41 protein-coding genes and 21 pseudogenes are annotated in these 57671 nt (G+C 53.6%); 32 read left to right on the forward strand and 30 right to left on the reverse strand.

Annotated elements, in window-relative coordinates:
- Positions 1–245: 245 nt before the first annotated feature.
- From CS369_RS06900 to CS369_RS06910, 3 genes and pseudogenes are all read left to right on the forward strand, one after another.
- A pseudogene (locus CS369_RS06900) lies at positions 246–825 on the forward strand (tyrosine-type recombinase/integrase); the annotation flags it as partial.
- Positions 826–917: 92 nt separating this feature from the next.
- Positions 918–1163 carry a hypothetical protein gene (locus tag CS369_RS06905; RefSeq protein WP_196906535.1) on the forward strand — a complete coding sequence of 82 codons (246 nt, stop codon included), beginning with the start codon at positions 918–920 and terminating at the stop codon, positions 1161–1163.
- 264 nt (positions 1164–1427) lie between these two features.
- Positions 1428–1706, forward strand: coding sequence for a type II toxin-antitoxin system Phd/YefM family antitoxin (locus CS369_RS06910; protein WP_244664838.1), 279 nt, complete (start codon positions 1428–1430; stop codon positions 1704–1706).
- A 190-nt stretch (positions 1707–1896) separates the two neighbouring features.
- Here CS369_RS06910 and CS369_RS06915 read toward each other — a convergent pair whose 3' ends face one another.
- From CS369_RS06915 to CS369_RS06945, 8 genes and pseudogenes are all read right to left on the reverse strand, one after another.
- On the reverse strand, positions 1897–2508 hold the full coding sequence (locus tag CS369_RS06915) for an ATP-binding cassette domain-containing protein (RefSeq protein WP_196906536.1): 612 nt from the start codon (positions 2506–2508) through the stop codon (positions 1897–1899).
- Positions 2492–2941, reverse strand: coding sequence for an ABC transporter permease subunit (locus tag CS369_RS23235; protein ID WP_244664839.1), 450 nt, complete (start codon positions 2939–2941; stop codon positions 2492–2494). The genes CS369_RS06915 and CS369_RS23235 overlap by 17 nt, the downstream gene beginning before the upstream one ends.
- Before the next feature lie 18 nt (positions 2942–2959).
- Positions 2960–3277 (reverse strand): hypothetical protein, encoded by a 318-nt coding sequence (locus CS369_RS23240; RefSeq protein WP_244664840.1) that lies wholly within the window; start codon positions 3275–3277, stop codon positions 2960–2962.
- Between the two features lie 27 nt (positions 3278–3304).
- A complete protein-coding gene (modA, locus tag CS369_RS06925; RefSeq protein WP_196906602.1) occupies positions 3305–4039 on the reverse strand; it encodes a molybdate ABC transporter substrate-binding protein in 735 nt (244 codons plus the stop codon).
- 325 nt (positions 4040–4364) lie between these two features.
- A pseudogene (locus tag CS369_RS06930) lies at positions 4365–5572 on the reverse strand (MFS transporter).
- A 305-nt stretch (positions 5573–5877) separates the two neighbouring features.
- On the reverse strand, positions 5878–7044 hold the full coding sequence (locus tag CS369_RS06935) for an iron-containing alcohol dehydrogenase (RefSeq protein WP_196906537.1): 1167 nt from the start codon (positions 7042–7044) through the stop codon (positions 5878–5880).
- Between the two features lie 327 nt (positions 7045–7371).
- Positions 7372–7581 (reverse strand): annotated as a pseudogene (locus CS369_RS06940) (helix-turn-helix domain-containing protein); the annotation flags it as partial.
- 85 nt (positions 7582–7666) lie between these two features.
- Positions 7667–8143: a helix-turn-helix transcriptional regulator gene (locus CS369_RS06945; protein ID WP_196906539.1), complete on the reverse strand. Its 477-nt coding sequence runs from the start codon at positions 8141–8143 to the stop codon at positions 7667–7669.
- A gap of 333 nt (positions 8144–8476) precedes the next feature.
- Between CS369_RS06945 and CS369_RS06950 the strand changes: the two genes are divergently transcribed.
- The 3 genes from CS369_RS06950 to CS369_RS06960 are packed head-to-tail and all read left to right on the forward strand — an operon-like array spanning position 8477 to position 9898.
- Entirely contained in the window at positions 8477–8818 is a 342-nt protein-coding gene (locus tag CS369_RS06950) for a hypothetical protein (RefSeq protein WP_196906540.1), read from the forward strand.
- Positions 8819–8839: 21 nt separating this feature from the next.
- Positions 8840–9415, forward strand: coding sequence for a surface-adhesin E family protein (locus CS369_RS06955; protein WP_196906541.1), 576 nt, complete (start codon positions 8840–8842; stop codon positions 9413–9415).
- A 15-nt stretch (positions 9416–9430) separates the two neighbouring features.
- Positions 9431–9898 carry a hypothetical protein gene (locus tag CS369_RS06960; RefSeq protein ID WP_196906542.1) on the forward strand — a complete coding sequence of 156 codons (468 nt, stop codon included), beginning with the start codon at positions 9431–9433 and terminating at the stop codon, positions 9896–9898.
- A gap of 51 nt (positions 9899–9949) precedes the next feature.
- On the opposite strand, the pseudogene CS369_RS06965 reads toward CS369_RS06960, so the two are convergent.
- Positions 9950–11287, reverse strand: a pseudogene (locus CS369_RS06965) (aspartate aminotransferase family protein).
- A gap of 382 nt (positions 11288–11669) precedes the next feature.
- Here CS369_RS06965 and CS369_RS24520 point away from each other — a divergent pair.
- The 6 genes from CS369_RS24520 to CS369_RS06985 all read left to right on the forward strand — a co-directional run bounded on the left by CS369_RS24520 (position 11670) and on the right by CS369_RS06985 (position 16235).
- On the forward strand, positions 11670–12227 hold the full coding sequence (locus CS369_RS24520; RefSeq protein ID WP_280514739.1) for an extracellular solute-binding protein: 558 nt from the start codon (positions 11670–11672) through the stop codon (positions 12225–12227).
- Positions 12228–12264: 37 nt separating this feature from the next.
- Positions 12265–12687, forward strand: a complete 423-nt coding sequence (locus CS369_RS24525; RefSeq protein ID WP_280514745.1) for a hypothetical protein — start codon at positions 12265–12267, stop codon at positions 12685–12687.
- Between the two features lie 107 nt (positions 12688–12794).
- On the forward strand, positions 12795–13793 hold the full coding sequence (locus CS369_RS06975) for an ABC transporter ATP-binding protein (RefSeq protein WP_196906543.1): 999 nt from the start codon (positions 12795–12797) through the stop codon (positions 13791–13793).
- 67 nt (positions 13794–13860) lie between these two features.
- A complete protein-coding gene (locus CS369_RS23245; RefSeq protein WP_244664842.1) occupies positions 13861–14319 on the forward strand; it encodes a hypothetical protein in 459 nt (152 codons plus the stop codon).
- A 10-nt stretch (positions 14320–14329) separates the two neighbouring features.
- Positions 14330–15427 (forward strand): hypothetical protein, encoded by a 1098-nt coding sequence (locus tag CS369_RS06980; protein WP_244664843.1) that lies wholly within the window; start codon positions 14330–14332, stop codon positions 15425–15427.
- 37 nt (positions 15428–15464) lie between these two features.
- Positions 15465–16235, forward strand: a complete 771-nt coding sequence (locus tag CS369_RS06985; RefSeq protein ID WP_196906544.1) for a DeoR/GlpR family DNA-binding transcription regulator — start codon at positions 15465–15467, stop codon at positions 16233–16235.
- Between the two features lie 11 nt (positions 16236–16246).
- Here CS369_RS06985 and CS369_RS06990 read toward each other — a convergent pair.
- The 7 genes and pseudogenes from CS369_RS06990 to CS369_RS24885 all read right to left on the reverse strand — a co-directional run bounded on the left by CS369_RS06990 (position 16247) and on the right by CS369_RS24885 (position 20528).
- Positions 16247–17008 (reverse strand): annotated as a pseudogene (locus tag CS369_RS06990) (ABC transporter ATP-binding protein).
- Between the two features lie 19 nt (positions 17009–17027).
- A pseudogene (locus tag CS369_RS06995) lies at positions 17028–18607 on the reverse strand (ABC transporter permease).
- A gap of 21 nt (positions 18608–18628) precedes the next feature.
- Positions 18629–18961 (reverse strand): annotated as a pseudogene (locus CS369_RS07000) (ExbD/TolR family protein).
- A 34-nt stretch (positions 18962–18995) separates the two neighbouring features.
- On the reverse strand, positions 18996–19391 hold the full coding sequence (locus CS369_RS23250; RefSeq protein ID WP_244664844.1) for a MotA/TolQ/ExbB proton channel family protein: 396 nt from the start codon (positions 19389–19391) through the stop codon (positions 18996–18998).
- A 9-nt stretch (positions 19392–19400) separates the two neighbouring features.
- The gene (locus CS369_RS23255) at positions 19401–19730 is read right to left on the reverse strand and encodes a hypothetical protein (protein ID WP_244664845.1); all 330 of its coding nucleotides are present in this window, start codon (positions 19728–19730) and stop codon (positions 19401–19403) included.
- Positions 19696–19965 carry an energy transducer TonB gene (locus CS369_RS24880; RefSeq protein WP_307833671.1) on the reverse strand — a complete coding sequence of 90 codons (270 nt, stop codon included), beginning with the start codon at positions 19963–19965 and terminating at the stop codon, positions 19696–19698. Before CS369_RS24880 ends, CS369_RS23255 begins: the two co-directional genes overlap by 35 nt.
- A gap of 65 nt (positions 19966–20030) precedes the next feature.
- On the reverse strand, positions 20031–20528 hold the full coding sequence (locus CS369_RS24885) for a hypothetical protein (RefSeq protein WP_307833672.1): 498 nt from the start codon (positions 20526–20528) through the stop codon (positions 20031–20033).
- A 463-nt stretch (positions 20529–20991) separates the two neighbouring features.
- Here CS369_RS24885 and CS369_RS24890 point away from each other — a divergent pair.
- From CS369_RS24890 to CS369_RS07030, 4 genes and pseudogenes are all read left to right on the forward strand, one after another.
- Positions 20992–21916 (forward strand): annotated as a pseudogene (locus CS369_RS24890) (ABC transporter substrate-binding protein).
- A gap of 87 nt (positions 21917–22003) precedes the next feature.
- A pseudogene (locus CS369_RS07020) lies at positions 22004–24258 on the forward strand (TonB-dependent receptor).
- A gap of 1 nt (position 24259) precedes the next feature.
- Positions 24260–26979: pseudogene (locus tag CS369_RS07025) on the forward strand (Tat pathway signal sequence domain protein).
- Positions 26980–27253: 274 nt separating this feature from the next.
- The gene (locus CS369_RS07030; RefSeq protein ID WP_307833673.1) at positions 27254–27706 is read left to right on the forward strand and encodes a DUF6250 domain-containing protein; all 453 of its coding nucleotides are present in this window, start codon (positions 27254–27256) and stop codon (positions 27704–27706) included.
- On the opposite strand, the pseudogene CS369_RS24895 reads toward CS369_RS07030, so the two are convergent.
- Positions 27665–28621: pseudogene (locus tag CS369_RS24895) on the reverse strand (LysR family transcriptional regulator). The gene CS369_RS07030 and the pseudogene CS369_RS24895 overlap by 42 nt on opposite strands.
- Positions 28622–28839: 218 nt before the next feature.
- Between CS369_RS24895 and CS369_RS07040 the strand changes: the two are divergent.
- Positions 28840–29268, forward strand: coding sequence for a molybdopterin-binding protein (locus CS369_RS07040; protein ID WP_196906545.1), 429 nt, complete (start codon positions 28840–28842; stop codon positions 29266–29268).
- A gap of 35 nt (positions 29269–29303) precedes the next feature.
- Here CS369_RS07040 and CS369_RS07045 read toward each other — a convergent pair whose 3' ends face one another.
- Both CS369_RS07045 and CS369_RS07050 read right to left on the reverse strand, forming a co-directional pair.
- On the reverse strand, positions 29304–31418 hold the full coding sequence (locus tag CS369_RS07045; RefSeq protein WP_196906546.1) for a peptidase domain-containing ABC transporter: 2115 nt from the start codon (positions 31416–31418) through the stop codon (positions 29304–29306).
- Positions 31415–32665, reverse strand: a pseudogene (locus CS369_RS07050) (HlyD family secretion protein). The gene CS369_RS07045 and the pseudogene CS369_RS07050 overlap by 4 nt, the downstream one beginning before the upstream one ends.
- 574 nt (positions 32666–33239) lie before the next feature.
- On the opposite strand from CS369_RS07050, the gene CS369_RS07055 reads away from it, so the two are divergent.
- Positions 33240–33566 (forward strand): microcin, encoded by a 327-nt coding sequence (locus tag CS369_RS07055; RefSeq protein ID WP_196906547.1) that lies wholly within the window; start codon positions 33240–33242, stop codon positions 33564–33566.
- A 38-nt stretch (positions 33567–33604) separates the two neighbouring features.
- On the opposite strand, the pseudogene CS369_RS07060 reads toward CS369_RS07055, so the two are convergent.
- Positions 33605–35233 (reverse strand): annotated as a pseudogene (locus CS369_RS07060) (Na/Pi cotransporter family protein).
- 907 nt (positions 35234–36140) lie between these two features.
- Here CS369_RS07060 and CS369_RS07070 point away from each other — a divergent pair.
- The 7 genes and pseudogenes from CS369_RS07070 to CS369_RS07100 all read left to right on the forward strand — a co-directional run bounded on the left by CS369_RS07070 (position 36141) and on the right by CS369_RS07100 (position 40452).
- On the forward strand, positions 36141–36812 hold the full coding sequence (locus CS369_RS07070; RefSeq protein WP_196906549.1) for a hypothetical protein: 672 nt from the start codon (positions 36141–36143) through the stop codon (positions 36810–36812).
- Entirely contained in the window at positions 36802–37278 is a 477-nt protein-coding gene (locus tag CS369_RS07075) for a YjiG family protein (RefSeq protein WP_196906550.1), read from the forward strand. Before CS369_RS07070 ends, CS369_RS07075 begins: the two co-directional genes overlap by 11 nt.
- 82 nt (positions 37279–37360) lie before the next feature.
- Positions 37361–38459: pseudogene (locus CS369_RS07080) on the forward strand (amidohydrolase).
- A 126-nt stretch (positions 38460–38585) separates the two neighbouring features.
- Positions 38586–39290, forward strand: coding sequence for an ABC transporter ATP-binding protein (locus CS369_RS07085; RefSeq protein WP_196906551.1), 705 nt, complete (start codon positions 38586–38588; stop codon positions 39288–39290).
- A 106-nt stretch (positions 39291–39396) separates the two neighbouring features.
- Positions 39397–39786: an ATP-binding cassette domain-containing protein gene (locus tag CS369_RS07090; RefSeq protein WP_196906552.1), complete on the forward strand. Its 390-nt coding sequence runs from the start codon at positions 39397–39399 to the stop codon at positions 39784–39786.
- Positions 39787–39795: 9 nt separating this feature from the next.
- Positions 39796–40110: an MATE family efflux transporter gene (locus CS369_RS07095; protein WP_196906553.1), complete on the forward strand. Its 315-nt coding sequence runs from the start codon at positions 39796–39798 to the stop codon at positions 40108–40110.
- Between the two features lie 51 nt (positions 40111–40161).
- The gene (locus tag CS369_RS07100) at positions 40162–40452 is read left to right on the forward strand and encodes a hypothetical protein (protein ID WP_196906554.1); all 291 of its coding nucleotides are present in this window, start codon (positions 40162–40164) and stop codon (positions 40450–40452) included.
- Positions 40453–40496: 44 nt separating this feature from the next.
- Here CS369_RS07100 and CS369_RS07105 read toward each other — a convergent pair.
- Positions 40497–42076: pseudogene (locus CS369_RS07105) on the reverse strand (methyl-accepting chemotaxis protein).
- 432 nt (positions 42077–42508) lie between these two features.
- Here CS369_RS07105 and CS369_RS07110 point away from each other — a divergent pair.
- Both CS369_RS07110 and CS369_RS25090 read left to right on the forward strand, forming a co-directional pair.
- Positions 42509–43228: pseudogene (locus CS369_RS07110) on the forward strand (helix-turn-helix transcriptional regulator).
- Positions 43229–43508: 280 nt separating this feature from the next.
- Positions 43509–43685 carry a VOC family protein gene (locus CS369_RS25090; protein WP_374191038.1) on the forward strand — a complete coding sequence of 59 codons (177 nt, stop codon included), beginning with the start codon at positions 43509–43511 and terminating at the stop codon, positions 43683–43685.
- Positions 43686–43752: 67 nt separating this feature from the next.
- Here the strand turns inward: CS369_RS25090 and rhaM are convergent, their stop codons facing one another.
- The 4 genes and pseudogenes from rhaM to rhaB form a co-directional block, all read right to left on the reverse strand.
- Positions 43753–44067: an L-rhamnose mutarotase gene (rhaM, locus tag CS369_RS07120; protein WP_196906555.1), complete on the reverse strand. Its 315-nt coding sequence runs from the start codon at positions 44065–44067 to the stop codon at positions 43753–43755.
- A 158-nt stretch (positions 44068–44225) separates the two neighbouring features.
- Positions 44226–45014: pseudogene (gene rhaD / locus CS369_RS07125) on the reverse strand (rhamnulose-1-phosphate aldolase).
- Between the two features lie 42 nt (positions 45015–45056).
- Positions 45057–46319, reverse strand: coding sequence for an L-rhamnose isomerase (locus CS369_RS07130; RefSeq protein WP_196906556.1), 1263 nt, complete (start codon positions 46317–46319; stop codon positions 45057–45059).
- Positions 46316–47788 (reverse strand): annotated as a pseudogene (gene rhaB, locus CS369_RS07140) (rhamnulokinase). The gene CS369_RS07130 and the pseudogene rhaB overlap by 4 nt, the downstream one beginning before the upstream one ends.
- A 334-nt stretch (positions 47789–48122) precedes the next feature.
- On the opposite strand from rhaB, the gene rhaS reads away from it, so the two are divergent.
- Both rhaS and CS369_RS07150 read left to right on the forward strand, forming a co-directional pair.
- The gene (gene rhaS / locus CS369_RS07145) at positions 48123–48950 is read left to right on the forward strand and encodes an HTH-type transcriptional activator RhaS (RefSeq protein WP_196906558.1); all 828 of its coding nucleotides are present in this window, start codon (positions 48123–48125) and stop codon (positions 48948–48950) included.
- A gap of 33 nt (positions 48951–48983) precedes the next feature.
- Positions 48984–49775: pseudogene (locus CS369_RS07150) on the forward strand (helix-turn-helix domain-containing protein).
- 61 nt (positions 49776–49836) lie between these two features.
- On the opposite strand, the gene CS369_RS07155 reads toward CS369_RS07150, so the two are convergent.
- The gene (locus tag CS369_RS07155) at positions 49837–50367 is read right to left on the reverse strand and encodes a DUF1440 domain-containing protein (RefSeq protein ID WP_196906559.1); all 531 of its coding nucleotides are present in this window, start codon (positions 50365–50367) and stop codon (positions 49837–49839) included.
- A gap of 347 nt (positions 50368–50714) precedes the next feature.
- A pseudogene (gene rhaT / locus CS369_RS07160) lies at positions 50715–51755 on the reverse strand (L-rhamnose/proton symporter RhaT).
- A gap of 303 nt (positions 51756–52058) precedes the next feature.
- Here rhaT and CS369_RS23275 point away from each other — a divergent pair.
- The 3 genes and pseudogenes from CS369_RS23275 (at position 52059) to CS369_RS07170 (ending at position 53809) form a co-directional block, all read left to right on the forward strand.
- A complete protein-coding gene (locus CS369_RS23275) occupies positions 52059–52448 on the forward strand; it encodes a hypothetical protein (RefSeq protein WP_244664850.1) in 390 nt (129 codons plus the stop codon).
- A 5-nt stretch (positions 52449–52453) separates the two neighbouring features.
- Positions 52454–53239: pseudogene (locus tag CS369_RS07165) on the forward strand (mandelate racemase/muconate lactonizing enzyme family protein).
- A 66-nt stretch (positions 53240–53305) separates the two neighbouring features.
- Positions 53306–53809 carry a TIGR00645 family protein gene (locus tag CS369_RS07170; RefSeq protein ID WP_196906560.1) on the forward strand — a complete coding sequence of 168 codons (504 nt, stop codon included), beginning with the start codon at positions 53306–53308 and terminating at the stop codon, positions 53807–53809.
- Between the two features lie 36 nt (positions 53810–53845).
- On the opposite strand, the gene ubiI is transcribed toward CS369_RS07170, so the two are convergent.
- The 3 genes from ubiI to pepP are packed head-to-tail and all read right to left on the reverse strand — an operon-like array spanning position 53846 to position 57648.
- Complete coding sequence (gene ubiI, locus CS369_RS07175) at positions 53846–55066, reverse strand: FAD-dependent 2-octaprenylphenol hydroxylase (RefSeq protein ID WP_196906561.1); 1221 nt, start codon at positions 55064–55066, stop codon at positions 53846–53848.
- A 24-nt stretch (positions 55067–55090) separates the two neighbouring features.
- Positions 55091–56269, reverse strand: coding sequence for a 2-octaprenyl-6-methoxyphenyl hydroxylase (gene ubiH / locus CS369_RS07180; protein ID WP_196906562.1), 1179 nt, complete (start codon positions 56267–56269; stop codon positions 55091–55093).
- A 5-nt stretch (positions 56270–56274) separates the two neighbouring features.
- The gene (pepP, locus tag CS369_RS07185) at positions 56275–57648 is read right to left on the reverse strand and encodes a Xaa-Pro aminopeptidase (protein WP_244664851.1); all 1374 of its coding nucleotides are present in this window, start codon (positions 57646–57648) and stop codon (positions 56275–56277) included.
- Positions 57649–57671 lie beyond the last annotated feature (23 nt).

Consider the following 57671-nt stretch of genomic DNA (forward strand, 5'->3'; position numbering starts at 1 on the left):
TTAAGCAAGCCCAACATCAATCGAAAATCAGTGTTGCAAAAACGGGGGTGACCATAGATTTTTTATGTCTGAAATCCGCGCCACATAAGTCTTCACTCGCATTTTCTGTCAACGGAGGTCAACCTGATTCCATCCACATCAATCTGCTTGTGAGGATAGAACCGAGTCTGCCTGTTGGTTCGATATTGCTTTTATACCCATATCGGGATGATGGAAGGGTATCTGTTAGTTATCATGTCCGACGGGTGACCTGGATCGCGGTAGAACTCACTCTACTAACGATTGTATGCTCCAGTGAGCCACGTTTTGTACATGGTATGAGTTTGACTTCGACAACGTTTTCTGGCGTATTCCGGCGCAGCGTGAGGAGCTGAAAGGGGGAAATACTCCTACCGGAGCATGAAGATGAGGGAAGAGCATATCGTTCCGCTGAGTCGCCAGTCGTTGGCGCTGCTCGAACGGCTAAAAACACTGAGTGGAAATAATAATTGCTTGTTCCCCGGCGATCACGATCCTGAAAAGGTGATGAGCGAAAACACCGTGAATAATGCGCTGCGGGCGATGGGTTACGATACTAAAACCGAGGTGTGCGGCCACGGTTTCAGGACGATGGCGCGTGGTGCGCTTGGCGAGTCTGGTCTATGGAGCGATGATGCAATAGGGCGTCAACTAAGCCACTCTGAGCGTAATACTGTTCGAACTGCTTACATCCACACCTCTGAGCATTTAGATGAAAGGCGGTTGATGGTTCAGTGGTGGGCTGACTATTTAGACTGCAACGTTCATGGTTATATAACTGCATATGAATTTGCAAAAAACAGCTAGTCTCCATTATGCCATTATCGCCTCAAGTGCAATCAGCGCCTGCTGCTTATTGGCACGTGACGCTATGTTGTCTTTTGCTGAGGGGATACGCCATGTTTGATGCCACGCCGCTGACCCTTGATGAAATCACCGACCAGTGCCACGCTCTGACCCATGCCGTGATTGAGCTGGATGATCCTGTCGCGAAAGAGGTGCTGACATTTGTACTGGCTGAACGGCTGGAGTTGCTCGCTATTACGCTGCAAAACCCGGAAGGACCAGAAACCGATAGCGGTGTGGTTGGTACAGGAGAAAGGCAGCGGCCTGAATTTGGGGAACGCCAACATGTTGCCACGTAACCCGCGTCAGCACTTGTATGCGTCTGGTTGTCGCGTTGCTATCAGAAACCGATCAGCTTGACGGATAATCCCGTAAACGAAACCGGCACAGGCCGGTTTTTTACGTAAAATAAAGAGCAACACAGCGTTTTATAATCACTTAACCCATCAAAAAAAGATAAAAATTGAATCGAGCCAAATCCAGTCATCAACTGTTGGTGTTGAAACATGTTCTCTGTTTAACATTAACGAGGGGAAAAGTGTACTTAATCAGGTACAAGTGATATGGCTGTCAGTCAACAGAAGGGAGTAGACTATATGCATGCAATTAATTATACAAATGCCCGTAAACATTTTGCCGAAATTATGAAACGTGTCACTGATAATGCTGAAACTGTCCGCATTATTCGTCGTGGTACCCCTGATATTGTTATAGTTGATACCGAAGAGTATGAAGCGCTGATGGAGACGCTCTACTTGTTCAGCAACCTTGCAAATATCGTCCATATCAATGACTCCATGAAACAAGCGGAGCGTGGTGAATTTGTCGAAGTGGAATATTAAGTTCATCCAGAACGGCGCTGATGACCTTAATTACTGGTGTGATACTGACAAAAAAGCTCGAACGTATTCGGCAACTGCTTCACAGTATTGAAATCGATCCGTTAATGGGTATAGGGAAACGGAGTGGCTTCTGCATCATAAGGATCCTGCCTTGTACTCTCGTCGTATCGCTGAGTGAAGAGTAGAAAGCCTATAAAAGACGCTCTTTAGCAAGGCTCAACTGCTGTTGAGCTAACGCCTCGACTTCTCGAGGTTCATGCGACACTAACAATAGCGTTACCGAAAAGAGATGCTGTATTTCCTTCATTGCCTGCCATAGCCGTAACCTCACTGGCCAATCGAGACTAGAGAATGGCTCGTCGAGTAACAGAACCTGAGGCTCACTGATCAATGCCCGCGCCAAAGCCGCTCTCTGCTGCTCCCCACCCGAAATTTGTGTAGGGTAACGTTTAGCCAAATGTTCTATTTCAAGTAATTTTAGCAAGTCGTGACGTTTTTCACTGGCCTGTGGTTTTTTAGCTGCGTACTGAGCAAGGCGCAGATTATTATCAACCGATAAATAAGGAAACAAATACAAGTGCTGATTCAAATAACGGCAAGGACGCTGCCAGATAGGTCGTTTATCGATACATTGATTGGCTATTGATATAGAGCCCCGATAATCAATGTTCCCTACGATGGCGTTTAACAACGTTGTTTTCCCACTGCCAGAAGGGCCACAAATAGCGGTGCAGCTACCGTGTTCCACTGAAAAACTGATATTTTCCAGAATGCCGCAGGAAAGATCATTCACCTTTAACATTCAGCCTTCCTCGTTGTTGCAACAAATGCAGTATCACTAAGAGAAAAATCGAAAAAATAATCAGCAACAGGGCACAACCAACAGCCAAAGAAAAATCACCGCTGGCAATATTCAGGAAAACAGCAATGGGTAAGGTTTCCGTTTTCATTCTGGTCGCGCCAGCTAACATCAGCGTGGCACCGAATTCACCCAGCGCCCGTGACATCGCCAAAACACAGCCACTCAGTAATGAGCGCCAGACGAGGGGGATTTCTACCAGGAAAAACGTTTTTAGCGGTGTTAAACCTAAATTATAAGCCGTGTGTATATAAGGCGGTGAAATAGAGATAAACGCACTGTAGGCATTGCGCGTTTGTATTGAACAGGCAACGTAGGTTTGCGCAATGATGATACCCAAGGGAGAGAATAACCATTTAGAGAGTGTTGGAACCATCTGCCCAACATACCCTTCCTATCCCAAAAGGAGTAATAATCCAATCCGCACGACCAATCGCGGCATTACCATGGGTAGGTCCAGTAGGATGTTTATTATATTCTTTCCTGGAAATGAGAGGCGAGACATTGCCCAGGCGGCAGGAAGGCTTATTGCGCTCGATAGCAATAAAGAGATTAATGCGGTAGTAATCGAGAGCAACAGCGCAAACTGAATTTCATCATCTGATAATAATTGAATAAATTGGCTAAGGCTAAGCTGGGAGAAAAGTGCAAGCAGCGATCCGCCAATCAAAAAAAGCAGAAGCACCAGCGGTATTAATGCCAGCTTAGCCATTCAGTTATCTATTCGCCTCAGATTAAATTAATTCTTCTTAATTGGCAGATAGCCTTGATCGGTAAACATCTTGATGCCCTGCGGTGACGCGAAGAATTCAGCAAGCTGTTTGGCTGCATCTGGATGGGTACTGGTTTTTAATACGGCGATAGTGGCCACCTCTTCCGGTGTTCCTGCCGGGGAAGGTAACACGGTTAGCGTATCCTGATTCTTCATCGCATCAGAAAGCCCAATAACCGCAGCATCCACATCACCGTTGAGTAAATAAATCAGTAATTGCTTAATCGTTGTTGCCTGTACAACCACCTTCTCTTTCAGTTCTTTCTCATAACCACTGGCGACCAGCAATTGTTCTCCACTTTTTCCCAGCGCAATCGCTTTAGAGTCACCCATGCCGATTTTTAAATGACTTTTGGCAAGATCGGTCAACGTTTTCACTTCTCCGCCAGTCGCCTTCCTTACCACCATCACGGGCGTGTGATACACAATAGGGTAAGAAGACGACACCTGCCCGTTTTGCTGTAATTTTTCAACGTAGTCTTCAGAACCCGGCAGGAAAACATCACCCGTCTTGGTTAGATTAAAACTCGTGAGAATTTGCCCTGAGCCGCCGTATTCAATAACCACCTTATGGGCAGTGTTTTTTTCAAACAATGCCACTACGGATTCTACTGGCTGTCTCAATCCAGCTCCGGCATCGGCATACAGATGTAATTCGACCGCACAGGCCGTGTAACTGGCCATGAGTAAAGGAAGCACCATAAGGGATTTTATTAAGCGTTTAGGCATGGGGAATTCTCTTATCGTTAACATTCTTGGAAAGGGATAGCCGAACGAACAGTTAGATCTCTATATATTACATTACATAACGACAAGCAAAATAATAGGAATTGCGATAAAGCAAAAGTGGCAAAAGGATGATCTTGGTCATGTTGAATCTGGCATGTCCACGTCGAAAGGACGTGAGCGTGCGGTACCGTCCGGCTGTATCGTCTACGGGCAAAGGAGCGGCAGCAAACATGACTTGAGTTTTATGCTGATGACGCGTGTCTGTATCCCCGCGGCGGCTCTCTTTAACCCGGTGAACTCAACCTGCCTCTGCCGTCGTTTCCCGCGCGATATCCGTTTGTTTGCGTCGCAACTGCGTCAGCACCAGCAGCAGGGCGAGTAGCGCCAGTACTGCACCGGAAATGGAGACTGCACCATAGCTTCCGCAGATGTTCAGCAGGGCACTGCCTAACGCGGCACCCAGCGCATTGCCGAGGTTAAACGCACCGATATTGACCGATGAGGCCAGCCCAGGAGCACCTGCCGCTTCACGCATTACCCAGGTTTGCAATGGCGGGACCACAGCAAAAGCTGCGGTGCCCCAGACGATTAAGCCGATGGCTGCATCTGCCTTGGTGGTTGCCAGCCAAGGGAATGCCACCTGCTGATGGCGATCAGGCTTAAGAAAACCATCAGCAAGCCTTTGACTGAACGGTCTGCCAGCTTGCCGCCTAACTTGGCCCCGAGGGTGAAGCCAATGCCAATCAGCACCAGCATGCCAGTCACATAGCTGGGAGAAACCTGCGTAATCGATTCGAGCGAAGGGGCAATGTAGGTATAGAGCGTAAACATGGCACCAGCACCCATAACGGTGGTTGCCAGAATCACTAACACCACGGGCTGCGTCAGTACGCGCAGTTCGGCTCGTACATTGGGCCTTTCTCCATGGCCGCCTTTGGGCAGGAAGGCACCCAGTGACAGCATTGCCGCCACGCCCAGCAACGCAATACCCAGAAAAGATTCACGCCACCCGACCACTTGTCCAAACCAGGTTGCCACCGGAACGCCGCCGATATTGGCGATGGTTAGCCCCATAAACATGGCGGCAACGGCACTGGCCTGTTTTTCACGTGGCACGAGGCTTGCCGCCACAATCGAATCAATACCAAAGAATGCCCCGTGGTTTAAGCTGGTGATGATACGGGCAATCACCAGGCTGGTGTAATTGGCGGCCATGGCGGAGGCCAGATTGCCAAGGGTAAAAATTGCCATCAGAGCAATCAGCGCTCTGCGTCGCGGCCAGCGGGCGAACAGCAGAGTCATCACCGGCGCGCCCACCATCACACCGATGGCATAAGCAGAAATCAGCATCCCTGCGGTGAGGATGGATACGTCCATGCCCTGTGCGATGGTCGGGAGCATGCCCATTGGGCCGAATTCGGTGGTGCCAATACCAAATGCGCCAACAGCGAGCGAGAGCAATGGCAAGGTGGAATGGGAGGGTGAAGAGGTACGGCTTGTCGGCATGATTTTCTTCCTAATCGTTGCGATTTGAACGCCACCAGCATTGAATCGCCCCGGAAATACAGGCATCCATCAGCGCTTGCGATTTGAACTAGGCATTCTGCCTCGATTAAGCGGAGAGATAAACGTAGAAAAATAAAAAACACTTTTGCGAAAAGTGGCAGACTGATGGCAATGCCTGTTAGTTATTATCGAGGAAAATACTGAGAGGGGAATCGGGTGAAAGGTGTGGAGAGAGCTACCTGCGCGTTATTTCGGACTCACTGTCCCTGCCGCGTAGGATAACTCTCTCTTGGCGATATTATTGATTACAAAATCGCTTCGCCTTCATAAGCCTGACGATACAGCTCAATAACCTGCTCTTTGGTGGCTTTGCGCGGGTTGGTCAGTTGGCACACATCTTTCTTCGCATTCTCAGCCATAATGGCGAAATCTTCCGGTTTGACGCCAAGGCTCTTGAGGTCGCGCGGAATGCCCACCTGTTGGCCTAAGCGTTGAATCGCGCTAATGGTTTTCAATGCAGCTTCATCTGTCGACAGGCCATCCACCTTTTCCCCCATGGCTTCGGCGATATCTCTGAACCGGTTGAGGTTGCCGATGAGGTTAAAGGATTCAACATACGGCAGCAAAATGGCATTACACACGCCGTGCGGCAGATTATAAAAACCGCCGAGCTGATGCGCCATGGCATGCACATAGCCCAGCGATGCGTTGTTGAAGGCAATCCCCGCCAGATATTGCGCGTAAGCCATATTGTCCCTGGCTTTCATATACTCACCATTGGCAACGGCCTTCGGCAAATATTGGGTGATCATTTTGATGGCTTTTAAGGCGGCAGCATCGGTAAGCGGGTTTGCCATGGTAGAAACATAAGCTTCAATGGCGTGGGTTAGTGCATCCATCCCGGTCGCCGCTGTTAATGATGGCGGCATCCCAACCATTAACTCCGGATCGTTAATGGAGATTTGTGGCGTAACGCGCCAGTCAACAATCGCCATTTTAACTTTGCGTTCTGTATCGGTAATAATACAAAAACGGGTAATTTCCGACGCGGTGCCCGCGGTGGTGTTAATGGTCATCAGCGGGATCATGTCATTGATCGATTTATCGACGCCTTCAAAGTCGCGAATATTTCCACCGTTAGCGGCGATAAGGCCAATCCCTTTCGCACAGTCATGCGACGAGCCGCCACCGAGAGAAACAATCGCGTTGCAGTCATTTTCCCGATAGGACTTGATGCCTTCGGCAACGTTTTTATCCGTCGGGTTGGGCTCTGCACCGCCAAATATATGAACGCCAATACCTGCCTTTTTATAAATTTCAGCAACCTTATCCGCCATTCCGCTTTTAGCGAGGAAGGCATCCGTGACAATAAGGATCTTTTTAGCATTTAACGTTTTTGCAAGACTGCCGGCTTCCTGAACGCTGCCCTCACCAAATACATTTCGTGTGGGTAGAAAATAATATGTCGACATACAATTTCCCCTATTTATAAATGATGGTTGTCAGTATGTTCATCAGAGTTTCTGGTCATTTTGTTAAAAAATAGCCACTTAGCGCCAACATTAAGCAACACTAGATATGAGTAACAAAAGCAGAGGATGAACATCTGTGGGCAGTGTAAAGGGAATAGCGGTGATGAACTTTGATTTACATCACATTACGTTCGATTTTTTTAACAATAAGTAACATTGTTTTCACAACTAATTTGCGAGATGTTTAAAACTGACCAAAGATAAGGGTTGTAGTGGGAAGCGTGGAGTTGAGGGGGAACAGGAAACGATGGGAGAGAATAAATAGTCGAATAGTGCAGCTAGAGAAGTACCGAGTCCTGCGGCGATGATACTGATGATTTCTAAGGTTGGATTTCTGACACCTCGTTCAATACCGCTTAAGTAAGTACGATCCAGATTACATCTACTGGCCAGTGCCATCTGCGTGAGCCCGGCCTGAACGCGCAACGTTTTGATGCGTTGTCCAAAGAGCCGGGTAGTATCTCCGGTGTTCTGCATGTCAGCACTGTCCTGTTGTTGCTATCTCTGTGATTCATCATTATAACCCACCCAAAGTAGAACGTTATCTGTGCAGTCTGCATTTTTATGCGTTGGATTTCTCAGACGCCAAAAGCGCGGCAAGTCGATGGCGCGAAGTGGGGACAAGCCCTACCTGAAGCCCAAAAGGTTTGAATAGCCTGTTGATGACGTCAGCGGTGTAGTTGCCTCGGTCATTTTCCACTTCTGACAGCGTTTTACGTGATATTGAAACCAGAGTGGCAAAGGCATCTTGCTTTAGCCCTAATACGTCAGCCCGAAGCATTTTTAGCGCCTTGCCCTGTGTGATTTCACCCAGTAGCAGATGCCTGATAATTGCATTCATGGCAGATTGCCTTTCTGGTGTGCTAATCGGCTTGGCCTTTTTAGAAACTCGTTGCCGCTTTATACTTTGCACGCCAGGGGACGGTGTGATCGGCTGAGCGGTATAACTTGCTATCGGTTCTTGCATCGTGCGGTTTTTTTCTTTTATTTTCCTTATCGTTTCGCTCGCTGGCATCACATCACTGTTTTGATTTTTCATAGCAATCCCCATCTATCCAACTTTTGTTCTATATAGTTGAAACCGATAGACGGCAGGGTAACGATCTGTTCGGGAACTATGAGTAAAATAGTACGTTTAATCTGCATAATTTTCAATCAGTGTAACTTTTTTACTCTTTAACTTCGTTTTTGCTATTTTGTGGGTGTTTTATTGCTCATTATTTTTTTTGCGACAACGCCAACGCTCTACTCACCCAAAGTGAATAAAAATCAGAGCATGTCCGTTGCCAGCCTTTGATAATCAATTGCATGATGTAGCGCGTTTTGCCCGATGGCGGGCTGGTAATGGAATGATGAAATAACAGGTTGCTCGATGAAGCCGCTAACACTATTGACTCTGGGATGGGTACTTTCTGCACCGGAGTTTGCACAGCCACAACTGCCTGCGGTGGTTATCAAGGATGTGACCTTGGTGTCCGGCAATACGGTGAGAGTGGGCAATGCCATTAACGCCCTTTTTCGTATTTCCACGCTGAGGAATGGGACGACGGATTTATACCTTAATGTCGATTGCGATACCGGCCAAAAAACACACCTGTTTGCCAGTATTACCCCTCCCGTACCAAACCGGCCAAGCGTTCGGGTCTATGGCGCGGGTTCGCTGGCTCGTTATGTCCCCGGCATGCCTTTCGAGCCAGAGGCAAACAGCCCCTAGAGTACCAATCCTGCACTGAATGTGTGCCAACAAAACGTTCCCATCCCCAAATGGGTGGCGCTTGCTGAAGCCGATGCGCAGGGTAACCGGCCATTTATTGATGTGACTAACAGTACGAGAGAGGGCGATCGGCTTCAGGTCCGTCTCGCAACGGACTACGTGCGTATCCATCAAGATGAAAAATACCTCGCGCCCTATTCAGTGAAAATAACGGATAAGGTTTTTGACTGCTCTCAGGATAAGGGCCAAACCCTTAATCAGTTGGCGTTGGATAATCAGGGACGAATAACGGATAGCCAGTCTGAAGAAAACCCTGCATTCATCACGCTTTCCGCTGAAGAAGCTGCGCTCGCAAAAAGGCTTTGCGCGGTTAACGATATCCGTCAGCTTGGCGGTAACAGAACGCTGGAATGGCGTGAAAAGCCGATGGCGGAGGATTTGCCGTTACGACCTGATTTTGCGCAAAACGATCCGGCTCCGATCCTGCGCCCGCCACTGCCACAGGCCGTGCCGGATACGGTGCAACGAGCGGTTGCGACGTCGCACCATCGCCCGACATTTAAGCGTCTGAGCTATGCCCAAATATCGCCGGGTTAGGATCTCGCTTCCTTTGTGGTGCAAATGGACCGCCTGCCGGGCGGGACCGTACTGACGTTGGATAAAATGACGTTGGGTGGCGTGGTGTTTTATTCACAGCATGTACGTCTGTTTAATATTGTGGACGTTAAAAAATGGGATTCGCTGGCAGAAAAACCGGTTATCAGCCATACGCTGGAAAACTCGTTTGTGCTGCCTCCGACGGCGGGCACCGAGTATCGCTGGAAGAATAGCCAGAGCGATAACAAATCGACCGGTCAGCAGTGCCGTGCAGATAGCGCATGGCGCAGCGCCGCTGCAATTAGCCCGCATTTTCCCGGTCGCTATCTGGAATTTACCTGTACTGACGATCGCAGTGATGGCCGCCCTATGAGCAGTGATTATGCTTATCTTGAGGATCTGCGCGTGTTTATTCGTATCGGTTATCACGAAGCCGGTGAGAAAAAACGCTTTGCCTTTGACGATGTGACGCTGGTGAGGTGATCTGTCTTGGCGCACGTTCCCCGCTTGAGCGACGGACGTGCGCCAACGTCATTAACGCACGGCACTCAGTACCTTGTCCAACGACCCGACCAGCCAGTCGATATTCTGCGCCAGAAACGCCAAGGGTGGGCGCAATTTCAATACGTTGCCATAAGGACCCGCCACCGATGTCAGTACCCGCTCTGCCCTCAGGCGTTCGATAACATCCAGCGCCAGCGCTTTGTCAGGAGTTTTGGCGGCGCGATCGCTCACCAACTCGAAACCGATAAACAGCCCGGCTCCGCGCACATCGCCCACGCATTCATGGCGATCGGCAAGGCGTGCCAGTTCTTGCCGCAGTTTTTCACCGACAATCAGGCTGTGCTCCTGCAACTTCTCTTCGCGGATCACACGCAACACCGCCTGTGCCGCCGCCATAGAAACTGGGTTGCCACCAAAGGTGTTGAAATAGGGGATTTCATCGCTAAAGGCGGCCAATACATCGGCTTTGGCCAGCAGACCAGACACCGGAATCCCGTTACCCATTGGTTTACCCAGCGTCACTACGTCCGGCACGATACCGTGGCGCGCGAATCCCCAGAAGCTGTCGCCAGTGCGCGCAAATCCCGGTTGTACCTCGTCGGCGATAAAAATGCCGCCATTGGCATGCACCACGTCGAGTGCCGGTTTCAGAAAGCCTGCCGGCCCTGGCAGCACGCCATCAGAAGAGAAGATCGAATCGACCAGCAGACCCGAGAATTTGATGCCATGCGCCGCCATATCGTCGATCTGTTTTTGGATCTCATTGGCAAACCAGATGCCTAAATCGGGTGCGTCAACGCGGTAACGATCGGGGGGCGGCACCAGACGCCTAGTGGGGGCGAGCGGTTGGCCGCAGCCCAGTGCCGGTGATGCGCCGGAGGTTAGTTCGCTGGTGCCGTGGTAGGCCTCCTGGCTGACGATGATGCCAGTGCCGCCGCTGTACGCCTTGGCGATACGGATCGCCAGGTCGTTGGCTTCAGAGCCGGTGCACATGTACATCGCTTTGTTGATGTCGTCAGGTACGGTCGTCAGCAGATCGGCGGTGTAATCCAGAATGCGTTCATGCAAATAGCGGGTGTGGGTATTGAGCTGGCTTATCTGCTCATTTACGGCGGCAATGACAGCGGGGTGGCAGTGTCCGATGCTGGCAACGTTGTTATAGACATCCAGATATTTATCGCCTGCGGCATCCCACAGGTATTGCCCTGCACCGCGAACCAGATGCACGGGGTTGCGATAAAACAAACGTTAGGATTCGCCGAGCAGTTGGCTGCGTTTATCGGTCAGTTTGCGCGTTTCGGCATCCAACGCATCCGCGTGTTCTGCGCGAAAGCTATTGGTATCCATGATAGTTGAACGTGTTGCCATGATGACTCCAAATTTCAGTTAAGCACCGTATTTCTGTCAGATACCGTGCATAAACAGGATGGGAATAGCTTACGCACTAACGCGATTTAAAAGCAACTAAATACACAAATACATTTAAATACACTTTCTTGATGCGTGTAAAACACCAAAAAAGTGCAATCCGTTACACATGCATCTTGCATTACTCCTTTCCTCTTACACCACGATAATTGAGCAATGCCTTGTTTTATTTGCCTGCTTGACTATAAAAGATGCCCTTCTTCACGGATTGGCATGATTAGTGCTTAAAATTACACAGATGCAAAGTAACGCACAAAAGTGCTCACTTTCTCAGGGCTATGCCACCGAGTTATGACTTCCGCAACCATTAAGGGAAACATTTATGAAACGTTTTTCATTACGCCGTACCAGTCTGATGGCGGCATGCGCCTTTGCGACCCTGGTGGGAGCGGCACATGCAGGCACCATCACGGTGTATACCTCGTTGGAAGAGGATGAAATAAAGGATTACGTTGCACAGGCGAAGAAGGACATGCCGGATGTCACCGTGAATGTGGTGCGTTTGTCCACTGGCGATCTCGGTCCGCGTATTTTGGCAGAAGCCAAGAATCCACAGCACGACGTAGTCTGGGGATGGGCGCTGACCAACGTGATGGACCCGCGCATTTCCGCGCTGCTTGAGCCATATGCTGCCAAAGGCAGTGAAAAGCTGGATGAAACCTATCGCGCGCCGGACAACAAATGGTTTGCGGACACCGGTTACATGGCGGCGTTCTGTCTGAACACTGAAGCGCTCAAAGCGAAAAACCTGCCGGTTCCTGCCACCTGGCAAGATCTGACCAACTCGATTTACAAAGGCGAAGTGGTGATGCCGAACCCGGTTTCATCGGGTACATGGTATCTGCAAATCGCCGCGCTGCTGCAATCTAAAGGGGGATGAAAAAGGGTGGGAATTTCTCAAGTCGCTGGATGGCAATATTGCCCAAGACACCAAATCTGGCTCTCGTCCGTGTAAAGCGGCGCGCACCGGTGAATATGCCATTGGCGTGTCGTTGGCATTTGCCGCGATGCAATCTATAGAAGAAGGGTATCCGGTCAAAATGGTCATTCCCAGCGATGGCGCAGGCTATGAGCTGGAAGCCTCCGGTCTGATGGCAGCATCAAAAAATAAAGCCGACGCTAAGCGTTTCTTGGATTGGACCTTATCCAACAGCGCAGCGACGCTGTACACCAAATACAAAGAAATCGTCACCATTCCCGGCGTCGAGCAATCAAAAGCCGCCAAGCTGGCGGGCCTGCCTGCCGATCTCTCCAGCGTGCTGTTCCCGGTTGATTTCGCTAAGAGTGCCAAAGAGCGCGATGCCATTTTGGAAACCTGGCAAAAGGCGATTGGTCGCTGATAACAGGCTGTTTTTTCTGTACCAACGCTGGCTGTCAGGCCAGCGTTGAGGCCGTTGTAATAAAGGCGTCTTTGTCCCAGACGTTGTTTAAAGAGGATAGTAAGTACATGGCGCTGGTGATTCAGAATCTCTATAAAAGTTTTGACGGCCACGTAGCGCTCGATCGCATTAACTTGTCGATTGAGAACGCGGAGTTTGTTTGTTTACTCGGGCCTAGTGGCTGTGGGAAAACCACGCTACTGCGGATTATCGCCGGATTGCTTAGCAGCGATGGCGGAAAAATCAGTCTGGATAGCCGCGATTTGATCAACGTGCCCGCCCGCTATCGCGGGTTTGGCATTGTGTTCCAATCTTACTCATTGTTTCCGCACATGACCATTGCGCAAAACATCGGTTATGGGCTGAAAATTCGTCACACGCCGGAGGCGGAGATTCGCGATCGCGTCAACAGCCTGTTGGAGACGGTACGCCTTAGCGGGTTTGGCGATCGTTATCCTAATCAGCTTTCCGCCGGTCAGCAGCAGCGTGTGGCGATAGCGCGAGCGTTAGCCGTCAATCCGTCGTTGTTGTTACTGGATGAGCCGCTTTCCGCACTGGATGCGCGCGTACGTGCGGGATTGCGCCAGGAACTGCGTGAAGTCCAACAACGGTTAGGCATTCTCACGCTGATGGTGATTCACGATCAGGAAGAAGCCATGAGCATGGCCGATAAAATCGTTTGTATGCAGGGCGGTCTGATCGTGCAGGAAGGGACGCCGCGCAAGCTTTATACCGCACCGCGCACCCGCTTTGTGGCTGAATTTATGGGGCACAGTAATCTGTTGCCCAAGGCAACGGTCCAGCAGTGGATGCCGGAACTGTTGCAGTCCTCTGCGCCAGAGAATGCCGAGCTGTTTATCCGCCCTGAGCGCATTGCCATGGTGAAAGCGCCCGATGCCGAGGGGCAGGTGGTGAGCACCAGTTTTTTGGGCAGCATTCAGCGGGTTGAAGTGCTGTGGAAATCACATCCGTTGCTGGTGGAAACCAGTAGTTCCCTCAACTGGTCGGCGGGCGATCGCGTTACGCTCTCCATTGCTGCGCAAGATTGCGCCTGGGTGCAAGCATGAGTTATTCACTCCTTCCCCCGCAAACGGCGGCTGACCGCTGGCTATCCCGTCTCTGCCGCTGGCTGCATTGCTGACGTTTTTTGGTGTACTGATGCTCAGCATTCTGTGGCACAGCCTGCTCGACGATCGCAGCGGCACGTTTGGTGTGTCGAACTATCTGGCGCTGATGAATGCGCCGGGCGTCTGGCGTGCGATGTGGAACAGTCTGGTGCTGGGTGTCGTTACCACGCTGGTGACGCTGGCACTGGGGTTTGTCGTCGCGTATGGGCTGAAATGCACCGCTATGCCTGCCAAACACTTTATCTCCTTTGCCACGTCGCTGCCGGTATTAGCGCCATCGTTGGTGCTTGGTCTCGGGCTGATTTTTCTGCTCGGTCGTAACGGCATTGTGGGGAACTTGCTCGGAGTGCGGCTCAATATTTACGGTTTTTGGGGACTGCTGATCGCCAACGTGCTGTATGCCTTGCCGCAGGCGATCTTGATCATTCGCGTCACGCTGCGCCAAAGCGATACCCGACAGATATGAGGCGGCGAACGTGCTGGGTGCTACGGACTGGCGGCAGTTTCTGGACATCACCCTGCCGGGTGTGCGCTACGGCATTTTGAGCTCGGCCTTTGTGGTGTTTACCATCACCATCACCGATTTTGGTAATGCGGTGGTGATTGGCGGTGATTTCTCGGTGTTGGCGACGGAGATTTACAGTCAGGTCAGCGGGCAGATGAAGTTTGGCATGGGGGCCGTGCTAGGGATTCTGTTATTGCTGCCTGCGGCGGCATCCATCTGGATCGAGCGTGCCGCTTCGCGTCGCCAGAAAACCATCGGCACGTCATCCGCCATCCCGCATGTTCCTCAGCTGTTGCAACGTCGTGATATTCCGTTTTATCTGGTGAATATGACCATCGCTCTGTTGATTGTAACAGTGATTGCCACGGTAGTGATTGCCAGCATGATTCGCCTGTGGCCTTATCGCTTGGATTTGACGCTTAAGCATTACAACATCGATCTTGCCGGGGGGTATGCACCGCTCTGGACATCCATCTGGATCTCGGCATTAGCGGCGGTTATCGGTACGCTGCTGCTGTTTTTGCTGACGTTTGGCATTCGTCGCCAGCCGGGGAAAAGCGCGGATTTTGCCGCGTTGCTCAGCGCGCTGCCCGTGGGTGTACCGGGGCTGGTGCTCGGGCTGTCGTATGTGTTCACGTTCAACACCGCCGATCTGCCGTGGGGGATGTTATATGGCTCGGCGATTCTGGTGGCGCTGTGTAACTACTACCATTATCACACGCAAAGGTATACCACGATGATGATGGGGATGCGCAATGTACCTAATGCCATGGAGGATGCCACCACCGTGCTGGGCAGCGGTGTGGTGCGTATCCTGCGCGATGTGTATTTGCCTGCCATGCGACTGAGCCTGATCTCTGTCGCCATGTTCCTGTTTATGCGTTCCATGGTCACGCTCTCGGCGGTGATTTTTCTGGTGACGCCGTCGCTACCGCTCGGTGCGGTAACCGTGATGCGCCTGGACGAAGCGGGTTTCACCTCGCAGGCAGCGGCTTTTTCTACGTGCATAATGGGGATTGTCGCTATAATGGCGCTGCTGCTTCATCTCTTGACAGGGAAACGCCTATGACCGCCGTTTACGCCTTTACGCCAGAGAATCACTATTCATGCTAGAAGAGACTCGCTTACACCGTATTCGCGCGCTGCTGTCCACATTGAATCGTGTCAGTACGGAAAAAATCATCCAGCATCTCGGTGTCTCGCGAGAGACGGTGCGGCGCGACATTCTGAAGCTGGAGTCTATGAGGGCGTTACGCCGCGTCCACGGCGGGATTGTCGCGACATCGCTGGAGCCTGAACCGCCGCTGTCGGTGCGCAACGCCGTGCGTGAAAAAGAGAAGCAGGATATTGCCCGCGCCGCGGTGCAGCAGCTTAGCGCTGGGCAAACGCTGTTTATTGATTCGGGTAGCACCACGGCGCTGTTGGCGGATGAGCTGTTGTCGATGCCCGGCATGACGGTGGTAACCAACAGCCTGAACGTCGCGCTGAAGCTGACCACGGCGGAATCGACGATGCACCATGAGGTGATTCTACTTGGCGGCCATATGGGGCCGTCCATGCAGGCCACCAGCGGTGATTTGACGGTGAGTGAGATCCAGCGCTATCGCGCTGACGTTGCGCTGTTGTCACCGGTGGGGATCACCAGTGCTTCGGGCGCCAGCAGCTTTGCGCACCATGAAGCTGCCATTGCCCGTGCCATGGTCAAGAATGCCAAAACGCGTATTATTCTGGCGGATAACAGCAAGATAGGTGTCACCAGCCGGGTAATTTACGCCACACCGCAGGAAATCGATATCATTATTACCGATGCAGGCTCGGCGGCTAAACCTGAATGGGAACTGCTTCAGGCGCAATGTGCCCACGCCATCGTGGCGTAATCGGCAACGTTTTACACCGTTGCCGGGACTTCCGCGTGTTGCAATGCTTCTCCCAATGCCTGTCTGTGAGCCAGTAACGTCTGGCTGGTGCGATCGCGCGGATAGGGCAGCGAAATCGGCAAAAGCGTGCTGATGCGACCCGGTCGGGGCGACATCACGACCACTCTGTCGGCCAGAAAGACCGCCTCTTCCACGTCGTGGGTTACCAGCAGAATGGTCAGCGTGGTATGACGGCGGATCTCTGCCAGCCGATGCTGTAGCTGCTGTTTTGTCATGGCATCAAGCGCACCAAACGGCTCGTGGAGCAACAGAATTTTGGGGCGTTAGGCTAACCCCCGCGCGATGGCCACGCGCTGCGCCATACCGCCTGACAACTGATGTGGCCAGGCATTGGCAAAGTCTTCTAATCCCATCATTTCAAGGTAGTGCGCAATCTGCTGTTCGGATTGTGCGGCGGAAAGGGGCAAGTTAATCATCCACAGACGAATATTTTCCTTCACACTCAACCACGGGAACAGCCGTGGTTCTTGAAACACCAGACTGACGTCAGGATGAATGCCTGTCAGCAGTTGCCCATCAATGGTAATTGAACCTTGCTGCGCCTGCTCCAGCCCGGCGGCCAGCCGCAATAATGTCGATTTGCCACACCCACTGCTGCCGATAATAGCGACCAGTTCGCCGGGTGCCAACGACAGAGAGATATCCTGCAACACGGTGATAGGCTGGTGTTGTACGGTAAATTGCTTGGTAATGTGATGAAATTGCAAAGGCATGACGTTTCCTCTATGTCGGTTACTGGAAGCGCCAGGCGGTCAGGCGACGTTCAGCGAAGGTGATCAGGCGGGAAAACAGTGCGGCGATCAGCGCGATCAGCACCACGCCAGCAATAATCCGATCGGATGCCAGCAATTGCTGAGCACGAATCATCATGCCCCCCAACCCCGCGCCAGACGGAATGAAATATTCAGCACCAATTGCGCCTGTCCAGGCGTGCATCAGCGCCAGCCGCAGGCCGGAGAACACCGGTGGCATCACCGAAGGCAGCACCAACTTGCTTAAGGTGTGGTGCGGAGAAAGACGTAGTACATAGGCGGCTTCACGCAGCGTTGGCGGTAATTGGGCAATCCCCTGACGCGTGGCAAGTAGCAGAGGAAAGAAGGCCGCGACAGACACGAACACCACATTGGCGATGTCATCCAGCCCGAACCAGGCGGTGATCAGCGGCAGCCAGGCGAAGAGCGCTACGCTGCGCACGGCGGAAAGCACCGGTTGAATAGCCGATCGGTGAGTGGCAAACCGCCGAGCAGGGTTCCAGCACCGATGCCAAGCAGGCTACCGAGCAGAAATCCTTGCAGCGCGCGTGTCAGGCTGGCAAGCAGATCGGTGCGTAAATCCCCCTGGGTTAATCCATTCACTAACGTCTCAACCACGTGCTGTGGTGCTGGCAGAAAGGCGGTGTTAAACCAGGCAAGCTGGCTGCCCACGCTCCACAACAGCAACAGCGTTAGCGGCGCATACCAGGGCGTTAACGAGGTGAAGGCAACGCTGGGGCTTAGGCTGTCTCGCCCTAACACCGGCGCGGGCCAGTGAATCCAGCGCTGCTCCAGCCTGAGCAGCAGCCGTTTCCCCCAATAACCGCACAGGCCGATAATCAGAATGCAGACAAACACAAAATCCAGCATAAACAGCTGGCGGCTTTGTACCAGCAGGTAACCCACCCCTTCACTCGAAGCGAGCAGTTCGACGGCAATCAGCGACACCCAGCCCTGTGAGAAGGCCAGCCGGACGCCGGTCATTACGTAAGGCAACATCGTCGGGATAATCAGACGACGTAAAAATAGCGTGGGAGGAAGACGCAGACTGCGTGCCATCTCATACAGCTTTTGCGGCGTTTGTTGAATGCCAGCACAGGTGTAGAGCGTTACCGGAACGGTGATGGATTTGATCAATACCGCCAGCTTTAGCACTTCTCCGATACCCAGCAGCTGCATCAACAGCGGGATCCAGGCCAGCGTAGGAATTTGCGCCACTACGGTGAACAGCGGCATAAACAGCGAGTGGCTGCGGCGGTGTAAACCGAACAGGCAGCCCAACAGCAGACCGCACAGAATGCCGCCACCGAGGCCAATAAACAAGCGCGCCAGGCTGATGGGCAACTGGTGTAGCAACTCTTCGGGGATAAAGGTTAATGCGCCACTGGCAACGGTCAGCGGAGAGGGCAGGATCTGTTCTGACATCCACTGATGACGACTGGCCAACCACCACACGGCGAGCAGCAGCAACGGGACCAGCCAGGCGCTGTAACTGGTATCGGAAAAGCGGTACGGCAGGGGGGAAACCGCCCCTGTCCGTGGAGCCTGTTGAGGGATCATCATGCTGGCGTTCCGCGTGGGTTATTTCTGTGTCAACAGGGAGAGGCGCGTAATTCCTGCCTGCTCCACATCGGCCAACAACGCGGCAACCTCGCCGTAGTTGGCCTCTTTGTCTGCCTGCACCTGTACCACCAGATTGGCATTATTTGCTTTGGTCTGTTGCAAGTGGGCGGCCAACCGATCGCGTGGGAAAGGATCTTTATTGATAAACAGCTACTGCTGGGCATCAATGCTGATCACCAAGGGATCGGTTCGCTCGGCAGGCGCGACGGCCGCGGTTTTTGGTAACTGCACCGGAATCGCGTTGGTCAACATCGGTGCGGTGACGATAAACACCACCAGGAGCACCAGCATCACGTCTACCAGAGGGGTATGTTCATTTCACTCATCATGTCGTCATCGTTACGAGAGGTGAAAGCCATATCACACCACCTCCCTGATGTTTTTTTACGCTATAAGGCGTGGCGGATGGTGGTGTTACCTGAAAGTCGTGCGCCTGCAACAGGCTGAAAATATCGTGGGCGAAATCATCCATGTCTGCCACCGCCAGTTTTAATCGCCGCAAAAAGTAGTTGTAAATCAATACCGCAGGAACGGCGACGGCAATACCAATACCGGTTGCAATCAGGGCATTACCGATGGGGCCCGCAACAGTATCCAGACTGGCTGAGCCAGACAGCCCAATTTGTTGTAGTGCTGCCATGATGCCCCACGCTGTGCCGAACAGGCCGATAAACGGCGATGTGGTACCGATACTGGCCAGCACGGCAAGTCCGGTTTCCAACGTGCGGCGCTAGCGTTGGATCTGCTGTTGCAATGCGCGTTCTACGCGATCGGGTAGATGAAGCCCGAATGTGAGTTTACCGTTTACGGGTTGTGGCGCTTGCAGCGCTGCCTGGGCGGGGTTAGCGAACGCGCCAGTCTCAGCAAGACTGTGGCTCAGCGAGTGACTCAGATCGTCCTGTTGCCAAAAAAGGGCACGAAATTGCCGAGCGCGCCGCTGTAAACGGCGGTATTGCAGTAGTTTTAATACACCGAGCGTCCAGGTCAGCACGGAGAACAGCAGTAACAGCAGAATAACGCCCCCTTCAGGGGAAAGAAGTTCTACGTGTCCGAAAGTCATAACCACTACCTAATGAATTAAGCGAAAAATCGATGGGAACCACCACCCAACCGCTGACAGCCTGGCTGCCACGTCGTGCCGGAACGAAGGACCAGCGCAGCACTGTGTCTCGGGCGGCGTTATCCAGCGCCGGATAGCCGCTGGATTTTTGAATAGTTAACGTTTGTACCTTGCCATCGGGGCGTACCTGAACATTCAGCAACACCGTGCCTTCCTGACCACGACTGATCGCCACTTCAGGGTAAGGCGGTGGAGGGTTGCGCAGGTAATCGGCGTTAGCCTGCGGTGGCGTCAGGGTGCTTACTGTGCCGCGCTGGCGACAGGTGCGGCTGTGGCGCTTGGGGCGTTATTGGCCGATGCGACAGGCTCCTGCCGCGCGGGCTGCGGTGTGGGCTTACGCTTGGCCGGTACCGCTTTTTTGACGGGCGGTGGCGTTTTCTTTTCTGGCGGTGCGGGCGCAACCGCTTCAGGTAACACGATTTCTTCAGGGAGAGCCGTTTCTGAGACGCTGGGCGGTGTATCTACATTGGGTGTCGCCACCACCAGTTCCACGCTCACGGGTTGTGGCTGTGCGGGCACCGTAACCAGCATATCAGCAGCACGTGCCAGTAGGGTCAGCACGATCGCATGTAGCGTCACAATGAGGACTGCGGCCAATACGCGCTCTGGCTTCGAGCTATGCAGTATCGCTAACTGTTGCAAACGGAACCCTGCCAGAGAGGACGATGTCAACGGCGCCTGAGCAACGTCATAAGAATACAGGCCGCTGTTATTTTCGGCATACACGAGTTGCGTCATGAATAATGACTCCTGACCGCGTTAATTTATCTATAGTCCGATTTTTCTCGCTCACTTATTAATGTCAAAGCATGTATTTGCATATGGATATGCATTAATGCGTTTATTTACGAGGTGCGTTATTTTTTCGGGGCTATTCATTATCCATGCAGCGTAAGGGAAATAATTACGTTATCGCTAATGCATTCTTGGCATAGTTTTATTTCACGCGTTGCATACCGGATGAAAGCCACCGTGTCGACTGATTTATCCGATTAGTTAGCATAGAAATGCATTTTTTGTATTAGTCAGTTTATTTGTCAGCGTTTACATCTGACAGGGAAATAATGTGATGCGATAGCACGTTGTTCTATTCACAGCGACGCTATCGCCGCGACAGATAGGGAAAATACCATAACGTTTGATGCAATTTTTCATGACGAGAAACGTTATGTGGGAAATTACAACCAGCGGATATATAAATATGACAAAACGAGGAAGAACGTGGGTATTGGCAGGGCTGCTGGCATTTGGGCTGGCAGCAGTAAGTGACGCATTGGCGCAGGTACCAAACCCAGCGGCGGCGGATTACTGGATGTGACTCATAGTCAACAATTGCTGGAGCACGAATTTGCCAAAGACGGTATTACGGTGCGCTGGACCTTTATCAAAGGCGCTGGCCCGATTATCAATGAAGCCTTTGGTAACCATCAGGTTAATGTGGCGTATCTGGGGGATCTGGCCAGTATCATAGGCCGCGCGCGCGGACTGGATACGCGTGTGATCGCGGTGGCATCACGCAACTTGCCGATCTTAAAGGGAAACGTGTCGGCCTGTTTCGCGGCACGGCCGCTGAGCTGTCGTTTGTGAACGCACTGGATTCACAGGGGGTAAAACCCGCTGACATCAAAATCATTAACCTGGATTTTGCCGCGGCCAGTGCGGAGTTGGCGGCCGGACAAATTGATGCCACCTGGGGCGGCAGCAACACGCTCTCTCTGCGCGACAAAGGGCTGGCGGATATTCCGCTCTCAACGCGAGACTTGCAAGGGGCTGGGCAACTGAGTGGTTTTGTGTTGGCGGATGGCGCTTTCGCCAATGCGAATCCGGATATCATCAAACGCTTTGTGAAGGTGCAGCGAGAAGCGGCGGCTTGGGCCAGCGATGATAAAAACAAAGAGGCTTTCATTCGCCTGCTGGCGACCCAATCTGGCTATCCGGAAAATATTCTGCGCGTGGAGTGGGATACCTTGCCCCCGTTATCAGAGCGGCTGTCTCCTGAGCTGGATGCCCCCTATGTGGCGAAATTGAAAAAAGCGGTGGAACTGGCCTATGAAACGCGCCTGATTCGCCAACCTTTTGATGTGGATAGCTGGCTGGATAAAAGTCACCTGCAAGCCACGCCCTGATTCTTTCGCTTTCTCATTCTTCTATTACGCCCTTATTGCCGTGGCATTCACGGCAATAGGCACCCTTTTGTCTGTGCGGAGTCACACATGATGTTTACCAAGAAGTCGCTATGGCCACACCCGGCATTAATCGGTTGCGCGCTGGCGGTTCCCGTTAACGCGCTCGCGGCTGATAGCGACACGCCAGAACCAGCCACCACCATTCCCGCCCCTGCCTCGGCGGTTCAGCTCAAGCGTGTAACGGTCAATGCGCGCCGGGCACAGTCGCAGCCCCCTGCTACGGTGGCCTCGGTGATCGACGGTCAAACGTTGGAGCAGGAGCGGCTGTATCGCTTTGAAGATTTGTCGCAACTGGTCACTGGTCTGGATATTGATGCGGTGGATGCCATGGACACCACCGTCACCATTCGCGGCATTGGCGATGGCGGCGAGAGCGCTACCAATATCGGGATGCCGGGCAGCGTGGGCGTATTTCTCGATGGCGTCTATCTGTCGCGTCCGGGAGCGGTCTCCAACGATTTGCTGGATATCGACAACATTCGGGTCCTGAAAGGGGCGCAGGGTTTGGCTTCAACACCACTGGCGGTGCCATCGATACTCACACCCGCAAACCCACCTTTAAACCGGAATATGCGCTGGAGCAATCAGTGGGACAGCGAGGCTATTTGCAGTCGAGGTTGATGGCATCTGGCCCGCTGAGCGAGCATTGGGCGGGCAGGATTAATCTGTCGCGCACCGAAAGTGACGGGTTTGTCACCAATGTGTTCAATGGCAATAAGCTCGGCGGCAGCACGCGAAACGGGGTACGTGGTCAACTGTTATACCAGCCAAGCGATGCGTTTAGCCTGCGAATCACCGGTGATTACAGTGATATCAAAGAAAATCCGGTGATGACGCTGATCGACAGCTACTCGGTAGGGGGAAGCGATCCTTTCCGTACCAAGGCGGAAAGTCTGGGAATTAATACCATCAAAGGGCGGCAGGTAGCACTTGATGATAAAAGCGAAAGCCGTGTAGCACAAGGTGGTGGCTCTGTTGAAGCCAACTGGACGCTCAAGAGTGGTTACACACTGAATTCACTCTGTTCGTTGCGCTATTTCCGCGTATTGCCGCAATCTGCCGATGCATTGAATATTCCGCTGTATCGCAACAGCGGTGCGCGATCGTACCTGGTCGCAGCGTTTGTGGCTTACCTCTCCCAAAGGCGGTCCGGTGGACTATACCGTGGGGGCTGATTATTGGGGTGAGAACCTGGACACCGATGCTCACACCTTCTACTACGACGATCCGCGCGTAACCCAGTGGCTGGGCAGCAATAGCTATCGCGGCAAGGACATCCAGCGCGTAGGGACATTGGACGATACATTCTATTCGCTGTTTGGCCGCGGTACCTGGCATGCCAATGATGCACTGGATGTCACGCTGGCACTGCGTCAAACCTGGGAGACAAAAGAGGGGACGTTTGTGCGTCGTAATCGCGCGAATTTCGACTCCGGTCCGCTGTCCCAGTCTAACCGCCTGCCTTCCGGCATGTTGAGTTTTAACTGGTTTGCTGCGCCGAATGTCACGCCTTATCTGACGTTGGCCTATGGTGAAAAATCGGGTGGGTTGAATCTCTCGTCTGGGGCGGCAAAAGCGTTGGGTATCGATTCTCTGTACGTTAAACCGGAAAAGACCCGCTCGGCAGAGCTTGGGGTGAAAACCAACTGGTTGCAGCGCAAAGTGGAATGGAATACAGCGCTGTTTTGGAGCGTGGTGGAAGATTTCCAGACCAACGCTTATGACGTGGAAACGGATACCAGCTACCTGATTAACGCCGGTAAATTTCGCTCACGCGGTGGGGAAACGCAGTTGACGCTGCGCCAGCTTGATGGATTAAGCATCAGCATGGCGGGGACGTTGCTCGATGCTCGCTATCTCACCTTTAACAACGCCCGTTGCCCGGCAGAGGTGACGCTGGTGTCTGGTGCGTCGGCATCGTGCGATTTGTCTGGTCAACGCGTGTTTAAATCACCGCGTTTCAGCTACAACTCCCGGATACGCTATGACTGGCAAACGGCCAATAATCTGGATGCTTTTGTCTCTGGTCAGTGGTCATGGCGCGACTGGTCTTACGGCACTGTGAACAACTCTGCTTTCTCGCGCATTCCGGCCTACGGCATTCTCAACCTCTCCACTGGGATCAGCGGGAAGCAGGGGGATAACCGCTGGCGTGTCTCGCTGTGGCTGAAAAATGCGTTGGATGAAACCTATGAAACGGCGATTACAGCTCGGCCTATGGAGTGTTGGGTGAGCCGCGTACCTTTGTTGTCACCTTTGGCTATGACTTCAAGGGCTGGTGATATGCGTCATTTCTCTTTCTCCCGTCGCCGCTTTCTGCGCGATGGCACGCTGTTGGAGCTGTCTGCGCCGCTCTGGTCACAGGTGCTGGCTCAGCCATCGCGCGGCGACAGCGCGACACACGATGTTACCCCCGTCAGCCTGCGCTGGCTTGATGGGGAGACACCCACGGCGTTTGCGGGAGTGACCTGGGGAGTTCCCTGGCCGCAAGGCCAGGTAGCAGGCGACAGTGGCTTCCAATTGCGCGATGCGTAGCAGCGCGACTATCCACTGCAAAGCTGGGCGCTGGCACGCTGGCCGGACGGCTCGCTGAAATGGTCCGCGCACGCATTGGGGGGCGAACAGCCTCCGGGCATCGGTTTGGCCCTGCGCCCTGTGCCCGCCATAACGGGGGACCTATCGTACGGCGTGAGCGAAGACGACAACGGTTGAACGTTAGATACCGGGCGTATCCGCTGCCGCATTGCGCGATCCGGCAGCTATCTGATCGATGAAGTATGGCAAGGGGATCGATTAGCCTTAACGCATACGCGGTTAGTGCTGCGCGTGCAGCAGGGCGATGAAGAGGCAGAAACGCTGGCGCGACACACTTACCACAGCCAGATCGACCGCGTGGAAGTTGAACAAAAAGGCCCACAGCGAACGGTGATTGCGCTGTGGGGGCGCCATCAACAGCCAGGCGCAAGCCGCATTCCCTTCGTTATTCGCCTACTCGGCCTCGCTGCGTGTGGTACATACGTTGATCTACTATCTTGATGAGGCGCGACAACAGTTGGCGGGGATTGGATTGGCGTTTGATGTCCCCTTGGCGGGTGAGTTACACGATCGCCACGTGCGTTTTGTCTCGGCAGACGGAGGAGTCTTTGCTGAGGAGGTGCGTGGCCTGAGTGGATTACGCCGCGATCCCGGTGCGGGGGCGATCGCAGCTCAGCTCAGCGGCAACGCTACGCCACCGGTCGCAGCGTTCTCTCCTGAAGTAGGAAAGCGGCTGGCCTATATCCCGGCATTTGGTAGCTATCGTCTGACACAGCATCACCCAGATGGGCTTCAGATTCACAAACGCACGTCAGCAGGGCAGGGCTGGGCTGGGTGTTGGCGGCGACCGGAGGACGTGCGGCGGGCGTCGGGTATCTGGGCACGCCGCAAGGCGGCGTTGCCTTTGGCGTTCGCCATTTTTGGCAAAGCTATCCGGCGAGTTTAACGCTGGAAGATACCCACCGAGATAGCGCCACCGTGACCATGTGGCTCTGGTCACCCTGGGCGGAACCGATGGAGATGCGCGGTTACCATGATGGATTAGGCCAGAAGAATACGGCAGAGCAGTTGGAGGGGTTGGCGATCACCTATGAGGATTATGAGCCGGGGTTCTCCACGCCACAGGGTATTGCCCGCACCAGCGAGCTGTTTATCGATGTGTTGCCCGCCACGCCGGATAACGCCCAATTGGTGCGTTTGGCACAGCGGATGCAGCAACCGCCGTTGCTGGTGGCGCAGCCTGAGGATCTGGCGCGCGCTCGCGCCTTCGGCCCGCTGTGGTCACCGGCCAGAGGGGATTCGCCGCAGCGTAAACAACTCGAGGGGCAGCTCGCCTGGTATTTCGAACGCTATCAGCAGGAGGTTGAACAGCGCAAATGGTACGGTTTCTGGGATTTCGGCGATGTGATGCACACTTACGATAGCGATCATCATGTGTGGCGTTATGACGTGGGCGTTTACGCCTGGGATAACTCGGAACTCAGTACCGATCTCTGGTTGTGGTACTACTTTTTGCACAGCGGGCGCGCTGATGTATTTCGTATGGCGCAGGCGATGACGCGTCACACCGGCGAGGTGGATGTTTACCATCAGGGACGTTTCTCCCCGCTGGGCTCCCGCCACAATGTACGCCACTGGGGGGACAGCGCCAAGCAGTTGCGCATCTCGACCGTTGCCAACCGCCGTTTTCTCTATTACCTGACGGCGGATGAACGCATCGGTGAACTGCTGGATGAACAGGTTGAAGGTGCGCGAGCGTTGGCTACGGTTTTGCCAGGACGCAAAATCGGCCAGGTTGCACCAACCGACCCGCACTGGGTCAATTTGGCGTTTGGTACGGACTGGGGGGCCGTAGCCGCCGTCTGGCTCACGGCCTGGGAGCGTCACGGCGATCCGGCTCAACGTGAACGCTTGCTTAACAGTATGCAAACCCTTGTACGCCAGCCACACGGCTTTTTTACCGGCAGCGCCGATTTTGATCCCCGTAGCGGGCGTTTTTAGCCTGCACCACCGGAACAGATTGGTATTTCTCATTTGAGCGCCGTGTTTGGTCTGACGGAGGTTTGCAGTGAACTGCTCGATCTGCTGCCAGATCCTGATTTCGTACGCGCTTGGCTGGACTATTGCCGACTGTATAACGATCCCGCCGCGCTAAGCGGGTTTATCGGTAAGCGATTGAAAAAAATAACCTGGCGCAGGGCCATGCCCGGCTGACCGCGTTTGCGGCACACCGTTTAAACGATGCGTCACTGGCGCAGCGCGCCTGGCGAGAGTTTAGCGGCGGGGATGGTGGCATGGTTGCTGCCGCCGGTCACCTGCGTCACCTCACTCCCCCTGAGGTGTTGGCACCTATTGACGAAGTCGCCTTCGACGACGGTGCGCCGCTATCAACCAACGCGATAGCGCAGTGGGGACTGGCGGCGATCGCGCTACTGGCTCTGCTGGATGAGATCCCCCCTTCACTTTGAGCCTGCCGGTTGTGCAGGCAAGACAGGACAACACACTATGACGGATTCAAACTGTACCGATACAACGATACTGGCCTCGCCGGCGGCGCAGGTATAGGAAGAGGAGCATAATCCTCATCATTTTTCGCTACGCTGGTCGCAGGATGCGCAGGGCGAACCGCTCATTTGGCGGGGTGAACAAGAAGATCCGCAGCATACACATCTCACGCTGAGCGATGACGCTCTGGCGTTTGAGAGTGCCGCGGGTCTGACGCTGTGGCTGGATAAACCTCTGGTGGGGAATTATCGTATCGCTTTTACCCGTGAAGTGAGCCTGGCGGGGGGCGCTTACGATCGGTTGTCAGACGTTAACCAGTTTTGTGCAGCACGAGATCCGCAACGCAGCGATCTTTTTACCCGACGCGGGCAGTTGAATGAGTATGACAACCTCGCGCTGTATTATGTCGGGATGGGCGGTAACTGGAACAGCACCACCCGTTTTCGCTACTACAATGGACAGGGCGATCGCGCATTGCTCGGGGAATACACCGATGCTGCACACCTGCTGCAACCCGGCAGGCAATATCGCATTGTGATTGAAGTGGTGCGGGGAGAAACCCGCTTCTGGGTAGACAACACCCTCTACTTCAGTGCTCGCCTGTCTGTATCCCCTCAAGCGGGTTATTTTGGTTTGCGTACCGTGTTTTCACACCAGATTATTCGGGACTTCACCCTCACCTGCGGGTAACACACCCGCTATCCCGTGCAGGTCTTGGTCGACCTGCACAAAGGTATCGATCAGCTTACGCGTCAGCAGTGACAAGCGGGCATCGGCAAGTGACACAATGCCATAATGGGTGTAAAACGCTTCGCTGTTGTCATCCAGTCCAGCAATCTTCAGCATATGCAGCCCTTGCTGTGCCGAGGTATGATCGTGATTGGTGGTGCCGATTGCATCCGAATGACGAATGGCTTCCAGCAGGCTGTAGCCGTTTTCACATTCAATGTTGGTGCGGATGTCCTGTTTGCCGCTCAGTTCAACCAGTGCGCGGTGTAAATTGGGCGGGCGAATGGTTGCCGCCAGCGGATAAGCAAACAACTGTTCGACGTTTATCTCTTCAAATGCGGCCAGCGGATGCCCCTAGCGACAGCAGAAACCTCATCGGTGCTTGCTTAATGGTTGCACCCGGTAGCGGGTATCAAATTCATAGTTACGGGTGTCGGCGACGATAAAGCTCAGTGTTTCCGCCATCAGTCGCTCGCCGAGCGCCTGCCAGTTATCCACGCGAAACACCATGCGTACCTTGGGATAGTCGTGGGAGAAGCGACCAATCACCTGCGGCATCAACCAGGCGGCGGGAGCAGGACCGCAGCCAAAATGCACTTCTCCTGCTTCTTTTTCGTTAAATTGCTGAATATCGTTGAACAGATCCTGCGTTTGGTTAATCAGTCGACGCGCATGATCCAACACCACGCGCCCTTTGGGGGTGGGTTGCAATGGGTTGTTGCGATCGATCAGCCGTGCACCGAACGCGTGTTCCAGTGATTGGATGCTGCGGCTGAACGCCGATTGGGAAAGCTTCATCGCCTGTGCTGCCGCAGTGAAATTGCGATGCTCAATCAAGGCGATAAAATGCCGTAACTGGCGGAGATCGATATTCATATCAGCAGGATGATTCCGAGCAGAAAAACGGACAATACTGCGCACGCTAACAGTATCCTGCGGTAAAAAAAGAATAAATCCCTTCGAGATATAGCGTGCAGTTATAAAAAAACGAGCAGCTACCCCTCTGGGGGTAATAATAAAAAACGCTTTTGAATTTTAGGGATATATGTTCATGATAGCGCTAATCCCTTGTTAATCAGCAGGACTAGCAAGCTATGTCAGTGTCGGCAAGAAATCAACTTTCTGGTGTGGTGGCGTCGGTAACGGAAGGCGCAGTCAATAACGAAGTGGTGCTGACGTTGAAAGGGGGGGAAACCCTGACCACCGTGATCACCCGTGCCAGCAGTAACACGCTGGGGCTGGTGCAGGGTAAAGCGGCGATTGCACTGGTCAAGGCTCCCTGGGTGATTCTGGCTTCGGCCAACAGCGGCCTGGTGTTCTCCGCCCGTAACCAATTCCGTGGCAAAGTGACCTCTGTTATTCCCGGTGCGGTCAACTCCACCATTCATTTGGTCACCGGCAGTGGGTTGGCGTTGACCTCTACCATCACTAATGAAAGTGTGGCAGAGATGCAGGTCAGCATTGGCAGTGAGCTGATTGCCCTGATTAAAGCCTCCAGCGTTATTTTAGCGACCAAAGCCTGACGAGACGCGTTCGGTATGCCATTACGGCATACCGGCTATTCGCTTTCAGTGCCGAGGGTGATGATCCTATCGGCGCTGGCGAGGGTTGATTCTCGATGTGTAATGATGATTCGGGTAATGTTCATCTGTCTGATCGCCAGATTGACAGCGGCTTCACTCTCTTTGTCCAGCGCACTGGTGGCTTCATCCAGAAAGAGAATGCCTGGTTTGCGATAGAGGGCGCGAGCGATAAACAGGCGCTGTTTCTGCCTGCCAGAAAGCCCTTCATCCAGTTCCCCTATCAGGGTTTCATAGCCCATTGGCAATGCCATGATGGTATCGTGAATGTAGCTCGCTCTGGCGCACTCCATCATCCATGCGTCATCCATTTCTTGCTCAAAACCGCAGATGTTCTCGCGTATTGAGGCGCTGAACAGCCGATCTTCTTGCAACACACAGCCAATCATTTTGCGGTAATTGTTCACGCCGATGTGCTGAATATCGTTACCGTCGATCAGGACTTTGCCAGATTCCGGTGTGAACAGTCCGCGCAGCACTTTCATCAGCGTGGTTTTTCCCACACCGGAGGGGCCAGCGATTGCTACGCTTTCTCCTGGCGCGATAGTCATGTTCAAATCGAAGAATACCGGGGCAGAAATGCTGTCGTAGCGAAAGCTCAGCGCTTGAGTGGTTAATGAGAGTGGGCGCATGTCAGCCTGAGCACCGATCGTGGGCATGATAGTCTCTCGTTCTCTTAGTGCGATGTCGCTGATGCGCTCATTGTGCAGGCCCATCATGCGCAGTTGCAGAATAAACGCTACCAGCGATGCGATGCGGTCAGAAAACTGGCTGCGAAAGGCCGAGAACGCAACAAACATCCCAAGGGTCATCTGATTATCGATAACCAGATCGATACCGAACCACAGGATCACCACTTGATCACAGGCGGCGATAAAGGTGTTTACGCCGCCGAAGAGCAGATCCAGTCGGGTAATGCGGATGCCGGTATTGAGGGTATCGACTTGCAGGTTCAGCCAATGCGTGTGTCGCCGTTCGCCCATGCCTTGCATCTTGATGGTGGCAATGCCGTACAGCGTCTCCATAAAATAGGAGTTGGCACGTGCGCTCCTGACCAGCGCTTCTTCAGACAACTGCCGATAGTAGCGGTAAGTGGCAAAACGGGTCAGGATATAGACAAGGGTGAAGCCGACCACCAACAGTGTCAGGTGGCCGCCGTACAGCCACATCATGATCAACACCCCCGTCACCATGATGCTATCCATGATGCCACCAACCACGCTGGCGGTGAAGGTGGCCCGCAGCGTGTCGAGAGAGCCAAAGCGCGAGTGGATGTCTCCCAGTTTACGCTTTTCGAAATAATCCAGCGGCAAATGCAGCAGGTGCATAAAGAGGCCTGATTGCCATTGCACGTTGATCAGCGTTCCCATCACCAGTGATGACCAGGCGCGAACCATACTGATGGCGGCCCGTAGTAGAATAAAAAAAACCAGCGCAAGACGGATCAGGCTCAATAACCCGCGATCCGCTGCGGGAAGGGCATGATCCATCACCAGTTGCGTGCCGACCGGAATAATGATGAGCGTAATGGCTTCGATGATCAGGGAAAGACAAAAGATCTTGATCAACGCTCCTTTGATCCAATGCACGCTGCGGATCAATTGCCAGGCGCTTAGACGCTTTGTGACTTCTTCAGCCTTGAACTCACTGCCCGGCCACACTTCCAGCGCGATACCGGTGAAACAGCGCGATATCTCAGCCAACTCAACGGTGCGACGCCCCTGTGCCGTATCGTGCACCACAAAGCGGTTATGCTTGGCGCTGACCAGCACGACAAAATGGTTGAAGTTCCAATGCAGGATACAAGGAGTTTTCAGCGCTTGAAGCTCGTGCAGATCCACCGACAGCGCACGTGTTGTCATTCCCAACTGTGCGGCGAAGTCGTTTAATCCGGCAAGCGTGGTACCACGGGTGGAGAGCCGAAACTGTTGGCGCAGGGCGTTCAGATCGATATTTTTACCGTAGTAGCTACAAATCATCGCCAGACAAGCCAGCCCGCATTCGGCTGATTCGGTCTGGTGCAGCATCGGAAGCCGGCGGCGCAACCCCAGATCCAACTGGTCGATAATGCTTTTGCGCCAGCGGCTATTCATGCACCGGCGCTGTGTTTCATGTCGTAAAACGGTGCCAGCATCCACTGATATATTTTCCGCTTTTCGAGAAACAACGTGGTTTGCGCTTTCATTCCGTTTTCCAGATGGAGTATTTTCCCGTTGTAAGGGATCGTTTGTTTATCCGGCCTGACCAATACCTTGTAGTAGGGAATCGCGGCGGCACGGTCGGTCGGTGCACCCTGATAAGTTTGCATTTCCTGTTGTGAGGCGGGCGCTTTTGATATCAGTCGTACCGCGCCGGAGAATTGGCCAAATTTTTCAGCAGGAAAGGCCTCGTAGCGAATATTGACGTTGTCGTTGATGGCGATGTAAGGCACTGCATCGTTAGGCACCCAGATCACTAAGTAAAACGTGGAGAAGGTATCCGGCATGATTTGCAGCAGGCTGTCGCCCACGTTAATCATCTGCCCCACGACAACTCTTAAGGAGTCTATTTTTCCGCTGGATAACGCACGAATAATAATTTCACCTTCCGCATCAGCATTCACAAGCTCCTTCTGTAATTCGTAGCGTTGCAATTCCATATGATAAATTCGGTTATCAAACTCGGCTTCCTACGTACGCAGCTCACTTTCCAGTCCTGTGATATTTAATGCATTTTGTTCATTCTGGGTGCTCAGGCTTAGCAGGTTATTCTGTTGTTGATAATAAAGTGCTACCTGATTGATTAACTGATCCTTGTTAATTAAGCCTTTCATCTGATAACGGCGATAATTCTCCATATTGGTTTTCATGAGGTTTATGCCTTCTTCAGCGCGTGTCAAAATGGCAGAGGAGCGTTCAAGTGCGTCACTGTATTGTTTTTTTTGTTTATTCAATGCATCTAATGTAGATGATTTACTCTTTTCAATATGTGAAATGATATTGTCGATATGCATCAGTTGGTTTTCTATGTCTTTACGGTGGTTATCACTGACAACGCCACTGCGGGTACTTTTACTCACATCAATACGATAGAGTGGATCGTGTTTTTTAATATCTTGCCATTCGGTAACATATTTCTTCACAACAAATCCCTGTACACCTGAATAAATACTTACAGGACGAGAGTGCGTGCTAATTTCTCCACTGACATTGACGCGTCGCGTGTAAGTTCCAAAAGTGACAAAGAGAAGAAAGGAAAACAGGAAAAACAGCGCGGTTAACCAAGGTGACGTGCCCAGAAGTAAAATGGCTTTTCCCCGCCATGGCATTTTTCTGTGTCCTAACGCTTCTTTGCGAAACACGCATACCTCTCTGCATATTATGTATATCTAATACAGGGGTTAAACTTTCGAAAAACGCACATATTCAATCATAGTGCACTATAGCATAGTTGTTCCCCCTGCGATGTCAAATGTACAAAGTAAAATTCAATTTTTTATCAAGCTAATGCGTAATTTAATAAATAAAAAAAATTAAACTGCTTTCAGTGAAGTGCTGGCAGGAAGAAATAAATGACGTTAGAATGAAAAAAACGTAACAAAGACACATTGCATTTCCTCATTCTCTTATGTGTCTATTGATGCCTAATAGTCAGGCTTGGAGCGAGAAATGTTATCAGATATTTTTTCTCCAGTGTGTTTGTCAGTGACGTCCTACATTATTTTCTTACGTAATCGGAAAACAAAGAATTATTTCTTTCATATTTCTTATAATGTGTTTTTGTCTTATTTTATTGGTTTTTTTATCCCTTGTCAAGGGATATTCTACACGACACAGATACTCATTTTTCATTGGCAACGAGTCTGGTTTCTTCATTGGTGGCAATTGTTTTAAATATGATAATTTTCTTTTTATTTATATTAAACAGGAGGTCGTATGAGGGAAATTGACGAAAGTATGTTGATAAATGTCTCGGGTGCAGGTAATGACCAAGCGAGAGGTAATAAAGAATTGCTTAACACGCTAGGAGAAAATATGGCGTGGGGGGCCGGGTTTGGCGCTGTGGGCGGTATCGCTGGCGCTGCCGGCGGTGCTGTGAGTGGTGCAGTACAAACCGTTGTGCAGGAAGCGGTTAAACACGGTCCGGTCAGTGTGCCGATCCCTGTGGTGCCGATGGGACCGACCTGGAACGGCAGCGGTGGCGGTGCGTCGCCATGTGTCATGGATAAAGAACTGGCAATCGCGCGTCCTCAGTCGTGTTGAGTACGTTAGAGGTATAACATTTGTCGTTGTACCAACGATTATTCTGCTGAATCTTCCGGGTCCGGTTCGAGCACATGATACGCCACGACACAGAACAGTGAATTCAGACGGCGAATATCCCCCAGCAACCCCATATGCAGCGAGCTGGTTTCCAGACTCTGCGGATTTTGTTGGTGTAAACGTTCAACGTGCGCATGAGAGTAGCGTCTTCCCAACAGAATCAAACGGTGCTTGGCTCGGCGCAGGCGTTTGGCGTTGGTCATGTCTCCGGTGAGAAACACCGACATCGCCAGCGAGAGGGAGCTGGTGAGGCGTTGATGCAGCGCCAGCAGTTCCTCCATACCTTCGGAGGATAAGGAGAGCCGGGCATCCAGCGCCTTGTTGGTGAACGATGACGAAATATGTTCGAGGATGCCGCCTGCTTGTTTCAGGTTTAACGCCGTATCGATCACTTCCGCCCAACGGCGCGAATCTTCCTCTCCCAAATCGTCTTGACGAATCTGTGCCAGATAGAGCTTGATGGCACTGTGAAGCATGTCGGCCTCTTCATCAAGGCGACTGATCTCGCGTTTTTGCTCTCTGTCGCCCAATAACACCAGGCGAAAACGTTCCAGCATTTGTGCCGCTACATCGCCCAGTCGCAGCGTTTCGCGTACCGCATTGGCGAGGACAAGCGAAGGGGTATCCAGCGCGCTGTTGTCGAGATAGCGCGGTGCGGCGGTGGCGTTATTCATATCTTCATGGGGCACCAAACGGCGACACAGACGTGCCATGCTGGTCACCAGCGGCAGCGGCAGCATCAGCAGGCAGCGCAGCAGGTTATAGACGACATGAAAATAGATAACGGCTTCGTCAGAAGCGATGTCCGTGCTGCCTATCCACTGTGCTAGCGGTGTCAGCTAGGGCAAAATCAACACGCAGCCGATAATCTTGAACAACATGCTGCCAAGTACCAATTGTCGCGCGCTGGCACTTTGTCCGCGTCCTCCGAGTATCGCCAGCACACCGCTACAGAGATTCGCGCCAATCACAATGCACAGCGCCATTTTCAGCGGAAGCAGCGCGGTCGCCGCCAGCGTAGCCGTTAGCAGCACGGCGGCAAGGCTGGAATAGCTGATCATGGCAAACACCGCCCCAAGCAGCAGAGACAACAGCGTGTCATCAGAAATGGAGGTTAAAATCACCAGAATTGCACTGGAGTGGGTGATGGGGGCCGCAGCGGCGACGATCAATTCCAGCGCCAGCAAGATCAATCCAAGACCGATGCCCACACGGCCCAACTGGCCGAGGCGAGTCTTGCGGTTAGACAGAAATGCCACGATCCCGCAGAGCAACAACAGAGGAGAAAGCCAGCCTAAGTCGAATGTCAGGATACGCGCCATGAGCGCGGTACCGACATCCGCCCCCAGCATAATCACCAATGCAGGGGAAAGCGCAATCAATTGCTGCGACACAAAAGAGATGGCCAGCAGCGCGGTGGCGTTACTGCTTTGCACCAGCGCCGTTACGCCGATCCCCGCCAGAAACGCCATGCTGGTTTTCTTGATGCTGGCACTCAATATACGGCGCAGGTTTGCGCCATAAACTCGCATAATACCCGTACGTACGATATGGGTACCCCATACCAGTAGTGCAACGGAAGAGAGCAAATGCAGCAGCGTCAACATAGTCTATCCTGATGAATATTGTGGTTCGAAAACAAGCCGTGCTGATTGATTATTCAGCGTGCCATACCGCTATATGCTAACGAAGTGTATCACATGCCTCGTGAGAGTTTTATTTTATTCTAGATAAATGAGCAGGAAGTAGAATTAATCTCTGTTTGGATAGGGTTTATTTAATCGTTTTTACTGATTACCAGATTTCGCCCTCATTCCAATATAACAAATCACCAACATAACGGTGAGAATAATGCTGTATCAAGGGTAAGTGGAATTTTTAGTCCCTTGTTATCGGATTTTTCATGTTATTTTTTCCTGTCCAAAACGTGCAGAGTAAGAGTTCAATTTTTCCAATTAGTTCAATGCTAAATGGCTATTCAATTTCTGCATGCAGTATGCAAAATTGGTCTTTTCACCCTAATACTTTATGTTTTCGGCCGGCATTGGCATTTTCGGAAAGCTGATTTGCTTTTTCGGCAAGACTCCCGACAGAATATGCCTTGACAAACTGAGGGGAAATAAAAAAGGATAGGTTGCTGCAATTGACTGAACATCGTCCATCAAGATGTAGGTATAACGTTTATGCCCGCCATATTTCACGTTGCAGGTGCGTTGGCTGTGTTCACTCATCGGAATCACTTACCGGAGTAAACGCATCGTGGGGGAGGAACCGCATCGCTGAGGTTTACCCTTCGGGCCCGCACGAGTGAATGATTCAGGGTATACAGGACCCAAAACGGGTTTTGTTTTATAACGGCTCTACCTCTTATTCCGTTATCAATCTCAGCACTATTTCCGGCGTGCATGCTACACGCTGGTCGCAGTTTTTTTCCATTTGTCACGGCATCAGCGCGGAAAAACGCTGTTGGGTGTGGCTTTTTCACCAACGCAGGGGACTCAAAAGGGGATTTGCATGTCGGAAGAGATCACGCAGCCAACGGCGCAGCGTACGGGTCTACTCAGAAAAGTAGGGCCCTATATTGCGCTGGTGGGGGCGATTCTGTTTTTTTCAGGGCTATTTTTCAAGGTCGATGGGCTGAATTGGCTGGGTGCCTTCGATTTCACCACGCTTGGCGTTAGCTTTGGTGCCATCAAAGAGGGAGGAAACTTTATCGGCGCGGGCGGCATCAGTGCCAAAGCCGGCTTTATCTTCGCTCTGTCCCTGGTTCCTACGGTGATGCTGGCGTTGGGCGTGCTGGAGATTTTCACCCACTACGGTGCCATCCGCGCCGCGCACCGTCTGTTGACGCCACTGCTGCGTCCGCTACTTGGCATTCCCGGTCTGACGGTGCTGGAGATGATCACCGATCTGCAAAGTACTGACGCCGGTGCAGCGCTGACCAAAGAGTTTAGCGATCGCGGTGATATCACGCAGCAAGATTTGGTGATCATGAGTGCGTGGCAGTACTCCGGTGCTGGACTTATCAATAACTACTTCACGATTGGCTCCGCGCTGTTTCTCTCGATGACGGCACCGATTGTGATTCCGCTGGTGCTGATGTTCATCATGAAATTTGTCGGTGCTGCGCTGGTGCGCGTGGTGCTTAATACGGTTTATCGCAAGGATTTTCAGAATGAGCAATAACAGCCCGGCCAAGGTGTCCAACAACCCGTTCGATATTTTCGTGGTAGGGGCGCGTAAAGGCTTCAATATCGCTATCAACAACCTGTTGCCCAACGTGTTGATGGCCTATGTGATCGCGGAAATCCTGAATTTGCTCGGCATCATAGCGCTGCTGGGTAAGGTGTTCGCACCGATCATGGGCCTGTTTGGCCTGCCCGGCGAAGCGATCACCGTTCTGCTGACCTCTTGGCTTTCCGCTTCGGCAGGCACCGGCGTTGCTGTCAGCCTGCTTTCCAAAGGGACGCTAGATGGCCATATGGTGACAATTCTGGCCCCGGCCATTTTCCTGATGGGCTCACAGTTGCAGTACATGGGCCGCTTGCTCGGGGTGGCGGATGTGCCGAAAAAATACTGGCCGCTGCTGATGCTGACCAGCATTATCAACGCCATGATTGCCATGCTGATCATGCGCGTGTTTTTTGCCTGATGCTGTCGATGCCGGCACGGAGGTTGTCGTCCGGCATGATTGATCTCCTGCGGCATGCATAAAGAGAAAAGAGAGAGTAACAATGTCCATCGTATTAGAGCATTACAACTACCTGCACACCATTCCTGAGTTGGGTTTTCAGGAGTTTAAAACCTCGGACTACCTTGCTAGCAAAATGGAGGCGGCGGGGTATCGCGTCACGCGCGGAATTAACGGCACGACCGGTATTGTGGCGGAATTAGACAGCGGCGTGCCCGGCCCACTGTTGGCACTGCGCGCAGATATGGATGCGCTGGGCCACATCATCGACGGTGAGCATTGTGCACGCCACACCTGTGGGCACGATGCGCACTCCTCGGTAGTATTGACGGCGGCGCAAGAGATTATTCGCGAAGGCATCGTCAAAAAAGGCCGTCTGCGCATTCTGTTCCAGCCCGCAGAAGAGCTGGGCACGGGCGCCATTGCCATGGTGGAAGGCGGCGCTCTGGACGATGTGGATATGATTCTCGGTTTCCACCTACGCCCAGTTGAAGAGTGCGTGCTGGGCGAAGCGGTGCCTGCGATGCACTACTCTGCCAGCAGCACCTTTGAAGTGACCTTCCACGGCAAACCGGCGCACGGCGCGCGTCCTCATCAGGGGGTAAACGCACTGGAGGCTGCCGCGCAGGCGGTGATGGCGGTTAAAGCCATTCCACTGCCGCAACACCTGACCTGGAGCGTCAAGGCAACCCGTTTCCTGTGCGATGCCGGTGTAACTCGATTCCAGATCGCGCCACGGTGTGTTGAGATTTGAGTTCTGCACAGAACGACCTGATGCAAACGTTGAAAAAAAAGTCAAACTGGCGATTGAGCATAGCGCCGCTGCGCTGGGTGCTACTGCCGACGTGGTACTGACCAAAGAGATTCCGGCGGCGGAAATTCATGACGAAGCCACTTTGCTTATCAGCGACGCTATCGTTGATGTGCTTGGTCCGCAGGGGCTGACCGCGCCGAAAAGCACCGCTGGCGGTGAAGATTTCTTCTTCTACCCGCGTCTGCGCCCCGAGGTGAAAGCGGACTTCTGGGGATTGGGGACCAACCTGAAACCAGGCTTGCATCACCCGGATATGCATTTCGATCTCAACTCACTGGAAGTAGGCGTGCGCGTGTTCAAACGCTGCATAGAGAAAGCATTAGGCTAAATACATCCAACGCCCCTGACGGGGCGTTTTTCCTGCATTAATCCCCGTTTTTTTGATATCACGCCGCCGCGTGCCGGGCGCTATCTGCTAGTGTGTGCCAGATATCTTTTATCAGGACGCACTGTTGTGAATACCCCGTTGCTACAGGTTGAACATCTTGAGGTTGCGCTGGCGCAGACATCACGTGCGCTGCTGCACGATGTGTCATTTTCGCTGGCACCACACCGCTGCCTCGGGGTGATCGGAGAGAGCGGCAGTGGCAAAAGCCTGCTGTGCCGCGCTCTGCTGTGGCTGCTGAATACCGCCTTTGTTTGTCGAGGCACGATGCGCTTTGCTGACGATGAACCACTGGGGTTTCATGACGCCGCACTGCGCCGCTATCGCGGGCGGGACATCAGCCTGATCCCACAACATCCGATGACAGCGTTCGATCCGCTGCAACCCATCGGGAAGCAAATGGTGGAAACCCTGTGCGCGCATCTGGCGCTGCGACCACGTGAGGCCAAAGATAAGGCCATCGCATTGCTACAACAGGTGCGTCTGGAAAATGCGGCTAAGCGCTTTGATGACTACCCCGCCCAACTGAGCGGCGGCATGTTGCAGCGGGTGACGATTGCCATTGCGCTCGGGTTGTCTCCGCTCCTGCTGATTGCCGATGAGCCTACCAGCGCGGTGACGCAGGCGGAGATCGTACAGCTGTTTGCTGAACTGCGCTCCCGTAATGCCATGACGCTGCTGTTTGTGTCTCACGATCTGGGTGCCATCCAGCGCCTGGCAGACCGTGTGATGGTCATGCATCAGGGGAGGGTGGTGAAACCCATGCGGTGCTGAGCCATCCTCACCATGCGCATACCCGTTATCTGGTGGAGGCGCGGCAGGCGATGTTACGTCGTTACGCTCAGTGGGCTCCGCCTGTTGTCGTGCAGGAGGAGAGAGCATGAGTGTCTGGCTTGAGGCGCGCGATCTGAGTCAGCGCTATCAGTTGCGTGCAACGGGAGAATGGCAGGCCGCGCTACAATCCGTTTCGTTCAGCATTGCACGCAGCGAATGCGTGGGGATCGTCGGTGCCAGTGGCAGCGGGAAAAGTACGCTGGTGAACTATGTCTGTCTGGGCTGGCTGATGGGGCGTTTGAAAACCCGCGCGGTGCTGCTTAACCAGATTGGCATCAACGTGCTGAATATGGTGCTGGCGCTGTGGTTTGTACGTGGGTTGGAATGGGGCGTACCGGGCATTGCCGGCGCTACGTTGATCGCGCAAATCAGCGGCACGCTGTTGGGCTTGCGTCTGATTTATCGCTATCTGACGCCGGACAAGGCCGCCATGTAACCTGCCGCCTTGCTCTCCTGGCGCGAGTTCAAAGCCATCATGATGGTGAATGGCGATCTGATGCTGCGCACGGTATGTCTGCTGGTGGTGACGAATCACTTTGTGGCAACGGGTGCGTCTTTTGGCACAGAAATGCTGGCCGCCAACGCGGTACTGTTTCAGATTCACTATTTGATGGCATATCTGTTTTACGGTTTTGCCAATGCGTCCAGTGTGTTCAGCGGCCGTGCGCGCGGTGCTAACGACGCTGAGCATTTCCGTCAGACCTTGCGTTATTCTGCGCTGTCTACGCTGTGGATGTCGGGATTGCTGGCATTGCTATAGGCCTGGCAGGGCGACAGCGTTATCGGCTGGTTTACCCATCAGGCGGAGATTGTGGCGCTATGTCAGCGCTACAGCATCTGGCTGATGGTGTTTCCGCTGTGCGGCGCCGCAGGCATTATTTTTTATGGCGTGTTTACGGGTATTACCTACACCGCGCCAGTGCGCAATTCTATGCTGTTGGCACTCATGGCCTGGTTTGTCGCGTGGTACTTTTTGGTGCCGGTGCACGGCAATCACGGTTTGTGGCTGGCGTATCTGGCATTCAGCCTGGGACGTTCGGGCTTTTTACTGCTGTGGCTGCCTGGCGCGAGCCGTCGTCTCAGTCACGTGCACGCCGTATAAATCCACGATCCCCTTCCACATGCGGTGGCAGGGGATCGTGCCAGTTAGCGCAAACGCAGCGCAGACGCTTGCTCCACACGGAAGAAGCGCACGGCATTACGTAACTGCTCACCTTGTTCGGTCAGCGATTCTGCTGCGGTCGCGGATTCTTCTACCAGCGCCGCGTTCTGCTGAGTGACCTGATCCATCTGATCGATGGCGACGCTGATCTCCTTGATCCCTATGTGCTGCTCATCAGACGCCATCGAAATATCCGCCACGATTTTGGATACCTGATTGACGGAATCCACCACGTCGGTCATCGCCTTGCCCGCTTTGTCAGCCTGTTGAGAGCCTTCGGCGATCTTCTCTACCGTGCCCTCGATCAGCGCTTTGATCTCCTTGGCGGCATCGGCACTTTTCTGTGCCAGCGTGCGCACTTCACCAGCGACCACCGCAAACCCTTTGCCTTCGCTGCCAGCACGGGCGACTTCCACTGCCGCGTTCAGTGCGAGGATATTGGTTTGGAAGGCAATACCCTCGATAACGGCGATAATATGAATGATCTTCTGCGAATTGTCAGAAATTTTCTGCATCCGTGCCAGCATATCGTTAACGATTTCACCACCTTGTGAAGCAGTATCAGAGGTTTTCTGTGCCAGTGAGCTGGCTTCGCGGGCGTTATCGCATTTTGTCGTACTGTTTGTGTTAATTGCTGCATGTTGGACGAGGTTTACAGCAGTGAGGTGGCCTGTTCTTCGGTGCGTTGTGACAGATCGCTGTTGCCTTGGGCGATCTCATTTGACGCCATAGCGATGGATTCACTGCCGTCAATAATATTACGCACGGTATCCGCCAGCCGCTGATTCATATGGCTGATGGCTGCCAGCAGGCTGTGGTTGTCCCCCGGACGCAGGGCGATGGCCGTCAGCAGGTTGCCGGTGGAGATTTCGTTCATGATTTCCATGGCATAGCGCGGCTCGCCGCCCAATTGGCGAGAGATGCTGCGAGAAATAAACAGCGCCAGTAGGCACGACATCACCACCGCCAGTAACAGCATGCAGATCAGGGTATATTTCGCGTCCTGATACCCTTTGCTGGCCTCACGGGCCGACGCGTTGCCTTTCTCCACTTCCATATCAACCAGCTTTGCCAGGTCTTTCATCAGTTGGGTGCGGTATTTTGACGATACCGCGCCGCTGATGCGGGATGCTTCCTCCAGTTGACCTTTGCTCACGGCAGCGATCACGTCCTGATTCACGGCGCTAAATTGCCCGAAGCCTTCAATAATCGGGTCTAATAATGATTTCTGACCGCTGGCGGTAAGCAACTTGGTGTAGCTGTCCAGCGCCCGTTGGAAGATCGCAGTATCTTCAAGTAACTCAACGCGATGTCCTTTACGCTCTTTGTCGGTGACCGAGGCAATATATTGAATTTGTTGCAAACGTATTTCGGACAACGTGCCCCGCATCTCCAGCGTGTAGCGCACACCGGGCAAGCGGCTATCACGATAGGATTCGATATTCTGATTGTTGAGATGTAACTGATACAAGGCGGCGCTACCGAGCAACAACATCAGTACGATCAATATTGAAAAACCGGAAAGCAGTTTGGTTAGCAGTGAAAGCTGAGACAGTTTTTTCATCATCATTAAATACCAGGCGGGGAATGTTATTCAGGGTAACGGCAACCTGAGGGAATTCTTTATCCGAATTAAAATGCTGCGACACTTTTTTGTTTCTTTTTACATATTCATCAAAAAACGCGTTTTTTCCGGTTGATTTTTATTGCCCTTCTGAGATTGTCGCTGGTGTTTCAAGCGTTTGTGGCGCGGCCTGCTGCACGGTGTGCGTTTTTTATAACGCCGTGGCTCGGTGCAGATAGAATAGACAAATAAATAAAAATCCGCAGTGAAATTAAAAAATAATAGGTGTGATCATTATTGCCATAATAAGTATCACGGAAAAACAATAAAAATAAGGCCTCCCTATTTTCCCACTTATGTCACCAGAAATGTCATGATGAGGGAAAGCAGCGCATCATGGCGCTAAACGGTATGTTATACAGAGAGTGTGTTATGTCGCGCGCACAACGCTTACTAGCGTTATTACAGCTATTACGCCAGCACCGTTTCCCGGTGAGGGGAGAGCAGTTAGCCGAGCAGCTCGGCGTCAGCCTGCGCACGCTTTATCGCGATATTCGCACCCTGCAAGCACAAGGGGCCAGCATCGAGGGTGAGGCGGGCGTGGTTTATCTGTTGCGTCCCGGGTTTATGCTGCCGCCGCTGATGTTCTCCCCTGAAGAGTTGGAAGCCCTTGCGCTGGGAGCTCGTTGGGTGAACGAACTCGGTGACAGCCACCTCGCGGCCGCTGCGCAATCGGCGCTGGGAAAGATTGGCGCGGTGCTTCCGCAGCCGTTGCACTATGTGATGGAACACTCTGGGTTGCGCGTTGGTCCGAGCGAAGCGCATAAAAGTGACAACGACGTGATGTACCAACTGCGGTTGGCGATTCGCCAGGAGCAGTGAATAGACATTGTCTATTGTGATCTTAAAAACCAGCACTCAACGCGCACGCTATGGCCATTAGCATTGGGGTACTTCGATCAAACGCAACTGCTGGCGGCATGGTGCGAACTGCGGCAGGATTTTCGTCATTTTCGTACCGATCGCATTGCGACGCTGACGCGTTTGCCCGATCGCTTTCCCAAACGCCGTGAGCAATTGCTGCAAGCCTGGCGAAAAAGCGTGTTTGACACGGAAACTCCGCCGGACTCAAAGCCTACTGACAGAAACTGAAACCCGATACCGCTAACGTGCTCACAGGCCTGATGCCGCTTGCGCAGGCCCTTCATTGTGACAAGGAGTACGTGATGACTTTTGCCCCGAACAGCCTGATCCTGTATGTACAGGATGTTGATGTCAGCGCCCGTTTTTATCAAACCTTGCTTGGCGCGCCGCCGTTGGAAACCTTCCCCGATTTCACCCTGTTTGCGCTACAGCCTGAATTCTCACTCGGCTTACAGGCGCGCCAGGGCATATTCCCACCGCCGCAGCCGCAGGTGGGCGGCATCGAGCTGTGCATGAGTCAGGCAACGGACAGCGATGTGGAGCGCTTTACCGCGCGTGGGTGGCACAGGGCGTCACCATCGTGGCTGAACCAACGCGTCTGGAGTTCGGCTACACCTTTGTGGCGCAGGACCCGGATGGTCATCGGCTGCGGGTGTGCGCCACAGATGTCTCGCATTATCAGTAGACGATAACGCCTGAGGTGATAACACCGCGGCGTAATAATCGCGTCGCGGTGTTAGCCAACGACTTGTTTAATCGAGGTAAAACACCGGTTTCAGCACGTCGCCCACCGGGCTGTTATCCGGGTTGGCGGGCATTACGTCGCTCATGTGTTTCCACCAACGCTGGCAGACGTCAGTCTGTGCCACCGCATCCCACTGTGCTTCTGACTCGATTTCGACATAACCAAACAGCAGGTGACGTTTCTCATCGAGAAAGATGCTGTAGTGGTGCGCACCGTGTGCTTTCAGCACCTCGGCTAGCTCAGGCCAGATGGGGTTGTGGCGGCGTTGATATTCGTCGTGACACGCTGGGAATACCGACATAACAAAGGCTTTGCGTAGCATGGGTAACTCCAATAAGTTACTGAACTCACCTCTTTCACCTGTCTCCGTCATGCCCGCAAATGCGGGCATCTCCTACAGACAATACGCATTCCTTCTGTACGAGGTCCCCGGCTTCCGCCGAGGACGACAACAATGTGGGTTGAGGAGGGGATGAAGCATTATACCTTCAGTGCCGCTTCCATCGGTGTGACGCCAAAGCGTTTGCCAAGCGCAATCAGCTCTTCCGTGGTGATGGTTTGCTTTTTGCCGCCCATGGAACGCACTTTTACCATCACTTCTGCCGCTTTTTCAGCGGTGTCGATCAGGCCAAAGGCTTCGTCCAGCGTCGGGCCAGTGCCGAAGATGCCGTGGAACGGCCACAGTACCAGCGAGTGAGATTGCATTTGCTCCGCTGTTGCAGTGCCAATGGCGTCGGTGCCCGGTACCATCCACGGCACAATGCCCACGCCGTCAGGGAATACCACCAAACATTCGGTGCTGCCTTCCCATAGCTCGCGGGTAAAGGCGGCGCTGTTCAGATCCAGCACATAGCTCAGTGCAATCAGGTTGGTAGCGTGGCAGTGCATAATGATGCGATCGCGTCCTTGGCTGGCCGCCATGCGCACGATGTGCGACTGGAAGTGTGCCGCCAACTCAGAGGTAGGCAAACCGCCGCCGGTCAAGCCCCAGAAAATACGGTAGCCTTTGCCATCGTCATCCACCTGCAATAACACCAGCGTATCCGCCGGATCTAACTGCACGTTGCGGAAGAACTTGCCCGAACCTGTCAAGATAAACCAGCAGCCTGCCAGCTCCGGCATCGCCACTGACAGCGCCTCGTGGCGTGGTGTTGGAGTGAAATCGCTCTCGTAGGGCGTGACGTCTTTGGCATCGAGGCGCAGGCTGACATTGCCGCCATTGCGTTCGTCCTAACCTTTGAGCCACATATCGCTGGTGGCTTTAATCATGCCTTGTACAAATCAGGAAGACAGAATTGCTTGCATAATCACTTACCCTTGACGTTGAGGAAGAATGGTTTGTTCATAATGGCGTACCTGTTGCAGCCATTCTCTGCCCGGCGTCACATCGTGGCGCTGGCAGTCGTGTTCCCACACCGCTTGCCACGGCAGCGATTTTTGCTCTTCCAGCAGTGCAAGACGTGCGGTGTAGTCGCCTTCCTGTTCCAACTGGCGCAGTTGCTCGGTGGGTTCCAGCAGAGCGCGCAGCAGCGCTTTTTTCATGTTGCGCGTGCCGATGACCCAAGCAGCAACGCGGTTGATGGAGGCATCAAAGAAATCAAGGCCGATATGCACGCGATCGAACAGATTGTGACGCACGATCTCATGGGCGATGGCTTGCGTTTCGTCGTCCAGCAGTACCACGTGGTCGCTGTCCGAGCGTACCGGGCGACTGACGTGCAGTAACAGGCGCGGTACGTACAACATGGCGCTGAAGATCTTGTCGGAGATCACTTCCGTTGGGTGGAAGTGGCCGGCATCAAGGCACAGCGCGGTGCCGCGACTGGTGGCGTAGCCAAGATAGAATTCATTGGAGCCCACGGTGAAGCTCTCTGCGCCGATGCCGAACAGCTTGCTTTCAACCGCGTCAATGTGGTGCTGCGCATCCAGGGGCTCGGCAATCACTTCATCCAACGCGTTTAGCAGTCGCTGGCGAAATGCCAGACGATCGATGGTGAGATCTTTCATGCCGTCCGGCACCCAGATGTTCATCACGGAAGGCGTGCCCAACTCGCGGCCAAAATAAGCAGAGATACGGCGGCTGGCCTGACAGTGTTCAATCCAGAAACGGCGTATGTTCTCATCCGGGTGGGAGAGGGTGAAGCCGTCGCTGCTGAGCGGGTGCGAGAAATAGGTGGGGTTAAAGTTCAACCCCAAATGCTGTTCTTTGGCCCAGGCCACCCAGCGGCTAAAGTGTTTCGGTTCGATGGCGTTACGTGCGACAGGTTCATCAGATTCCAGGTAAATCGCATGCAGATTCAGACGCTTCGGCCCCGGAATCAGGCGGAACGCCTGCTCAAGGTCGGTGCGCAGTTCATCGGCGGTGCGCGCTTTGCCCGGATGGTTGCCGGTCGCGGCAATACCGCCAGTGAATGCGCCAGCGGACTGCTCGAAGCCCACCACATCGTCCCCCTGCCAGCAATGCATGGAGACGGGGATGTTATCCAGTTGCTTCAGGGCAGCCTCGACATCAACGTTGAGTGCGGCATAGCGCGCCTTGGCCAACTGCCAGGCCGATTCAATGGCGGTATTCATACGGTAAGCTCCTCAGTGGCGTGGCACAGCGCCTCAAAACGGCGCCAGTGTCCGGCAAAATCATCAATAGGACGGGGGATATAACGTTGTAATGGAAAGCTTTCCGCCAGTTGCTGGCGAAAAGCGGTAAGATCGGGGACAGCGTCAAGCGCCATCAGCTGACAGCGGATATTGCCGAGCGTCTAGGCTTCCACCGGGCCTGCCAATACCGGTATCTGGCAAGCATCGGCGCAGAGTTGGCTGAGAAACGCGTTCTGACACCCGCCGCCCACAATGTGCAACTGGCGTAACGGCGTGCCGCGCAGTTCTCCCAACTCCAGCAGGACGCGGCGGTACAGCAGCGCCAGGCTGTCAAAGATGCAGCGGGCGAACTCGGCTTGGGTAACGGGCTCACTCTCCTGGTGCTCGCGGCAGAAAGCGCGAATGGCCTCACACATCGACGGCTGATTGATAAAACGATCGTCGTTCGGATTGATTAAACGCGTGAACGGCGGCAATGCGCTGGCATCGCGAATCAGTGCTGGCAAATCAGCAATGTTCATCTCCAGCGCCACGCGTTGCAGTAACCACATGCCCATTATGTTTTTCAGGACGCGGTAGGTGCCGTTAATGCCACCTTCGTTGGTGACATTCGCCGCCAGCGCACGCGTATCGTGGTAGGGTACATCGCTTTCAATGCCCATCAGCGACCAGGTGCCAGAGCTCAGATAGGCGTTATCGCCTTTAGTCAACGGCGCGGCCACTACGGCGCTGCCATTGTCATGTGTGGCGACGGTAATCACCGGTATGGCATCACCTGCCGGGGAGGTCCAGGCACCGAGCGTTTTTCCGGGTTGTGCTGGGGTACTGAACCATCTGGCGGGCAGATCGAGCCACGCCAGCAGCGACGCATCCCAGTTTTTGGTGTGCAAATTGAGTAACTGGGTGGTGCTGGCGTTGGTGTATTCGCAACTGAGGCTACCGGTAAGACGGTAGTGGAGATAGTCCGGGATCATCAGAAAATGGGCAATGCTGTCGATGTTGCCGGGGTTGGCGCTGCGCCAGGCTTTCAACTGATACAGGGTATTGAACGGCAGAAACTGAATGCCCGTCAGATGATAGATATGCTCGGCACCCAGTTCCGCAATGGCTTGCGCCATCACGCCATCGGTGCGGTGATCGCGGTAGGCATAGGGCAAATAGACGCGCTCGCCCGCGGCATCCAGTAGGACATAATCCACGCCCCAGCTATCGATGCCGATGCTGTCAGGGCGGATGCCGCTGTCGGTGATGCGATGCAGGCCGGTGAGGATTTACTGTTCCAGAGCATACAGATCCCACAGATGGTGCCCGTCCTGTTCTACCAGGCGGTTGGTAAACCGATGGATCTCTTTGAGCGCCAGTTGCCTGTTCTCGACTTGCCATGTTGCCAGCATGACCCGGCCACTGGAGGCGCCTAAATCCACTGCGACAATATTTTTCACCGCCATTGCTGTTCCTCTTTCACTGATTCATGTTGCGCAGTGTAAAGAGCCGGTAAGCACGTTGCCTTCCAGTGAATGCAATGGGACAGAGCAGGTTAGCAAAATGGCAAAGCTGGCCGTGAAAGACGTCACACTTCTTTGATATCAGTGCACGTTATCCCGTGCCTTTTGCTCCTGTGATCCTACCCACACTTCCGTGAATTGGCGGTGAAATCTTTGAAAAATGACGTCACCATGAAAACCAAACGTCGGGATTTGAAGGTGAAATCTCACCGAAGTGGGTAGGCTGTTTTTTATTGATGTTTGCATTGTTGCAAAGCAGAAACACAGGGGGCTTGAAATGACGTTGCTACAAGGTGATGAGTTTTTCGTTTCTCGCTCGGTGACCGTTGCCGTGGAGCCGCGTGCGCCGCAACAGGCGTTTCCTGAGCATTATCATGATTTCTGGGAAATCGTGCTGGTGGAGCAAGGGGCGGGTGTGCATGTTTTCAACGACCAGCCGTTTGTGTTATGCAGCGGTGCGGTGTTTTTTATTCGTGATAACGATCGCCACCTGTTCGAAGACGTTGACGGTCTGTTCCTGACCAATGTGCTCTACCGCCCGCCGCGCAGCTTTCGTTTTCTATCTGATATCGCTCCTTTCCTGCCCTACGGACCCAACTGTGAGTGGCAAGGGCAGTGGCAGGTCAATGCGCCGACCATGCAGCTGCTGGAGCGCTTGTCGCTGCTAGCCCAGCGCGACACGCCGGAAGATATCGCCGCCAGCGAAAGCGTGTTTTTGCAAATTCTGGTGCTGCTACGGCAAAAATGTTTCCAGACCCAGAGCCTGGATGGCGATCGACATGGGGTGCAGGCGCTGTTCGGCTGGTTGCAAAACAATTACTGTGAAGAGGTTAACTGGGGGGAATTGTCAGATCGCTTTGCGCTGCCGTTGCGTACCTTGCACCGGCAATTGAAGCAGAATACCGGAATGACGCCACAGCGCTATCTCAACCGTTTACGCTTGCTGGAAGCTCGCCGCCGCTTGCAGCAGAGCGATGAATCGATTACGACCATTGCGCATGCGTGCAGTTTCAGCGACAGTAATCACTTTTCCACGCAGTTTCGCAAGGCGTTCTCAGTGGCGCCCAAATCCGTACGTCAGCATACGGGGAGTGCTGCGGAATAACACAACGCCAGTGCGGGTGAGGTGAGTGTGACCATGACGCGCGGTTTGAAGCTGCAAACGGAAGACTATTTCCTTACCGATAAGCAGGCGGTAAGGGTGGCAGAGCGTCACCCTCAGCCTGACTTTCCTCTGCATCATCATGATTTCGAAGAGTTAGTCATCGTGTGGCGCGGCAACGGTCTGCACCTGTGGAACGACGTGCCCTATCGCATTACGCGTGGCGATCTGTTCTACGTCAGTGCCAACGATCGCCACAGCTATGAGTCGGTAAACGATCTGGAACTGGACAATATCCTGTTTATTCGCAATCGACTGACGCTGCCCACCGACTGGCATAACCTGCTACCGGGGGCTGACGTGCCACAATCTCAGCGCTACTGGTGCCTGGGCTCGGCGGGCATGGATACGCTGCGCGACAAGGTGGATGATTTGGCACAGGAGTGCATGAAGTCGGACACGCTGTCGTTGCAGCTTAGCGAAGTGCTGCTGTTGCAGATTGCGCTGTTGGCGCTGCGTTACCGCCATTTACCCAATAGCCCACAGCTGGCCGATGCGCACCAGTTGGATCTGCTGATGCTGGCGCTGAGAGCCAGTATCGGCAGCCCATTCTGTTTTGATGCGTTCTGCCAGCAGCATGACTTTAGCGTGCGCGGGTTGGGTGCGCGCTTTAAGCAGGAAACTGGGATGAGCGTGGCCCAATACCTGCGTCAACTGGGGTTGTGCAAGGCGATGGAGCTGTTGCGTTATGACAGGCAGACCATTGGTGAAGTGGCGGCGCAGTGAGGTTTTGACGACAGTAACTACTTCTCGGTGGTGTTCCATTAGGCGCAGGGCATATCACCCAGTGCCTATCGTCAGCGTTTTCTGGCAGGATGAGCAAGTAAACTCAGCGAGTAACCTCGTCCACATCCGGTGCGTGGGTAATACGGTTACGCAGATCGCGTCGCACAATTTCCACCAGCCAGAAGCAGAACATGTGGCCGAAAATTTCGGAGAAGTGTTCAGCGAACGGCTGATCCCACGGTGCAGGCACGGTGCCCATCAGCGGCAGCAGGAAGACGTGGAACACCACGTGCAACACCAGACCATACAGCGCACCTTGGCACAGTTTAATCTTCGGCCACACTTCCGCCACCACGCAATAGATCACCGCAAAAGTGATTGAAAAGCCGAAGTACATGATAAAGCTCATGATCGGGCGAAGGTTGCCGTTGTACAGGTAGCTAAGGTGAGACATATCGAAAGACATGCCCATTTGCTGCAACAGTTGCTGCGGCGGGTTAGTCAGGTCACGCAGGGGCGTACGCGGCGGGAAGGGGATCTCCCAGCCAAATTTAGCCAAGGCGCAAACCACATCGGCAATGATCCCTACCAGTAATGCCACCAGAATTTTATCCCTTGTGGTGCGTAGTTGCATTTCTCTTTTTCCTTCAATAACGAGTTTTACCGCAGTTTATTTCTAAAAATAGCGACTATCGCCATAGACAATAGCGTTATAAGTAAATGATTTTATGGGATAATACTCCTGAAGAGATTTATTTTCTAACGTGAAATAAAGACGTAATTTACATAAATATTTGTTTTATAGATAAAAAACCTATATTTCATAATGTTTGATTATGTAAGCTTTATTGATTATGTGACATTATCTTGTTGTTATGACTGAATATTGTTACGTCTTTTACGACGGATGGTTCAATGTTGGCGAAGTGTTACGCGCCGCTCCCGCGGTGTTTATCTCCGAGAGCGGCCTGTAAAGGGGTTTCAGGATGCCATGCCCATCCCCACGATATTGGCCGCGAGAATAATGATTAGCCCACCCAGTACCAGCACGCTAACCGGTTTTTTCCCTACGTTATTCCACTCTTTCAGTAACAACCCGACAATGCCACCGCACAACACGTAGAAACTCATGTGTAACATCCAACTGAGGTAAGTGTAATCGGCCGGAATGTTGGCATGGCCCCAGGCGTAGAAGAAGAACTGCAAATACCACATCACGCCGCCGAGAATGAAAAACAGCGCATTGGTGATCAGTAGCGTTTTGGCTTGTGACAGATCGGCTTTAATAGAGATGGTGGGACTCATGGCTAAACGCAGGAAACAGAAACCCAGGTTAGGTTGACGATGGCACCGCCGCCCATAATCACCACATAGCTTGGCAGTGCCACGTAGAGTGGGTTCAGGCCAAGCGCCTCTGCTGCCTGATGTATCGGTTTGGCCGCATCCATGGCGAACGACATGCCCGCAGAAAAAATGCCGCACATTACGGGCAGCAGTAGCCCTTTCTTCAAATTGAACTCTTGTGCACGAATGCAGAGCGCACGTTCCTTCAGCAAACCGGCGTAACTCACCACGCCCACGCCAATCAGCCCTACCCCCACGCCGATCAGGCTTAGCTGCCCGCCAGTGGTGCCAAACAGTTGCATAAATTTGCCTTGCAACAGAGGGGTCATCAGGGTGCCTGATAATCAAGGTAATACCAATGGCGATACCGATACCGAGCGACATGCCAAGGTAGCGCATGGTCAACCCGTAGTTGATATTCCTGATGCCCCACATGGCACCGAACAAAAACACCGGCAGCAGGGTAGAAAAACTGAATGAACCGAAATAGCCCCAGAAATCGGGCAGCAGCAGGGCGCAGATGCTCCAGGGCAAAATAATCTAGGAGAAGAAACCGCCCAATGACCACATGGTTTCCCATGACCAGTGACGAACCTTTTTGAACGGGGCATAGAAGCAGGCCGCGCTGGCAGCACCGACAAAATGCCAGAAAAACCCGAGGAGAATTGCGCTATTGATAGAACCCTCTTGTTTTCATTCTAATCAGAGTAGGAGTACGTGTATGAACACATCGCAGGGGATGGCTCGATAGGGCAAGTGTAAAAAGTGAACGAGGGGGCGACCTTCCGCTCCATGCCACTACCGGCACGTCACACGGCAAGATGCGAAAGGTGAATGCCACTGGCGTCACAAAAATAACCAAAGGAAAGAATGAAATAGCGTTTCAAGTGGAGGGGTATTTAAGTATTGACGAAGCACGGCACGCTCGGGTTATGCTAAGGGTTTGGGGGCCGTCTCGGGCTGAAAGTGGAGTAAAGCAACGTGAAAATTACGGATGTCAAAACCATTCTGGCGAATCGCTACCTGTTTGTCGAAATTCACACGGACGAAGGTCTTGTCGGGATCGGTGAATCAGGGACCTGGGGGTTCCTGGATGCCTCCATGGGGGCGGTGGAAGCGCTAAAAACCTACCTGATCGGGCAAGATCCGCTGCGTATTGAGCATCACTGGCAGTACATGTACCACTGCTGGCATTTTCGCGGTGCGGCCATCATGGGGGCGATCAGCGCCATCGATATCGCGCTGTGGGTATTGCGGGCAAATTCTACGACACTCCCGTCTACAACTTGCTGGGCGGTCGCTGCCGCGACAAGGCGCGGATCTATGCCCATGCCGGTGGCAAAACCACGGAAGAGACCATCGCCAACCTGAAAAAAATGAAGGCACAAGGCTTTACCGCGATTGGGCATCTGACGCCGTGTCTGGATGAGTCGCGCGGCGATCCCTATTTCATCACCCATGCGAAAGAAATCGGCGAAGCCATCGAGCGCATTGGCGCTTATCGGGAAGCAGTGGGGAATGACGTCGATCTCTGTATCGAAGTGCATCGCCGTATGAAACCGCATGATGCGATTGTGTTTGCACAGGGTATCGCGCCTTATCTGCCTTACTTTATTGAAGATCCGATCGAGGCCGATAACTTTGATTCGATGGCGCAGGTCGCAGACAAAATCAACGTGCCGATTGCCACCGGCGAGCGTCTGAACAACCAGCAAGAGTTTGCCATGCTGATCAAGCGCAATGTGGTGTCATACGTGCGGCCAGACGTGTGCATGTGAGGCGGCATTACCGGCGCGAAGAAAATCGCCGCGCTGGCCGAAGCGCATGATCTGATGGTGGTACCGCATAACCCGCTCAGCCCGGTCTCTACGGCCGCCTGCTTGCAAATTGCGGTGAGCATCCCCAACTTTGCCCTACTGGAGTATCCCGGCGACGACCAACCGGCGCTGTCGGAGAAATTTGGCGCCACCGGCGTGGAAAATGGCGTATTGAAGCGCGATGTGGTCAAGAGCACCTTAAAGTGCGTTGACGGCTTTATGGAGATCCCCACGGCACCGGACATTGGCATCGAGCTGGCGGATAATGTGGCAGAAAAATATCCCTACCGTCGTCGTCCGCTGAAAACGCGTCTTCATGTAGATGGTTCAGTGGTCGATCAGTAAACTGTGCGTTTTGCCGTCGCGTTCTCATTACGCGACGGTGGTTATTCACCTGCAAAAAGAAGAACTATGGAACGTTTTATTGAAAACCTGATGTATACCTCGCGTTGGCTGCTGGCCCCGATCTACTTGGGACTGTCGCTCGGGTTACTGGCGCTGATGCTTAAATTTTTCCAGAAAGTGTTTCACATTCTGCCAAGCGTCTTTGCATTGGCAGAGGCCGATCTGATCCTGGTACTGCTGTCGCTGATTGACATGACGCTGGTAGGCGGCCTGTTGGTGATGGTGATGGTGATGTTGTCTGGCTATGAGAACTTTGTCTCGACGCTGAACATTGATGAGGATCGGGAGAAACTGAGCTGGCTTGGCAAAATGGATTCCGGCTCACTGAAGAATAAAGTGGCGGCATCGATTGTCGCCATCTCTTCCATCCATTTGTTGCGCGTGTTTATGGATGCGCGCAACACGCCGGATAACAAGCTGATGTGGTATGTGATTATCCACCTGACGTTTGTGCTGTCGGCGTTTCTGATGGGCTATCTGGATAAAGCGACGCGCCACGAAAAGAAGTAAGGGTAACGATACGCCCACTCAGGCGTACCGCTTCATTTACTGCTGCGTAGCGGTGTGCGCCAGCCATTCCGGTAGGTCATTTAATCCCATCGCCTGACGCACCAGCACCGGTTTTACCCCCGGCAGGTGGTTTGCCAGCGTCAGACCGACATCGCGCAGCAGTTTTTTCGCCGGGTTCTCTCCGTTAAACAGTTCCCTGAACCCTTGCATGCTGGCCAACATCAGCGCGGCACTGTGCTTGCGCTGGCGTTCATAGCGTCGCAGGTAGAGGTGTTGCCCGAAATCCTTACCTTGCCCCTGTAAGCGTTTGATTTCGGCGATCAGCGTGGCGACATCCATAAACCCGAGGTTGACGCCCTGTCCGGCCAGCGGGTGGATGGTGTGTGCGGCATCGCCCACCAGCGCCAGTCGGTGCGCGGCAAAGCTGCGCGCATAGCACCCGGTTAGCGGGTGTGTTTGCCGGGCACTGATGGTGGTGCACCGCCCAAGATGCATATCAAAAGCGATCGCCAATTGTTGGTCGAAATCTTCCTCGGGCAGCGCCAGCATGGATTCGGCCTGCAACGGTGGCAGCGACCAGACAATTGAGCACAGGTTTGCCTCCGCCAACGGCAGAAACGCCAGAATGCCATCGCCGTGGAACACCTGGCGCGCCACGCCGTCGTGCGGGCGTTCGCTCCGTACCGTTGCCACCAGTGCGTGATGGCCGTAATCCCAGAACGTCAGTGGAATATCGGCCTGCTGACGTAGCCAGGAGTACGCACCGTCTGCGCCGACCACCAGGCGCGCTGTGAGCATGGTGCCATCGTCCAGCGTGATAAATGCTTCGTTCTCGCCCCAGGCCACCTGCTGCAATACCGCCGGTGCCATCAGGGTAATGTCTTTTGCTTTCTCGGCTCGTTGCCACAGGGCGCGTTGAATGACATCGTTTTCGATAATGTGGCCGAGGCGGGAAAAACCATAGGCCTCGCCCTCGAAGTGGATGTTGCCAAAGCTGTCTTTGTCCCACACGTACATGGCGTTATAGGGGCTGATGCGCTGTGCTTCGATCGCTGGCCAGACATCGAGATGACGCAGCAGGCATTCGCTGGCCGCGTTAATGGCGGAGACGCGCAGCGCATAAGCCCCGTCCGCGGCCGTCTGTGTTGGCGTACGCTGTTCAAGAACGGCAATGCGTAGCCCGGACTGTTGCAGCCCGCAGGCTAATGCCAGACCGACCATGCCGCCGCCCGCGATAACCACATCAAATGATTGCATAAGCCCTGTTTCCTGTTGCTTGCATTAACGATCGACCCAACCCAACGTGCGGCGCGCAAAAGTATCACGCACAGGCGCAACGGTATTCATGGTCATCAAACCCAGATTGCGACCCACTTCCAGCGGGGTAACACTGTTGGCAAACAGGCGTACCAGACCGTCTGTCAGCGCAATGGTCGACTGCTGATCGGGTTCTCGACGTTGAGCGTAGCGGCTCAGCACGCGATAGCTGCCGGTGTCTTCCTGGTGTGCCAAGGCCTGTGTCAGGGTTTCTGCGAGCGACATCACATCGCGCAGCCCGAGATTGAATCCCTGACCGGCTATCGGATGCAGGGTTTGTGCCGCATTGCCCACCAGCGCCACGCGATGCGCGATATGACGTGCCGCCGTCACCAGTCGCAGCGGATATGTATGACGTTCGCCGATGTGGGTAATTGCGCCCAATCGCCAGCCAAAGGCGCGTTGCAGCGCAGCGCGGCATTCGGCCTCGCTCCTGGCGGCCACTTGCGTCTGGTTTGATAATGGATGGCACCATACTAACGAACTGCGCCCACCGCACATCGGTAACAGTGCCAACGGGCCGTCCGGGGTAAAGCGCTCAAAGGCTTTGCCCGCGTGAGGCAACTGGGTGCGGATGTTGGCAATAACGGCAAACTGCGGATACTCATCTGTCTCCCATTGCATACCGCAGGCCTGCGCCAGCGCGGAGGAAGAGCCGTCTGCCGCCACCAAGAGCTGTCCGCGCAGCGTACTGCCATCATCCAGTTGCAGGGTGGCCTGTTCGGCACTGCGTTCAACGTGTACTACCTTGCGCGGGCAGTGCACCCGCACGCCCGGCGCATTGTGGAGTAACCGAAACAGGGTTTGACCGACCTGATGTAGCTCCACCACGTAACCCAATGCGGTGGTACGATAATCACTGGCCTGCATGTTGACCACACCGGCATGGCCGCGATCGCTGACGTGCACCGCGGTGATGGGTTCCGCTTCGCTGGCGATAGCTTGCCAGATGCCGATACGCTTGAGCTGCTGCATGGTGCCTTCCGCCAACGCGATAGCGCGGGCGTCGAAGCCGGGATGCGCGCTGTCCAGCGGCGAGTGTGCTTCAATCACCTCGACGGGAAGGGTGCCGCCGGAAAGGGCGGAAATGGCCAGCGCCAGCGTTGCTCCCGCCATGCCTCCGCCGACTATCAGGATCGTCATCGCGATTATCTCGCTGCCTGGCGTGCGGCACGGACCTGTGCCATCAACGCTTCAATGTCGTCGGCGTCTTTAACAACGCCCGCCGTCAATACTTCGTTACCGCTGTCAGTGATCAGAATGTCATCCTCGATGCGGATACCAATGCCGCGATACTCATGGGGTACTTTGGCGTCTGGCGCGATATAGAGCCCCGGTTCGACGGTGAGCACCATGCCGGGTTCCAGCAAACGGCTGCTTTCTGACGCGCCGTAATCGCCGACATCGTGCACGTCCAGTCCCAGCCAATGGCTGAGCACGTGCATGTAGAAGGCGCGGTGCGCCTGTTCGGCGATCAGTTCATCGACGCTACCTTTCAGTACGCCGAGTTTAACCAACCCTTCGACCATGATACGAATCACCTGCTCATTCACTTCACGAATGCTGACACCGGGTTTGAATAGCGCCAGCGCTTTGCGCTGTGAAGCCAGCACAATGTCGTAAATCGCGCGCTGCGAGGGGCTGAATTTTCCACTTACCGGGAAGGTCCGCGTGATATCACCGGCATAGCCTTGATATTCACAACCGGCGTCAATCAGCACCAAATCGCCCTCGCGCATTTGCCGTTCGTTCTCGGTGTAGTGCAGAATGCAGCCGTTATCACCGCTGCCGACAATGGTGTTATACGAAGGATAGCGCGCACCGTGGCGGGTAAATTCATGATGAATTTCCCCTTCCAACTGGTATTCGTACATGCCGGGTTCACAGCTTGTCATGGCGCGAGTATGGGCCTTGGCGGTGATCGCTCCGGCCCGACGCATCAGCTCTAGCTCTTTCGGGGATTTAAACAAGCGCATCTCGTGCACCCAAGGGCGCCAGTCGGTCTGCGTCGGCGGTGCGATAAGCCCCTGACGCGTGCCGTTTCGCAGCGTCTCCAGTGCGTTGAACAGCAGGCGGTCCGCGTACTCGTACAGCCCCTGTGCGTGGTAAATCACGTCCAGTCCGTTGAGCAGCAGGTGCAACTGCGCATTGATGTCGCTAAAGGGCAGAGCGCGATCGACATTCAAGCGCGACGGGGCCGCTTCCTGCCCCAGACGGCGTCCAAACCAGATTTCCGCCGTGACATCGCGCACGCGGTTGAACAGGACGGTGTGGTGATGGTGCTCATCGCTTTTTACCAGTAACAGCACCGCTTCCGGCTCGTTAAATCCGGTGAAGTACCAGAAATCGCTGTTCTGGCGATAAGGGTACTCACTGTCAGCACTGCGCGTGGCTTCTGGTGCGGCAAAAAAGATCGCCGCGCTGGCGGGAGCCATTTTTTCCAGCAACTGCTGGCGGCGGCGAGTATATTCCTGACCAAAAGCGTCTTGTTGAATCATCACCTGCTCCTGTGTGATGCGCATTCGGTAATTCCCTCCTGCGTGGG

Source organism: Candidatus Symbiopectobacterium sp. 'North America' (assembly GCF_015762685.1).
In the GTDB taxonomy this organism is placed as follows: Bacteria; Pseudomonadota; Gammaproteobacteria; order Enterobacterales; family Enterobacteriaceae; genus Symbiopectobacterium.

Excerpts from the sequence above, each read along its gene's own strand:
- CS369_RS06905 (WP_196906535.1), top strand. The coding sequence starts at position 918 with ATGTTTGATGCCACGCCGCTGACCCTTGATGAAATCACCGACCAGTGC.
- CS369_RS06910 (WP_244664838.1), top strand. The coding sequence starts at position 1,428 with ATGGCTGTCAGTCAACAGAAGGGAGTAGACTATATGCATGCAATTAAT.
- CS369_RS06915 (WP_196906536.1), bottom strand. The coding sequence starts at position 2,508 with ATGTTAAAGGTGAATGATCTTTCCTGCGGCATTCTGGAAAATATCAGT.
- CS369_RS23235 (WP_244664839.1), bottom strand. The coding sequence starts at position 2,941 with ATGGTTCCAACACTCTCTAAATGGTTATTCTCTCCCTTGGGTATCATC.
- CS369_RS23240 (WP_244664840.1), bottom strand. The coding sequence starts at position 3,277 with ATGGCTAAGCTGGCATTAATACCGCTGGTGCTTCTGCTTTTTTTGATT.
- modA (WP_196906602.1), bottom strand. The coding sequence starts at position 4,039 with ATGGTGCTTCCTTTACTCATGGCCAGTTACACGGCCTGTGCGGTCGAA.
- CS369_RS06935 (WP_196906537.1), bottom strand. The coding sequence starts at position 7,044 with ATGTCGACATATTATTTTCTACCCACACGAAATGTATTTGGTGAGGGC.
- CS369_RS06945 (WP_196906539.1), bottom strand. The coding sequence starts at position 8,143 with ATGAAAAATCAAAACAGTGATGTGATGCCAGCGAGCGAAACGATAAGG.
- CS369_RS06950 (WP_196906540.1), top strand. The coding sequence starts at position 8,477 with ATGAAGCCGCTAACACTATTGACTCTGGGATGGGTACTTTCTGCACCG.
- CS369_RS24520 (WP_280514739.1), top strand. The coding sequence starts at position 11,670 with ATGAAACGTTTTTCATTACGCCGTACCAGTCTGATGGCGGCATGCGCC.
- CS369_RS06975 (WP_196906543.1), top strand. The coding sequence starts at position 12,795 with ATGGCGCTGGTGATTCAGAATCTCTATAAAAGTTTTGACGGCCACGTA.
- CS369_RS06985 (WP_196906544.1), top strand. The coding sequence starts at position 15,465 with ATGCTAGAAGAGACTCGCTTACACCGTATTCGCGCGCTGCTGTCCACA.
- CS369_RS23255 (WP_244664845.1), bottom strand. The coding sequence starts at position 19,730 with ATGACTTTCGGACACGTAGAACTTCTTTCCCCTGAAGGGGGCGTTATT.
- CS369_RS24885 (WP_307833672.1), bottom strand. The coding sequence starts at position 20,528 with ATGACGCAACTCGTGTATGCCGAAAATAACAGCGGCCTGTATTCTTAT.
- CS369_RS07040 (WP_196906545.1), top strand. The coding sequence starts at position 28,840 with ATGTCAGTGTCGGCAAGAAATCAACTTTCTGGTGTGGTGGCGTCGGTA.
- CS369_RS07045 (WP_196906546.1), bottom strand. The coding sequence starts at position 31,418 with ATGAATAGCCGCTGGCGCAAAAGCATTATCGACCAGTTGGATCTGGGG.
- CS369_RS07055 (WP_196906547.1), top strand. The coding sequence starts at position 33,240 with ATGAGGGAAATTGACGAAAGTATGTTGATAAATGTCTCGGGTGCAGGT.
- CS369_RS07070 (WP_196906549.1), top strand. The coding sequence starts at position 36,141 with ATGTCGGAAGAGATCACGCAGCCAACGGCGCAGCGTACGGGTCTACTC.
- CS369_RS07075 (WP_196906550.1), top strand. The coding sequence starts at position 36,802 with ATGAGCAATAACAGCCCGGCCAAGGTGTCCAACAACCCGTTCGATATT.
- CS369_RS07090 (WP_196906552.1), top strand. The coding sequence starts at position 39,397 with ATGAGTGTCTGGCTTGAGGCGCGCGATCTGAGTCAGCGCTATCAGTTG.
- rhaM (WP_196906555.1), bottom strand. The coding sequence starts at position 44,067 with ATGCTACGCAAAGCCTTTGTTATGTCGGTATTCCCAGCGTGTCACGAC.
- CS369_RS07130 (WP_196906556.1), bottom strand. The coding sequence starts at position 46,319 with ATGAATACCGCCATTGAATCGGCCTGGCAGTTGGCCAAGGCGCGCTAT.
- rhaS (WP_196906558.1), top strand. The coding sequence starts at position 48,123 with ATGACGTTGCTACAAGGTGATGAGTTTTTCGTTTCTCGCTCGGTGACC.
- CS369_RS07155 (WP_196906559.1), bottom strand. The coding sequence starts at position 50,367 with ATGCAACTACGCACCACAAGGGATAAAATTCTGGTGGCATTACTGGTA.
- CS369_RS07170 (WP_196906560.1), top strand. The coding sequence starts at position 53,306 with ATGGAACGTTTTATTGAAAACCTGATGTATACCTCGCGTTGGCTGCTG.
- ubiI (WP_196906561.1), bottom strand. The coding sequence starts at position 55,066 with ATGCAATCATTTGATGTGGTTATCGCGGGCGGCGGCATGGTCGGTCTG.
- ubiH (WP_196906562.1), bottom strand. The coding sequence starts at position 56,269 with ATGACGATCCTGATAGTCGGCGGAGGCATGGCGGGAGCAACGCTGGCG.
- pepP (WP_244664851.1), bottom strand. The coding sequence starts at position 57,648 with ATGCGCATCACACAGGAGCAGGTGATGATTCAACAAGACGCTTTTGGT.